Genomic DNA, 57,671 nt, shown 5'->3' with positions numbered 1-57,671 from the left:
TGTCATGGCGCCGCGCTGCACCCAGGCCTGAAGGTCGTCGACGGCGTAGACGACGCGGCCGCCGAGTTTGCGATAGGCAGGCCCGGTGCCGTAGGTGCGATGTTTCTCCAGCGTGCGCGCCGAGAGACTGAGGAAATGCGCAGCTTCCGAAGTGCGCAGGTAGCGCGGCGGCAGTGGCGCGGCGTCGGCGTTCAAACCCGTCACGGCCTGACTCTCACTCTGATCGTCCGCGCACAAAAAATGCCCGGCGCTCTTCCGAGTGCCGGGCAGTCGATCTGCAAGGATGCTGTGCCTACTCGGCGGCGTCGAGCTGCGGTTCCTCCTCGTCAGTCACTCCGTCCTCGCCGTCACCCGCGAGGAATTCGGGCAATGGCTCTTCTTCGCTACCCGAGTTGGCATTGGCCGCCTCCACATCGAGCTCGGCAAGCCGCAGCGGTTCAGGCAGCCAGCCACTGTCGGCCAGGAGTCGCTCCGCCTCCTTGGCCATATCGGCCTTCTTGAGGTGGTCGATCAGCTGGGCAGCGCCCTCGCCTTCCCCCTCGCGCACGGCCTCGAGGATACGCGCCTTGGTGACGCGGCCGAGATAGTTGCCGACCGTCGGCCGCCAGCCGGCGTCAACCATGTCGAGCCCGACTGCGCGGGCCAGGTGGTCGGCCTCGGCAAGTCGCTGCTGCACGCCATGTGCGGAAGTCGCGCCGTTGCCGTACCGATCGACCCTTTCATAGAGAGCGTTCACGCCGAAGGACGCGCAGTGAGCGAACAACTCGGCTTGCTCGGGGACCGAGAGCGCCGCAAGCGCATCCCAAAGATCGGCGACGTTGCCTGGGAGACGGGTCTCCCAGGCCTTGTGGCGACCATCGATCGCGCGTGCGTAAGGTGTATCGCGAAGCTCGGGAGGCTGGGCCGAGAAGACCGTGCCACGGACAGAGACTTCCATCGCCACGCCTTGCGACTTGTAGCGAGAGAGAAGACGTCACGGACGAACTTGTGCAGCACAGCCAGAAAAGCGGCCGCCGGATCGTTTGCGAGTTTGTCGCGCAGCGCCAGCGTACGCTCGGCGGTCAACTCCATGATCAACCGATCCGGCAATGGCTTGATGCCATCGTCGTCGTCATCTTCCGGCTCGGCCAGTCGGCTACCGTCGATGGTGATGACGGACCGCCGGACCGGGCCCGTCGCCGCTGGTTCGTTGCCTGCCTCGACGCTGGGACCGTTGTCACCCTCCGGCGCACCGGGGGCTTCGTCCTCCGGCTTCACATAGCCACGCTCGACGAGAAGCGAGCCGTCCGATTCCACGCTGATGAAGACGCCGGCGCGCGCGATGTCGTCCGGGTCGAAACGGGCGGGGCGCGTCTCCAACGCCTTGATCGCGGTTTCAAGCTCGCCAAAACGCTGGTCGATTTCATCCGGCAACTCGTCGGCCTCCTCATAGTCGGCCTGCAGCTTGTCGAACTCATCGCGCAGTGCGCCGAGCGTTGCCTGTTCCTCGTTGGTCAGGTCGACAGGCATACTCTCGAGCTCACGCAGGCCGTGAGCCGCGCCATAGGGGAAGCTCACCGCGACTTCGATCCACTTCCAGCCTTCATTGGCGATTTCGTCGGCCATCACCTGAAGCCTCTCGGTGACGAGACGATCTAGCAAGGGCACATCTTGCAACCACCCGCCATCATCCGACTGGAACAGGTCGCGCAGCACAGCGCCGCCTGCTGCCTCATAGGCGTCGAGGCCCACGAAGACGGCTCGCTTGTCGGAGGCACGGACGGTGTTTTCGGTCAGCATGCGGCGGATCTGGTATGGCTCCTTCGACCAGCTGTTCTTGACTGCCTCCCAGACCTGCTCTTGCCGTGCATGCTCATTGTTCACCGAGAAGGCCTCCAGTTGGCCGATTGTCATGCCATCGTCGGCATAGACGTCGAGAAGCGCCGGCGACACGGCCGTGAGCTTGAGGCGCTGCTTGACTATGCTGACCGAAATGAAGAAGGCGGCGGCGATCTCCTCCTCCGACATGCCCTTGTCGAGCATTTCCTTGAAGGCGCGATATGCATCCAGGGGATGGAGCGGGGCTCGCTCGATGTTCTCGGCAAGGGAGATTTCTTCCGCGAGGATCGAGCCCGAAGAACCACCGACGACACACGGAATGGAGGCGGTCTTCGCAAGCCGCTTCTGGTTGACCAGCATCTCGAGGGCCCGATAGCGGCGGCCCCCGGCCGGCACATCAAACATGCCGGTCTCCTGACCCTTCCCGTCAAGCACGGGACGGACGTGGATGCTCTGGATCAGACCGCATCTGGCGATCGATGCGGCCAGGTCCTCGATCGAGACACCAGCCTTGATGCGCCGGACATTGGTCTGGGCAAGCACCAGCTTGTTGAAAGGAATGTCGCGTGAGGGCGACAGGATGATCTTCTGAACGGCGTTGGCCATCGGAGTTCTCCGCGACGGGCGCCGAGAGCCTCTCTCTCGGTCCTGAACCCGTCCCGAAAATCCCTTCAACCCTCTTCCTCTCCCGTCTTCTGGCGCAATGCGGTGCGCGGCTGCCGACAGGCACCGGCGTGCAGCACGCGCTCGCCCCCTATGATACTTCCCGCCGCGCGAGCAGCTTCGGCGTAAGCTGAGATCGGGAATTCGCCCATGAACAGCACATCGCGTTCAATCCCCAAGCCGAATGCCAGGCGAGCCGACTGCAGCTCCGATAGACTGAAGCTGCCGAGCTCGGGACAGCCGAAACCGAGATCGGCTAAACCAAAGAGTGTATCGCGATCCTCGTCGAGTTCGGTGGCAAGCCAAGTGCCGGCGGCGACTGGATTGAAGAAACGGACAACTGGCACATGGTCAGCATCCTGATCGCGGCCGTTGGCGAGAAGGCGCTCGCGCAGCTCCGGAGGGAGGAGGATCATGCCGCCCTCCTGTCGTTACCCAGATCCTTGGCAATCGACAGCGCGGTTTCATCAGGCAGATGGCCGAGAAGCCAGTCAGCCGCCTTGCTGGCCCGGCTGGCGGCGCGCACGATCGCGCGATTATCCTCACGCAGCACCTTCAGCCAGGATCCGATGTAGTCGGCGTGCCGAACTGTCGGAACAATGCCGAACGAGGCGCAGGAGAAGGCGGCGCATATTTCGGCTACCAGTTCCTCGAAGGCATATTTCTTGCTGCCAAAAATCCCGGAAAGATCGCGAGCAAGGCGCGATCGATGACCGGTGGCATGGCCTAGCTCATGCAACGCCGTGCGATGCCAGTTGATGGGCTCGAAGAAGGCCTGAGGCGGCGGTACCTGAATCCGGTCGTGCGACGGCATGTACCAGGCTCTGTTGCCACCGATGTGGAATTCAATGCCGGTGGCCTCGATCAATGCTTTGACCCGCGGCTCGATCGATCCCACATCCGGCGGAAGAGGTGCAGCCGCGATTGCATCGGGCAGCCCTTCACATTGCTCGAGGTTGAAGACAGTGAAGCGCTTGAGGAAGGGCACCGCCCTGGCATCGTCACCAGTCTCTTCAGCGCGATTTCTCTCCTCGCCAGGGACAAATCGATCAGCGTAAACAACAGTAATGCCGCGCTCACCTTTCCTCACGTTCCCGCCGAGCGAGACGGCCTGCCGAAAGGTGAGCCAGGATTGGGTCGGGTAGCCGTGCTCGATGACGGCGCCCCAAAGGATAAGCACATTGATCCCGCTGTACGCCCTGCCGGTGCTGGCATTCGTCGGCAGGGACAATGGCGCCTTGGCGGCCGCGGTCCCCCACGGCTGAACCCAAGGGAAATGACCTGCCTCCAACTGGGCGATGATCTTATCAGTGATATCGTCATAGAGGTTCGTCCGATCCGCGCCGGCGCGGACCCGTTTGCTCTGAGTGGACATCGCGATTCTCCGCGACGGGCACCGGAGGCCTCTCCTCCCGCTTGAAACCCGTCGCTGAAAACCCGACCCTTCTCTGACTCTCCGTCGGGAGAGCGCACTGCTCTCCTGACAAATGTAAAAGGGCGTACAAGGCGGAAGCACCGAAATGTCCGTAAGCGGAAACAAGTCAGTTCGGTGCTGGAGCAGGTTCGTGGCCCTGAGACCGGTTGAACAGGGCGGCCGAAGGAGCATCAGCCTAGCGCCGCCGTAAGGCGGGATGCGGGACCGACAGCCCCCGGCGAAGGGCGCCATATGATGGCGACCAGTCCGGTTCAAGCAATACTGATTTCGATGTGACCGATGCCGAATGAAGTCTGCTGCTCGGTGAGAAATGCCGCGGAGTTGTGTGTCGCGAAGCCACTCCTGAATGCTGATGGAGGCATCGACAAGCCAAATCGGCTGTCCCACTAACCCAGCGAAGCCGGAACTGGCAGCTGGATAAGTGGGAGGAAAGGCATTAGCGCTCTCCCGCTACCACCATTCCCCCCCACTCCTTTGACGCCGTGGGGGAAAGCACGCTCGCCTAAGAGTGCCGTCAGCAGCCCAGCGATTTCGACTTCGACCCCGCCGGTTCTCGACGGATCTCGAAACACCGTGACGGTTTCGACCAAGCCACGCATCGCCTTTGCACATTCGGAATCGCCAGAAGCAATGCCCTTGGCAAGCCCGGTCTGAAGTTGGTTCAGTTGTTCCTCGTAGCGGGCGAGCACCGCAGGGTGCAGCGCGATCACTCCGGTCGCAGCGGGCACCCGATCCAACTCTGCCAAAATGCTCTTGCGCTCTTCATTCAGTGTTGTTGATTGCGGCCCCAATATAGCTGGGTCGCCGTGGCCTTTGGCGATGGCGTTGACCAACCGCTCGATCTCCCGAGTTAGCTCTTCAAGCCGTCGCTCCAAACGGGTGCGCCTGGCATCGGTATCGGTCTTCGTGGTAGGTCTGGACGTACTGGGCAATCACTTCGGGATGGCGCAACTCGGCGGTAAGCCCGTTCAGAACTGCAGTTTCGACCGTATCCAAATAGAAGGTCTTCGGATCAGCGCATATTCCGCTCTCTGTCGCGGCCGAACAGCGGATGCGAACGCGCTTGGATTTGTCCATGCCCTTTGACGACGAAATCGAGTAATGCTGCGCGAAATCGGCATCGCCGGTTTGCAATGAAGCACCAGGCAATCTTACGCCGAGGTGTCCAGCATACGTCTGAAAAGCAACCGTACCGACGAGCACGGCTCTTAGGCGGAAGATTCCTGCTGCTCCGATGGCTTCAACGCCATCGCCAGTGAACCGGTCCGGTGCAGTCAGCCCTGCTTCGCGAGTCAGTGTGGAGACCAGGTGTAGACCTTCAGCATGATTTTTTTCCGAAGCCGGCACACACTTCTAAGAAAAATGCGCTTGCTAATGAATAAGTGCTTAAACTGCTTGCGCTCTGTTTAAGAAATGGTTTGTTGTTGCTATAAATAGCTGATCTGACCAGCGACGACGATGCTTCTCATGCAGGCGGGCGTGGCAGACGCTCCAAGGCGGCGTGTCTGAGGGGAGCATAAAAAAGCTGGGGGTGCCACGCCGCGAATTTCTCCTTTTTCGGCCGTCGTTTGTCGTGCCGCTGTTTGTAATCGCTGTCGAAGACACTGCGAAGCCGGCGATACCCCCAGCTTTTTTATGCTCCCCTTGCTGAGGTTCTCTGCAAAGCTTTCCTGGTCCTCCGCCTGCTCACACAGTAAGACCTTTGGGACAGGGTCATTGGGTCATCACCGCTCACCGCTTCGTCGGGATAGGCGTTACCCTGCGCTGCTAGGCGGGCTGTCTTTTGAAGTGGGGTAGCTTGCCGGTAAGTAATCACGCCACGATTCCGGACTCATTTCCGTGGAAAGACGGGCTCCTGCGAGATGCCATAACTCTTAGAAGCTGGTCCGAGAAACGGAGAAGCGCCAAGAGTTTCGCGATTGAAGAAACGGTGTTTATAGCCGCCTTCAAGACCCGGAGGCTTATCGAGAGCGAAAGGTTTCTTCAAACCTGGCCTCGCTGAACTTGTCGGCGAACTTCTATCGCTGCAAACTTAAGGGGATAAACAAGCACACCAGGTACGGCATCGAGAGCTACTATGACTTCTCGGCGCCAGCCAATGTGGACCTTCCGGTTGGGGACGTGGTGAACAAGATCATTCACAGCTTTGTGTTCGGCGAGACGTTCAATACTCCCGCGCTCCACATCGCAAGTTCCATCCGAAACCAAGCCGTGAACGGGTTCAGGGCCTTTGGTCCGTCACTTTGAACTCATACATCGACGTTCTCAATCGGGAACGACGATCCAAAAAAGTACATTGGGATTTCCAACCCCAAGCCCGGCGATTGGGACACCTAGGCCGGCAACGGCGATCCCCCGGCTGAGTTCGCAGCCAAAGCGGTCGCGCGTGTAACCCCATGGAGAAAGAGGCGTCCGCCCTCTTTCTTCCTTCCACCCTGCTTGAGCGAACCGACACCGAGTGGGTTGATGGGCTCCTCGACCGTTGCCGCCATTTGGGAATGAGGGCCGGATGGGCGTGGACGTCAGGGCGCTTAACGCGCGACAGCCAACCGAGACGGACAACCGCGCCTAACGGGTCTCCCTGCCGATAACTGTGCTGCACGGAAGCCTCGGCGACAAGCAGCGCGGGAACCTGCGTTACCATCGAAAGTTCCTGCTCATGGCAAATCACCCGATTACCGGCGTACTCACCTCGATCGGCACGTGGACCTCTCGGCCAGCAGCATTCCTGGTGTTGCTGGCATATGCGATCGTCTGGATAGTTTTCGATCGGCAAAGCTTGAACTGGCATGGAGCGGCCACGCTCCTCACCTGGGCCATGACGCTGTTCATTCAGCGGGCGGAGCATCGCGACACCCAGGCCATTCATGCCAAGTTGGACGAAATGTTGAGATCAAACAGTTCGGCTTCGACCATCACCCGCATTGATGATGAAGAGCCGGAGGAAATCGAGAAACATCGCAGTCGCAAGCAGCAGGGCGACTGACATGCGCGCTGCCGGTTTCGTGGCGTTGCTGACAGGTGCGAAGCAGATCTGGCTGGATCGGAAGTTCAGCCCGCTGCTCAGGGGACTGAGCTATGTGGCCGTTGCGGCCCTCGCCGGCTTGGTCACATTGGCGGCCATAAACCTGACCCCTGAGACACGCGTTTTGCGGACGATCGTCCCGCATCGTTTCGATGCATCGGATCCCCAGTTCGCCAGGTCGATGAGCAGTTACTCGCTGGGACAGATGTCCGACGCGAACGCGGTGCAAACCCTTGTGAACGGTGACGAGATTTTTCCTTCGATGCTTCAAGCGATCGGCGCGGCTCGGTCCACCATCAATTTTGAGACTTATATCTATTGGTCTGGGGCCGTTGGCTATGAGTTCGCATTGGCATTGGCGGCCAAGGCGCAGGAAGGTGTCGAGGTCCGGGTGCTCGTCGACTGGGTCGGCAGCCTGCCTTTCGATGAAGACCTGATCCACATCATGACAAGAGCCGGCGTGACGTTCCAGCGCTACCGGCCGATCCATTGGTACACATTGGACCGTCTGAATAACCGCACCCATCGCAAACTGCTCATTGTCGACGGACAAGTGGCCTTTACGGGTGGTGTCGGCATCGCGGATAATTGGCGCGGAAACGCCCGCAACCCGGATGAATGGCGCGACACGCACTATCGGGTCGAAGGGACTGCCGTACCTGCTTTCCAGGCAGCGTTTGCCGAAAATTGGTTGGAAACGACCGGTGAGACATTGCAAGGTGAGAAGTTCTACCCTCCGCCCGAGCCTGCCGGGTCGCTTGGCGCCCAGCTGATAATCTCTTCGCAGCCAAATGGCTCGGAGAACATGGAACTGATGATGCTGGCGGCGATAGCCGCCGCCAAGGATCACCTGCGAATCGGAATGGCGTATTTCGTGCCCGACGACATCGCCCTCCAGCAGATCCTGGACGCGAGGACGCGAGGCGTGTCGGTCGATGTGATTGTTCCCAATGCGCTGACCGACGTGCCTCTGGTTCGAAAAGGCTCGCGCTATTTCTGGGGCGACTTGCTTAGGGCGGGTGTGCGGATCTACGAGTTTCAGCCCACCATGTATCATCCAAAGCTGCTGATTGTTGACGACGTCTGGGCGAGCTTTGGTTCCACCAATCTGGACGAACGCTCCTTGCGGCTGAACGACGAAGCCAGTCTGAACGTCTACGGCAGGGATTTTGCAAGAACGCAGATCGACTTGTTCGACCAGGATCTTGGGCGGTCCCGGCAGATCACCCTGGCCGAATGGGAAGCGCGTCCCCTGCGGGAAGAAATTTCGGACTGGCTGGCTAGCAGGCTGCGCTCCCAACTTTGAGACTTGGCTGTCATTGCGTGCAATCTGCGCGAAAACTTCCTCGATACCCACTGTAAACGGGTTGCAAAGGAATTTCCTACCACAGAGACCAGCAGTGACTTTGGACAAAGACGACGTGCGTCTAGCGATCGGCACCGACGTACTGGTGCGCAGACGCCTGCTTCAAAGCGTCAATGTGAACCTGACGGTTCATGCGGTTTCGCTCGACGCTTAGAAGCTCTTCCTCACAGGTAAGGCCGTTCATGAAAAGCTTTAGGACGTGGGATGCGAGTGTCCGTGCCTGCGGGCTGCTGAGCGGGATTCCCCGCTCTTCGCAGGAGGTTCGGCAGACGCGGGCAAGCATCTCCACTTCGTCGGGCATGACGACTTGGCCAGGAAACAACATGGCTCCCTTTTCTCCCTCAAATGTGCCTTGGATGCTGGACCATGACTCTGCCCGCATCTGGAGTCATTAAGAAATGATAAAGCGGGCGAAGTTGGTCTGAATTGGTACCGTCTTTTTGTGGGAACGTTCGCGGACCACCTCGAATGTTCGGAAGGCGGCGATCGTTCCTCGCGAGCGGGTTCTTTTCCTAGCCTGAAATCCGGAACATCAAAGGTCACCCGGCACTGGGGCGACTGACACCTGATCCTCTGGCAGAAACGTCACCTTGCCTGCGGGCACGATCGAGGAGAAGGTCAGACTGAAAAGCAGCACGTTTGCAGCGTCGGTTACATGCATCATCCACGTGTGACCACCTCCAACTAGCTCGCCGCCCAAGTCAGCCAGCATGGTGCCCATTGCTCTAACCGCCTCAGTTCGCGCGGTATGCAAGTCGGGCAATTCCGTCCCCTCTACATCCGGAACCAGAGCGCCATCATCGACGTGAAAGTGATAGCGAGGCATTGAAGATCCTCCTGATTGGAGGCCAAAACTTCGCATTCCCCTTGATGTTCCGCCGCTGCAGCGGCCTGCAGCGGCCCAGGGCTGCGAATCCAGGTTAACGGGGAAGTTGACCCAGGATTGAGGCGAGGTAGTCGGGGCTCCATCCGGCCTTTTTGCGCCTCAGTTTGATCGACTGCCTGTCGTTGATTGCCCGGACGAGGTTGAGGGCAAAATGGCGGACGATGGCCATGTTGTGGGCGCCATGGCCCTTTCTGAGCCGCGACTGGTCGTCCTTGAAGACGACATCAAGGGTCCAGTGCAGGGCATTCTCGATCAGCCAGTGGCCGCGCACGGCGTGGGCGGCCCGTTCGGCGGTGAGGTCGGCGGAGGCGATGAAGTAGCGGGTATCGAAGCGGCTCCTGTCCTTATGGCAATCCGGCGACCGGAATTGCGGCGGCGCTGCGGCAAATGCGGCAGCGCCAGCCGAATCTGGAGCGACGTTCGTTGATCGCCACTCATTTGCAGACGCCGAAGATTGCCGGCATCCTGACAACCCTTCGTCGTTAGGTTCCGGCGCGACCTTCAAGCGGTCTTGGGTTGTGCAACTGGCTTGGTTACGGCGCACCTCCCCAATTGTGGGATCGCGGCGCCTGACGCGATCCCACGCTCCAGCTACGGCGCCACCGCGATGTGACCCTTCATGTTCGGGTGGAAGCGGCAGAAATAGTCGACCGCTCCCGCGGCCTTCAACGTCAAGCTTGCGGACTTCTTCGGCGGGATCATCACGTCCCAACCGCCCTTGACGGTGGCCGTGTGGGCGAACATGTCCTTGTTCACCCATTCGATCGTGTCGCCTACCTTCGCCTCGATCGTCGCTGGCGAGAACACCAGCTTGTCGATGGTGACCTGAATGGTTTCGGCCTTCACCGGCGCTGCAATGAACGTCAGCGCCAGTGGAAACCAAAGATGCCGTATTGCCGCCATCAACGCCGGCCTCATTTCAGCGTACTGGCGACGTGTTCGGCATGCTGCTCATGGCCCTGGAATATCTTCAGGCCGGTCTCCAGCAGGCTCTTCAGTTCGGCATTGCTGGCTGACGGAATGAGCAGCGTTTCGAGAGCGCCGTCTACCTGCTTGTGGTAGGCCACTTCATTGTCGACATAGGCTTTGTCGAAGGCCGCGCCCTTTAGGTCGGCGAGCTTGGCCCGCTCCTCCGTGGCGGCTTTGGTGAGCGCCTTGCTGGTGGCGTTGTCTTCCGGCGTCACCTTGAGCTTCTTGACGAGATCGAGCGCCTGCTTGTTCACCGCTTCGTGGTCGCGCACCATGTCCTTGGCGAAGGCGAGCACCTCCTTGTTCTTTGATTTCTTGAGCGCTTGCTTGGCCGCCTCGACATCGATCACGCCGGCAGTATAGGCGATGTGCGCGATCTGCGGGTCGGTTGGTTTGTCGGCGGCTTGCGCGAGCGGGGCTGTGCCGAGCAGCAGCAAGGCGGCCAGGACGGCAGTGTGACGAATAAGCATGAGATCTCCTTCGCCCGCACGCGCAAAATCGCATCGGGCATCGTTTTCAGTTGACGATCATTGGATGCTGGGTAACGGCAAATGTTCCCGACAAAATCAGCTGAATTCGACGAGGATCAGTCTCACAAGCCGAGCCGCACCATCACGGCAACGGTCAGCCGTTCGCAGCGCCGGCCGGCGAAGGGGAAGGCATCGAGGAGCACTGGCCCGATTTGGTCGTCCAGCGCCTTGCGCAGCAGGACGCGGGCGCGATGCAGGCGGGTCTTGATAGTTTCGGGGCGCACGCCGAGTAGTTCTGACGTCTCTTCAATGCTCAGGCCCTCGATCACCCGTGCCACGAACACCATCCGGTAAAGATCTGGAAGGGTGTCGGTCGCCCGTTCGACAAGGGCCAGAATCTGCCGTTGCGCCATCGTCCGCTCCGGATCGTCGGTTGGGTTGAGGGGGAACCGGATGATTTCGGCTTGGGGGTTGTCGGGCATCGTCACCGTTCGCCGTCTTTTACGCAACCGGCCAAGCGCTTCGTTGATGACGATGCGCGACAGCCACGTGCCGAGCGAGGCGTCGCCGCGAAAACTTTCGAGATGGGCAAAGGCCCTGACATAGGCCTCCTGGACGACGTCCTCGGCCTCGCTGTCGTTGCGCACCACGCCGCGCGCGATCCGGTAAAGCCGCTGGTTATGCGTCTTGATGATGGTGCGGAAGGCAGCGCCGTCGCGCGCCATGGCGCGCTGTGCCGATACCAGGTCATCAGAGGCGGCGATGAGTCCGATCGCGTCTCGTCGAACGTACGACATGAGCAGTCTCCTTACCCTTCAATAGATGGGTCTCGACAACAAGGGTTCCCGAAATCGTCACACCGGAATTGACGACAGGAATTCGCGCCTGAGATCAACGTCCGTGTCAAAAACGCCGAGCATGCATTTGGTGATCAGGCAGGTGCCGTGCGCGTGTGCGCCGGAAGCGCGAAGAGCCTAAGGGTTAGCCCCTAGTGCTTGGTCCCATGTCCATGCGCGGCGGCGAGTTCTCGAATGTGCGCCACTGCCTCATACTCGGTGCCGAATGGGCTGGCGATAGCGGTTCCGTTTGGATCAAGGGTCACGGCCAAGAACGGGAATCCCTTCATAGGCGGCGAGTAGACGACGAAGGCGCGCTTTTTGCTCATCATCCTGTCTCGCACGTTGCGCATGAAAAGCCGGCCAGAGTCTATTCACCATTCCTTCACCATATCAGCACATGCTGATAAGCGGACATGCTGATGTAAAGCGTACATGTCAAAAGCCCCGGTGCAGACCCAAGCACCGGGGCTTTTTCGTTCTGATTTTATAGGTGGTTTCGGGGCTGAGGAATGGTGAAGCTAGAACACGCTGGCGAGGCGCCAGCCGTGACGATATTGGTGGTCGAAGACGAGTTTTTATAGGAATGGACATCGCAGACACGCTGAGGGAGAAGCCCTGCGTTATTGTGATCGAAGCTCGAACGGCTGACGACGGCTGGGAATACATCGCAACAAATAGCCCGGTCGACGTTCTTTTCACTGACCACCGACTGCCGGGCTGGCCCCCTGCTCAGGCTAGGGGCCCGACCAGCCGGACAATTGCATTGGCGATTACTCCGCGATATGCACTTGACATAATCGCGAATTACTCTGACGCCGACTAAATGACACGGATAGGCCATCGTACGTTTCCGCATTAAGCGGCATCCATCCTCTACCAGACGCCCTTCAGTGACTCTCGTCTTGGTTCCACCAGCGTCACCGATTGCAGCCGCGCCTGGCGAGCCGTCCGTCACGGCGGTGCGCGGCGGCAGGGCATCTTCCTCGTACGCCAACTTCGCGCGAGCCGGTTGAGCCATCTACATTGATCCTGCAGACGTGTGACCACGCAACCTTTCGGCAGTGTCGCCGTTATATGCTGTTGTGCTAATAAATTCGCCAGGAGGGGCAGGCGATGCAAAGGCCGGGGGGCAAACTCACGGAACGGCTTGACGAACTAAGCGCACTTTACGTGCTGACAGACCGCCTTTACAGGGCAAAATCCAACCACGAAGCGTTCGAGGCAGGCCTCGACGCCATCCGCGACGGTCTGGGGTGCCGGCGGGCGTCCATGTTGTTGTTCGACGACGCCGGCGTGATGAGCTTCGTGGCATGGCGGGGTTTATCCGACGGCTACCGGCAGGCCCTTGCAGGGCATTCCCCCTGGAAAGTAGGGGAGCGTAACGCAGAGCCGATTTTCGTATCTGATATTGCCGAGACGGACGAACCCGCAGCCGTAAAGGACAGAATCGCCAGCGAAGGCATCGTCGGTCTGGCGTTCATCCCCCTCATCGCGCAAGGCGAAGTCGTAGGGAAGTTCATGACTTACTACGAACAAAAGCACTCCTTCGCCAGCCACGAGCTTAACCTTGCCACCACAATCGCACGACAGATCGGCTTCTATCTTGAAAGGACCCGAGCGGAAGAAGCTCGGAAAGCCGCAGAAGAGGAGTTGCGCGCGTCCGAACAACAATTCCGCCTAATGTCGGAACATGCACCAGTCATGATCTGGACCTGTGACGCATCCGGTAAGTGTACGAACTTGAACAGCATGCTTCGCGAATTCTGGGGTGTCCCCGTTGAGGAGGTTCCGACCTTCAGTTGGCACACCACCATGCACCCGGATGATGCCGAGGAGATCGGAGCCCGGATGATGGAAGCGCTGGCGACCCAATCGACCGTTTCGGTCCAGGGTCGCTACAAGAATTGCAAGGGCGAGTTCCGCGTCCTGCTCACGGTGGCTCGACCCCATTTCTCGGCCAAGGGGCAATTTCGGGGGCTGATCGGGGTCAATGTCGACGTGACGGAAAGCGAGCAGGCGGAAACAGCGCTACGCCACAGCGAGGAGCGATTTCGATCGGCGGTGGAGGCGGCTCCAAGTGGCATGGTCATGACGGACGGGAGCGGCCGCATCATCCTGGTCAACCTGCATGCCGAGGCCGTATTCGGCTACGAGCGAGAGGAAATGATCGGCCAAGGGATTGAAATGCTGGTCCCGGACCGGTTCCGCAGCTCACACCCGGTGTTCCGCGGTACCTATGACAGTCGCCCACTTGCCCGTCCCATGGGCGCAGGCCGGGACCTCTATGCACGGCGCAAGGATGGCAGCGAAGTCCCGGTGGAGATTGGGCTCAGCCCAATCCAGACAAGCGAAGGGCTGATGATCCTCGCCTCAGTCGTGGACATCAGCGAGCGCAAGCGATCGGAAGCGCAACGAGAACTGCTGATGGCGGAACTCAACCATCGTGCCAAAAATACCCTGGCAGTGGTCCAGGGCATTGCACACCAGACATTCAGGGGAACGCCCGCCACCGAAGCTCATGCCGCCTTTGAAGGCCGGCTCATGGCCCTCTCGGCCGCGCACAACATCCTGACTCAAACTAGTTGGGAGCACGCGTCCCTGGAACAGCTTGTTGCGGACAGCATTCAGATCAGGGGCACGTTTTCCAATCGGGTATCAGCAAGCGGGCCAGCCGTACTTCTGCAACCCAACCAGGCGCTCGCTGTCGCCCTCGCCCTCCACGAACTGCTGACAAACGCCGTCAAGTATGGAGCTCTTTCCAACGAGGCCGGCAAAGTTTCGGTCGAGTGGTCTCGCACCTCCCTGCCCCGGCCGCGATTGAATCTCATCTGGAGCGAATTGGGCGGCCCTGAGGTCTCGTCTCCGTCGCGGCGAGGGTTTGGCTCCCGTCTGATTACTGGGGGCCTCGCGGCAGATCTGGAGGCGGAGGTCGCCTTGGAGTTCCAGCCTCAGGGGTTGGTCTGCAGGATCGATGCGCCGCTGCCAGATGGGGTGCTTGCACAATGACGACACTGTCTGGAACGCGGGTGCTCCTGGTCGAGGACGAATCCGTAATTGCCATGATGGTGGAGGATTTTCTGACCGACCTCGGCGTCACGGTCATCGGTCCCGCCACTTCGATCAACGCCGCGTTGGAACTGATATCTACAGATCAGATCGACGCGGCCGTCCTGGACCTGAACATAAGGGGCGAATTGAGCGAGCGCGTTGCCGATGCCTTGAGGCTTCGTCGCATCCCGATGGTTTGCGCCACCGGCTACGGCGAGGGAGCGGCTGAGTTCGCGAGAGGAGCCCCGATCATCGACAAGCCCTATTCCAAGGACAAGCTGGCCACGGCCTTGCAATCGGCTCTCCACAGTGCCGGCGGAGTGGACGAGTGAGTCGAAGAGAACCACCATTCCAGTCTGCATGTCTGTGCCTGGTGAACCGTGCGTCGACCGACAGATAAGTTTCGGGAAGATAACCTAAAGCTTAGGCTGGCCCTTCGGGCCGCCCCTATAGGGATTTGGGACTGGAACCTCGAAACGAACGAGATGAATTATTCGCCACGGGCTCGGGCGATCTCCGGTTTCTCTCCCGACGAGCCTATCACCCTCGAGAAAGTTCGCGCCGTCACTCACCCAGAGGATTTACCTCGCACGTGGAAACTGGCCGGGATGGCGTTGGATCCTGCGATCAGGAACACCGACCCTTACGAGTACCGGATCGTGCGCGCTGATACGGGCGAGGTTCGCTGGGCTCTGGCGCATGGGGAGGCGGTCTTTCAACGCGTCGGCGACACAGTGAAGGCGGTGCGCTTCCTCGGCACCATCCAAGATATCACCGGTCGCAAGCTGGCGGAAAATGCTTTGCGAGAGGCAGAACTCAGGCAGCGACTGGCCATCGATGCAGCCAGAATGGCTGTGTGGGAGCTCGACGTCCCCACGGATCGTCTGAACGTCAGCCCCGAGCTCAATCGAATGTTCGGTTTGGCCGCCGATTCATGTCCCTCCGTCGCGGAACTGCGGATGCTCTTGGCTCCGGGCGACCTAGACAGGATCATGGAAATTCGCGCAAAAGCGGCGATGGGGACTGATCCGCATTTTGAAGCGGAATTCCGTTGCAGGTTGCCCGATGGATCATTGCGCTGGCGACTGCTCCGCGCAGAAATAAAGACCTCCCCCACTGGAGAGCCAAAGCGCATCATTGGCGTTCTAATGGATATCGACGAGCGCAAGCGCGCTGACGAACAGAAGCACCTGCTGCTCCGTGAGGTGCACCATCGAGTGAAGAACTCGCTCGCCGTAATCCAGGCGCTGGCCACTCAAACGTTTGGACGTGGCGCCGCCGATCCGGATGCCCTGAAGAGCTTCCTCGGCAGACTTGCTGCCCTGGCGAAGGCTGCTGATTTAACTGTAGCGCAGCAGGGTCAACCCTCCGGATTGATGGAACTGATCCGCAGCGTTATCGAACCCTTTTGGTCCCCAAACAGGTTCGAACTTCAAGGGGACGCAGTAAGGTTGCCAGCGCGGCTAAACGTACCGCTTGCACTCGTGTTCAACGAACTCTGCTCGAATGCGGCCAAATTTGGCGCGCTTTCGAATCCAAACGGAACGGTCGGCATACGGTGGGAAATCACGCCGACCGGGCTTGAACTGCACTGGCAAGAACGCGGCGGACCTCCTGTTCCTCCAAGGCTTGACCACGGCTTCGGGCTCAGACTGATTTTGGATGTGTTGCCTGTAGAGTTCGGCAGTGCACAAATTGATCCGCGACTTTCCGGAATTTCGTGCCACATCTTGGTTGCCAATCCCGATTGAACCAACGAAACCACGATCGCCCAATCCGGTAGTGCGTCAGTTTGAAATTACTGCGCGAAATTCGCTAAGCCGCATCGCTGGGTGTAGGGTGCCTTTGTCGTTCGCACCCAACCGAGGCAAACGGACGCTAGAAAGTCATCTCAGGTGCCTTCGCCCGAACAAGGGAGGAGAGCGTTATGCCTTTCTCAAAATTCAGCAGCCGGTTCACGTCTGAAGATCTGAATCTTCTCCAGAAGGTATTCGACCAGCTCTGCCAAGAGCGTCGGCTGCCTCTTAAGGATAGGGACCAGAGGGAACGGCTCGCCTTGCAAGTCATAGCAGCTTTCGAGGGCGGCTTCACCAATAGATTGCGCTGTCCCCGCTGATATAGATCACGGGCATCATCGCATTGGCTTGCCGCACATGCCGTGCAATGTCCAACCGGAGATGCCGTCACCGACTCGGATATCCGAGATCAAAGCGTTGAACGATCCGGGGGCGGCATCAAAGGCTGGCAGGGCTTGCGCAGCGCTAGTCACACCCACAACTTTGAAGCCAGATTCTTCAAGCCCGCCTTCGAGGTCGAGCAATATCAGTGGTTCGTCTTCAACGACCAGAACCAACCCATTCATCATTAAAAATCGTTCCCCTCTGGCGTCGCCAACGCGCGAAGGGCTTTCCAGTTCCGTCTAAAATAATAAGTTGTCAGACAAATGCCGTAGCGGCGACCAGGATGATCCCGATAGCCGCCGAAGTCATGACGACGACCATCGCTATCTCGAACGTGCCGCCGCCGTTCCCTACGCGTCCTGCCATTTTGGCGCTCCCCAGTCGTTCCCGACCTTTTTTGTTTTTCCCTTCCCCAAGCAAAGACCAAAAGCGGCATGCGGCGGAATCGCCTATGTTAATGGCGAGTAAAAATGCCTCGGTAGGCGCTAGGCGCTACCCAGCCGCAGGGGAATGACCGGCGCGACCCGGGGGTTCATTGGGGGATGCAGGCCGCACCGGTCACTGCGGGTTGATCGGACGTCCCTCCCCGCATTGCCTAAAATATTGTATATTAGCAATTGCGCAACTAAGCTTTTTGGCGCTGTCCAGCTGTAGCCTGTGGAAACCGGGTATCGCGGCGATTTCACTTCGAGTCACATTAGGAATCGCTCAGGCTGTGTTACGTTAGATGAATCGAATCCATAGGTTGTAACCGAGAGCCAAAGACCGGCCACCCTATTTGTCATGAGGATCAACAACTTAATGGCGACTTCACCTCGACTTCCGGCGCAGACGCGCTCGCTTACCCTGCGCTATCTGTTCGCGCGCTACGCCGACTGCCTGATGGCACAGGTCTTCAAGCCGGTCGCCTGCAATCGATCGAGCAATGGACCGCTAAGGACGGTGCCGGCGGCGGCTAGGGCCAGCCGCCGGCATAATCGCCTCAGTGCTTGATCTCGATGCGCTTGGCCTGTGACTGCGCTTTCGCGGTCTTCGGCAGCATCACCGTCAGCACACCGTTCTTGAAGCGGGCGTCGATCTTATCCTCTTCGATCTCGTGACCGAGGGGGATACGGCGCTCGAATCGGCCGTAGTACCGCTCCGAGAACTGCCTGTTCTGGTCCTCCGATTGGGAACGCTTCTCGCCCTTCAGCGTCAGCACGCCGTCGTCGAGCAGGACCTCGATGTCCTTCTCATCCAGACCGGGTACCTCGGCGGTCACCTTCACCTCCTTCTCGCCGTCGGAAATCTCGACGCTCGGCCAGCCGCCGCCGAAGGAAGAAGCCCTGCCAAAGGCCGGCAGGCTGGAATCGAAGCCACGGAACACGTCGTCGAACAGCCGGTTAACCTCACGATGCAAGGACAGGAACGGGTCGCGATCACTGTCGCGCAAGACGCTCGGAAGCTGGTCGCCATTGCCACGGCTCCAGGGAATAAGATCACGGACACTCATAGTTCATCTCCTTCTGTTCGTTCATGACACCGTCCGGCGCCTTGTCCCGGTCGGGTCACCGGGCAGCGTCAGGCGGCCTGCTTGTTGGCCTCGATCTGCTTTGCCTCGGCTTTCGGCTTTGCCTTGGCGCTGCCGATCTCGATCCGGCGCGGCTTCATCTCTTCGGGAATCTCGCGCTTGAGATCGATCGTCAGAAGACCGTTGACCAGACTGGCGTTCAGGACCTTGACATGATCGGCCAGTTCGAAACGCCTACGGAAGGCCCTCTCGGCAATGCCGTGATGCAGGTATTCGGCATTGTCCTCCGCCGCCTTCTGGCCGGACACCATGAGTATGTTCTGCTCCTGCGTGATGTCCAACTCATCCTGCGAGAAGCCGGCCACCGCCATGGTGATGCGGTAGTCGTCCTCGCCATTTTTGGCGATATCGTAAGGGGGCCAGTTGTCGACCGTCTCTACACGGCTCGCGGCCTCAAGCGCGTTCAACATTCGGTCGAAGCCAACGCCCGACCGGAACAGGGGGGTGAAGTCGAAAGTGTTTCTCATAGCCACATCCTCCTTTGAGCAACATGGGTATAAGGTTGCCGTTCGAAATGCCGGTCCCGAGATGGGCCTCCGGCATCTTAGGATTTAGTTAGGCGATTTAGCCGTTCAAGACCTAAAAGGCAGTCTGCTTAGTCCGCCCGGAAAGATCCTGGCTGGAATGCCAGGGGGATAGATATCGATCTCGAAGACTGTGCTGCGCCACGGATTGGAGCGCGCTTCGGCTGGCGATGCGGGGCGGCGGCCAAATGGCCGTCGCCCCGAGATCGATTGCTGATCAGACATGCAACGGTTTCTGTGTGGTTGGAGGCATCATTCCGTCTTCTACCAAGATGTCCTTCCTCCTGGCGAACTGCACGAGAATACCGCGCGCGGTCTCTGCGTCGATGTCGCCGGCCAGCGCAGCTTTGCAGGCGCGGATCGCCGCCTTTTGCTCAGGACTGTTGCCACGCCAATCCGCGACGAACTGGTATGCATCGACAACTGAGTTGAGCTGCCGCGGAAAACCAAGCCCGACCCAAACGCGAACGGGCTTTTCGAAAGGTTGGGAAAGCATCTTTTCCTCCCTCCGAACGGTCAGGCGGCAAAGCCGCCGGTCCGGCCCGTCTTCGCGCCGGCCATCCAAGGTATCGCCGTGGCGACATCCTCGAGGATTTTCACCGAACGGGCAAAGCCAGCGAACGCGTCGCGGGCGACTTTCAACGGCACACTGCCGTCGAAGGCCCGGCAGCACGCCCGCTTCGCAGTCTCGTAGATCACGCCACGCCGGTGCGAAGGCCATTCATCAAGGAAGTCGAAGGCATCCTCAAGGCAGGCTATTTCCCGAATGAGACCTTCCGCGGCTCTCACGAATACGGGGCTCTCGAATGTCTTCTCGCTCATAGAAACCTCCAATTTTTGAACGATTTCTGGTGATTATGATGGTCGTCCCAACAAGCGGCGACGACCTGCGAAGAAATATGTGAAGGTCGGCCTTCAGCGTCAAGACCGGATGGCAGCCCCGAAACCTGCCGGGAACCTGTTTCCGATAACGACGACGGCAAGTGCAGTCGGATCAAAGGAACCGATGCCATCGACATCCGTTTTCCTCCGGCTCGCCCACAGGGTGAAAGGCGCTCAGGCGACAGGCCCTCCCGGCCAGTCGGGCGGGTTCTTCAGCTTCGACCGAACACAACATGGCCTGACAAGGCGCTTATGCCTCCCCATCGGCGGCTGTGAGCGACGAACGTGCTTCCACCCCGACCAAGGGAGGAGCCTTGAAAGGCCCTTTCATTTCCCACAGCGGCATTACCTATGCGGACGATATGAAACTGCTGAAGCAGGTTTTTCGATCGCGTTTGCCGCGAGCATGGGTTCGCGGAGGGCGGGCGCCCTCCTTGTTATCGACGTTGACGACTTCAACCTGACGGATGAATTTCTGGCGACCATGCTTGGTTCCCGTCGGTGGCCCGGCACATTTGCCTGCGCCGCGGGCTTGACCCCGCCAGTGGCCATGTTGTCCAGCGGCGGCTTGGCCTGCTCGGCCTTGGCGGCAACGTCCTGCGTCACCGGGACTTTCTTCTGGGCCTCCGCCGTTTGCGACAGGGCAAGCACGACAAATTTCCCGACGGTTTTGCTCTCCTGGCTCTGTGGCCTCATGGTTTGAAACCAGACTCGTCGAGCACGGCGACCTGGTTGCCGTCGATGTAGAAGCGGATTGCGTGCGCCTCGTTGTCGATTTCTATGCGCGTCGGTTGCGCGGCCAGCGCCGCCGGGGCGGTCCTGGCATATTTCGAGGGAAAATCCCCAGCCGGTGCGTAGTGGAAGAGTAACGCCAATGCGATGCATCCGGCGGTGAATACAAGGAAGGTAAGTCTGGAAGAGGTGGTCGACGTCATCTAGTCATTCCTTCAGGTTGAAGTGGCGTCTACGGTTCGGTTGCTCCAGAAATAGAAACATGACATTTGGCGTAACCAAGCTCTGTTCAAGGACCTTATGCCATATGACCACAGCTAGAAGGCGGCAGCGGTCAGCGGGCGAAAAAGTGACGGTACGTTCGGCGCGCATACGCGCGACCCGCGCACTAACGCCCAACAAGAATTCCGCACAATAGATTTCAAATGTCGAGTTTTTCTTTACTAGCGGATCGTTATTGCCGCGCCAAAGAACCGCGGCTTTCTCGCCGACATCCGCTAGACACCTTCATCGATGCTAACCTTGGAGGTCACACCACATTGACTAGTATGACCTGGTAGACCCGATCACGCGGTCACGTCGCCTCATTGTTCGGAGGCAATCGCCGATACATTTGCAAGGCAACAAGATCGAGAGATGCCAAGCTTACAATTGATATGCAGCGCATGGTTACTCATTTTGATTTAACAAGTTACTGGAAGAACTGGAACAAATCCATTGCCACACCTTTCGTTGATTCTGAATGATCAATGTCGCTTGAACATACTTCTTCACTCATATGTCGACAGGTTTAATTATGTCGATGACGGTGCTGCTGTCTTGTGCTATGTTTTGTTCAGCCTGCTGCAAGAATTGCAGCGGTGGTGCCGGGGGCTGCCGATGCGTTACCTGAACTCCGCTCACCATATCGATGTGGTGGCCAAGACCGGTTCGATCCGCGCCGCCGCGGAATTGCTCGCCATAACCTCGACGGCGCTCAACCGGCGTATATTGGCGATGGAGGCCGAACTCGGCGTTGCGATTTTCGAGCGACTGCCTCACGGCGTGCGATTGTCCAGCGCCGGCGAACTTCTAGTGCAGCACATGCGCAACCAGTTATCCGATATGGAGCACGTGAAATCGCAGATTGCAGACCTTGCTGGCGCCCGGCGCGGCCATGTGGCGATCGCCTGCAGCCAGGCGCTATTGCCCTACCATTTGCCGATGCAGATCTCACTCTACCGCAAGGAACATCCGAATGTGACCTTCGGAGTGCACCTGCGCGACCGGGAGGAGGCCGAGCGTGCCTTGGTCGATCACACGGCCGACATCGCCATCGTCTACGAGCCAACCCGGCTGGCTGCTTTCATGACGCTGATGCGGGTGCACCAGCCGGTGCATGCGGTTATGCGGCCCGATCATCCGCTGGCTTCTCACGAGACGGTGCGCTTGCGCGCTTGCCTCGACTATCCAATCGCGCTTCCCACATCAAGTTACGGCGTGCGCTACCTGCTCGACATCGGGGCGCAATCGTCATCGCTGCAGCTGGAGCCGGTGATTCAATCGGACAGCTTCGAATTCCTGCGCAACCACGCTATCTCGGAGGATATCATCACCTTCCATTTCCCAATTGGCCTGTCCCACCAGACGATGACCGGTGACATGATCTCCCGGCCGCTCGACCCGCGCGACGTGCCCGCTGGCATGCTCTATGTCGGCCAACTCAAGGGCCGCACCCTGCCGGTGGCCGCTGCCCGTTTCGCCGACCAGCTTTCCGACTCGCTGGCGCAGCAGTATGACGTGTCATGATGGCACCTGCCACTCAGCTTGATGCACTGGATAAGGCTGTCGGGGTAAGCGTTGCCGGTGTATGCGCACCCGTCAGGTGCGCAGCGACACTGTCCGGGCCTTTGTCGGCCCACGACCTGCATGCCGACGATAGCAAAAGAACGCCCCGTCAATAGTGGGTCTTACGATGTAGCGGTCTCCCGCTACCACTTCAAACCCACTATCGTGTCCAACAGCGGGGGTCGCCGGGCTTCACGCGCCAAGCGCGGGCGAGATTTCGTTCTTCGAACAGCACCTCGCGTAGCAAAAGCTGATGGCGCCGGTGTCCGCAGCACTGGCGCCGTCCTCGTATCAGAAATGGAGATGGCATGCTGAAGTTATGGATGAGCACTGCCGCCATCACGGTTGGAACGGCCGGATCCGCCATGGCTCAACAGCGCATCGAAATCTCTTCCTGAAGCGTAGCCCGGTCATGCTGCCGATCCCAGGCACCAGCCGCGTCTCTCATCTTGAGGAAAACGTGGCAGCCGCCGCGATCACGCTGACGGACGAAGAATATCAACAACTCGAGCAGGCTTCCCCGCGAGGCTGAAACGTGACCGCACCCGCCGCCGCACTGCATTCGGCTACGCTACGGGGTTTCTTCGTCAACCATGACTTGGCCGGCTACGAGGTCGCGGTGCATGCCGACATCCCGCGCCAAACTTGTTCTGGAAAATGACGAATTTTTCCAGGCTCTGTAGTACGGCGGATTTCTGCGGACCGATCCTCGCATAATCCGTTCTGACACCGACAATCAGGTCCCGCCATTGCTGGGGCGTGAGCGCCTCGCCGACCGTGATATGAATCTCGCGCGACATGCCGGAGATATACACGTCGGGTCTCACCGGCCTTGAGGCTGTAGTCCCAATGTATCCAGTTATCGCTTTCGTCCTTGCGCGGGAAGTTTTGAAAACCGTTCGGTTCGCCAAAGCGAGCTTTCAGATATCAACGGATGTCTACCGGCCTCCTGCTTGGTAGCCCGCCACTCACCAATACTGAGACCGGCTGTTTAACAGCCTGTCCCTTGGTTCGCTGATGGAATTCACGCACGATCGTCGCGAATATTCAGCGTGTAACGTGTGTGTCGGAGTTCACCAGCTCTTGTCAGCGCACCCTTGGCAACCAGATCCTGCAGGTCCCTTGTCGCCGTGGCGCGCGACGCCTGGGTGACGGCGATGTAATTCTCGGCGCTGAGACCACCCTTGAAGCCATCGATACCTTCACGGAACATTCGATCGATCACCTTCTCCTGGCGCTCGTTGAACTGACCCCGATGGCGCTCGTAGAACTTGGCCTTGGCGACGGAGAATTCGACACGAGCAAGCGTTACGCGCTGCGCTTCAAGGATCGTGTTGGCGAAGTAGAGCAGCCAGTCGGTAATCGCGTTGCTCTTGTTGCTGGCTTCCAGGCTGTCGTAGTAGGCCTTGCGATGACGCTCGATTGTATAGGCCAGCGTTATTAGGCTCGGCTCGCCCAGATTTTGCGCCAGCGCCTTTTCGCAAAGGGCACGCCCTATGCGGCCGTTGCCGTCTTCGAACGGATGGATGCTCTCAAAATAGAGATGCGCGATACCGGCGCGCGTCAGCGCGGGAAGCGGAGCCTTGCCTTTGGGCGCAGTATTGTTGAACCAGATGGTAAAAGCATCCATTTCGGCCTTCACGCGCGATGAGGGCGGCGCCTCGAAATGCACTTTGGGCTTGTCCAGCCGATTGGAGACGATCTGCATCGGATCGGCATGCTGGCGGTAATTGCCGATTGTCTCAATGCGCCGTTCGGCCGACATCACCATCTTGTGCCAGGCGTAGAGGGTGCGATGAGAAAGCGGTTCCGCAAAATGCAAGTACACATCGGCCATCATTTCGGAGACGCCTCGCTCCGCTGGCGGAATGCGTCTGTTTTCAGCTCCAAGCCCAAGTTGCTGGCGTAAGGACGATTGCAGGCTCTCGCGGTTGAGATATTCTCCTTCGATGGCGGATGTCTTCAAAGCCTCTTCGCTGATAAGCTCGATGCGGATCTGATCGCGATCCTCGGAACCGACGTGACGAAAGACGCCGAGGAACTCGCCCGATCGCAATAGGAACTCGCTTTCCAGCGGGTCCAATGCCATCTTGTCGTAGGTAAAATGCGGCCAGTCGGCCTGCTCCCAATTCCATGCCATGAGCTATAGAGCGCCTTTCTATAACTCATGATAGCGAACAATGTGAGCTATAGCAATCTTACCTATGCCTCAGCCGGCACCCAATAGATGGCCGTAAATACCCATATCTGGGCGCATCCGCCAAAGCCGGCCGGGCTCTCGTGAACCGAACTCAAGCGAATATCGCGCAATATGCCGTTCATCTTCGCGCCGCCCCCGTAAATTCGGCATCGACCGTGAAGAAACCATACCCCTTTCGGACTCCCCAGCCCGTTCTTACGCCGCAGCATCCTTTTGTGCGATCGGTCAGATCGAAAACTTCCAACAAGCACCTTGCCGAAGCATCCTCCTGTCCGCGAGCAGGCCAGCGCCCGCACGTCAAATTTCGCGGACTGCACGATGCCCAAATTGGAAATAGATCATTCTCGAAACAGCAAGCCTACCGGAGCCGCAACAAACGAACGCCGCGGCCCTCGCCGTTGGAGAAACCGTGTTGAGAATGAGGGTCGCCTTGCCTCAGATGCCGCTCGGCCTGTCGACATCGGCTTTCAATCTCATACCAGTGACCAGGTGGAGGACTGCTGGGGAGATCGGAAACGCAGTGATGCAAAAGTCCTTTTTCTTCCACGGGTCGAAAAGGCCCTCGCCTATGTTGCCCATTTGATCGAGACACGGCCAGAAGGCGAAAGCTATTGGCCGATTTTCGAGCGCCTGGAGCACGAGCGAGAGCAATTGGCGTCCCGGGCAGATCGCCTGCGTGCTGCCAAGGGTCGGATTTAGTCGTCCGCCTATGCAAGGATCGCAGGATCGAAGGGTAGGACGATTTTCTTGAGCTGATCGCGCCGCCATTCCAACGAACCGCCGTCCCCGTATTGCGGCCGGTCATTGGCGTGTCCCATCAGCCGGCACCTCAAATCGTAATCCAGCCCCGCTTCCTGCATTCGCTTTTCGAAAGAATGGCGGATCGAATAGACACTGTGCTCCTCAGAGGGCAACAGCTTTGCCGATCTGAGGCCCTTCATGAGGGTTGCCGAAAGGTTGGTCTCTTTGTCACTGTAACGAGGGAATCCCTTCGGCGCGCGCTTCATGGCTTCGAGCGAGACACCAAGAAGCGGAATTTCGCGAATGCTCGACTCTGTCTTGATCAGGCGGTCCGGCTGAAACCGGATGGCGAGATGGGGGACCGGATGATTGAGCCTTATGTTCTCTGGTCTCAGATTGCAGATCTCGGAGGGCCGGCAGCCGGTCTCGATCAAGGCGAGGAAAATGAGCCGGGCATCATCGTTGAGACGGCCAAACGCGCCAGGCACAAGGAACTTGGTCTTTATCCACTCGGCTTCGAACGGAGGAACCACACGCCGGTCGCTCTTGCGGTTGCGAAACGACAGACCGTCAAAAGGGTTCCGGATATCGAGCGCGAGCCAGTTCGCGTAGGTTTTGAACAGTTTCCGCATATTGCCGAAACTACGATTTGCGGTGTTTGAGGACATGCGCTTCCCGCCTTTGGAGCCTTTCACGCGGCCGAGCCAGAATTCGTAATACCTCTGGGCATCGGCCCGTGTGATCTCAAGAAGTGGCTTGTTGTCGACGACCGATATGAAGCTTTCCGCCGCATATCTCTTCACCTTTTTCCAGGACGCGAATTGGTATTCGCTCATGCCCCGCGCCTCGTCGGCGGCCATAGTGTTGAAATAATACTCCGTGGCTTCCCGGACGGTAAGCGCCGGCCTCTCATGCGCGCCAAGAAGTGCGGGCGCCTCTCGCCCGCCTGAGCCTTTCGCTTTTTCGACGTGTCGCAGGATCTCGTCCAGCGAACGGCTGGCGGCAAGGTTCGCGGATGACAGGTATTCGAAACCAAGGGCCAGGGCACGGGTTCTCGCGGCATTGTAAGCGGACACGACGGATTCGGCCTGATGTCCGTCGGCGAGTCCCGACCAATAGAGATCGTCGGCCTTCTCGAAGGCATCGCGCTTGATGCGGGCGACTTCGTGGGAGGAGGTTTTCAGTGAAATCTGGATTGTTCCGCGCGGATCGAAGCCCGCGACGTGGGCCGGGACACGTCGGACGTAATGCCATCTCGATGCGCGTTTTTTTAGATATCGATCAGGGTCTGGCGAGCTTGAAGAGGACGGTATTTTCTTGGCCATATCGAACACCCGGCATGATTGCCGATGATGTAACGTGCAGTGCAATTTGTAGTGCAAATCTGGCCAAACTGTCAATAAAAAAGGCGGCAAAGCCGCCTATTTTATTTTAAAATCAGCCACTTACCGATTTTGCCAATGGTGCGGTCGAGAAGACTCGAACTTCCACGGGTTGCCCCACAGCGACCTCAACGCTGCGCGTCTACCAATTCCGCCACGACCGCACGTGGTAGGAGCCGGAACCGACCGGCTCGCGGCGTGTAGCAAATCGTTTCCGGCGAAACAAGTGCGTCGCGAGCAATAATGTCAGGCAATTGGCATAACGTTCCACAGGATTGCAACGAGCATCCGGAACTGGACGTTTGCGCCCGATATCGCCATATGGAGGCCAAAGGCATGTCGCCCAAAAGTGCAAGGCGGTTTTGGGACCACGACATGCATAAGCAGAGCGACATGCCATGACAGAACGCAGCCAGATCGCCACGTCGTTCCTGCCCTTGCCCGGTTCGGCGCCGGTCGAATGGCTGGTCGAGCCCGGCCTTACCGCCTATCCTGATGCGCTGGCCTTCATGGAAGCGCGTGCGGACGCAATCCGCAGCGGAGCTGCCGGCGAAATGGTCTGGCTGGTCGAACATCCGCCGCTCTATACCGCAGGCACCAGCGCCCGCATCGAGGACCTGATCGAGCCTGACCGCTTTCCGGTCTTCGCGGCCGGACGCGGCGGCGAATACACCTATCACGGACCCGGCCAGCGGGTCGCCTATGTCATGCTCGACCTGAAGCGCCGGCGCGAGGACGTGCGCGCCTTCGTCGCGGCGCTCGAACAATGGATCATCGGTACGCTCGCCGCCTTCTACGTGCGCGGCGAGCGCCGCGAGGACCGGGTCGGCGTCTGGGTGGTGCGGCCCGATCGCCCTGCTTTGCCGGACGGCTCATTGGGCGAGGACAAGATCGCGGCAATCGGCATCCGGCTGCGTCGCTGGGTGAGCTTCCACGGCATCGCCATCAATGTCGAGCCGGACCTCGCCCATTTCGGCGGCATTGTTCCTTGCGGTGTCTCGGACCACGGCGTCACCAGCCTCGTCGACCTCGGCCTTCCCCTGACGATGGCCGACCTTGATCTCGCGCTGAAATCCGCGTTCGAGGATGTGTTCGGTCCTGCCGAGGCCTTGCCCGCCGAAGCGGCCCGCAAGACCGGCTGACGGTGCTTCAGATCAGTTGCCCTGACGCCCACAACACGCCGCAGCCATGGATGGCGAACACCGCCAGCAAGGCCCCTGCGATGACGAAACGGTCGACGGTGTCGATCGGCTCCAGTTCGTGACGTGGCTTCACGCCGCTGCCGACGGTAAGCAGGCTGAGGATCGAAAAAACCGCACCGGCCGCGAGCAGGAAGCCTGACGAAAAACCAGCCCGCCAGCCGAGCGCCAGAAAGGCCGAAAGCAGCGAGAAGGACGCCAGAGCCAGGACGACCGGCCCCGGGCAGATCTGGCGCAGCACCTGGCCGCCGTCGAATTTCCACACCGGCACCAGATTGGCGATGTTGAACAGGGCCACGCAACCTGCAAGCGCGGCCAGCAGCGCGGCCGCGGCCTTGTGACCCTCGTTGCCGGCAAGCACGCTGGCGGCAATGACGATCGGCACCAGGAAGGCGGAGAACCCCGCCCCCATCAACGCCACGAAGGCCACTTCGAAACGGCTGTTGTAGGGCCGGTCGCCAATGGCGATGCCGCCAAGCAGCGGGATGAAGATCATCCGCGCCCTGCGATGGCCTGTCAGCCGGAACGCCGCCATGTGGCCGAGTTCGTGCAGCGCCACCACCGACGTCAGGATCGCGGCCAACGCCAGCCCGCCGAGGTGAAGGCCGAAGAACGGCCACAGCATCAATGCCGACAGCACGGCAAAGCCGACCTGACTCAGCGGATGCTCGAACCAGCCGCCCTTGCGATACTGCCCGGTCCTTGCCCAACGCTGCAGCTTGGAGAGCTCGCGGCGCATGGCGAAGTAACGGAACACCAGGAAGGCGACGCCGCGGTACCGGTCGGTCCGGCTGAGCGTCACGCGTGTGCCGCTGCCCTGCGAAACCAGTTCGGCGGTCTCGCCATAATCCTTCCAGAACGAGCCATCGAGCGCGGTGTCCTCGATCACCCGCATCGAGAAGCGGCTGCCCTCGACGACATCTTCAAACCGCGCCCTGCGCTCGATCGGCTTGCCGTCGCGGCCTTCCCACGACAGCATGATTCGGGCCACACCCCCTTCGTCCAGCGGCTGCGCCGACAGGATCTCGCCGGACCATCCGGCATCGCTGCCAAGCGGCCACAGCGCCTGCCACAGGCGCTGCCGGTCCATCGCCACGATGCGACTGGACCGGACCGTGCGCAAACCGAGCGGCACGGTCATCAAGAGAAAGATCAGCCCGAGATTGCTGGCCACGAGAATGGCCGTGACGATGGGCGACACCTGGACGTTGCTCCCTGCCTGGAGGCGCACCCTAACGTCGCGGCGGCAAGAAAAGCTTAACAGCGGAGCGGCTTATGGCCATCGGGAACAGCGATGGCGGATGCCGCCAGCTCACATGGCTCCGATCCAGATCGCCATGGAAACAAGAAACGCGCTCATGCAAACCAGCGAGATGACATCCTGAACCAGATCGGTCATAACTCTCTCCTGTTGTGGATATGTTTCCAATTTGTTCTAATTTTGTTCCAATGTCAATCGCTAGGAGATATGGCGACGGGTGGGAATTTTGCACGGTTAGCGAAAGGTTAATCGCTCGCCTGAGGCCCGGTTGAAAGCACGGCGGCGTAGGCTTCCACTCCCGGAGGATCAGGATTAGCGCGCGCCTGTATTAAAGTTTGGCCGAGACGATAGTTCTTGGGCTGAGGCACTGCTGAGCGATGGATATGGGGAAATACGGAGGCGCAAATCAAGGTGACCGCTGGCGAAAGCGGATGCGACAAGGCCGCAGGCGACGCCTCTCTCGTAATTTTGTAGTTTGGCTGCTCATTCTGGCGACGAGCGCGATATCGTCCACGCTGATCGCAATGAACGCTCACTGGCGATTCTAAGCCATCTCCGCACGGTACACCCCGGGCGAAACCATTCCTTAAAGCGGCACCACCTTGCCGTCGGCGAGCGTGACACGCCGGTCCATGCGCGATGCCAGCTCGTGATTGTGCGTGGCGATCAGCGCGGCGAGTCCCGATTGCCGCACCAGCGCTTCCAGCGCCTCGAAGACATAAGAGGCGGTGACCGGGTCGAGGTTGCCGGTCGGCTCGTCGGCGAGCAGCACCAGCGGCGCATTGGCAACGGCGCGCGCAATGGCGACTCGCTGCTGCTCGCCGCCGGACAGCTCGGATGGCCGGTGCGATGCCCGCTTGCCGATCTGCATGTAATCGAGCAGCTGCGCCGCGCGCTCGCCCGCTTCCTTGCGCGGCAGCCCCTTGATGAGCTGCGGCATCATGATGTTTTCCAGCGCCGAAAACTCCGGCAGCAGATGATGGAACTGGTAGACGAAGCCGACATCGTTGCGGCGGATCGAGGTGCGCTCATCGTCGGACAACCGGCCGCAGGCCCGGCCGGACAGGATCACGTCGCCGGCGTCAGGACGCTCCAGCAGGCCCGCCGTGTGCAGCAGCGTCGACTTGCCGGTGCCCGACGGCGCCACCAGCGCCACCATCTCGCCGCGCCGAAGCGAAAAGTCGGCGCCGTTCAGGATGGTGAGCTTGCGCGGCCCCTGGACATAGTGCCGCTCGACGCTCTTCAGCTCGATAATGACCTCGGCCACTACTCGTACCTCAAGGCTTCGACCGGATCGAGGCGGGCCGCCCGCCACGCTGGAAACACCGTTGCCAGGAAGGACAGCGCCAGCGCCATGATGATGACGTAGGTCGTCTCGCGCGGATCCATCTTCGCCGGCAACTGGCTGAGGAAATACAGCTCCGGATTGAACAGCACCTTGCCGGTCATCCAGGAGAAGAATTGGCGGATCGATTCGATGTTGGTGCAGATCACCACGCCGAGCAGCACGCCGGCGAGCGTGCCCGTCACGCCGATCGCTGCCCCCGTCATCAGGAAGATGCGCAGGATGGCGCCGCGCGAGGCGCCCATGGTGCGCAGGATGGCGATGTCATGCCCCTTGTCCTTCACCAGCATGATCAGTCCGGAAATGATGTTGAGCGCCGCCACCAGCACGATCAGCGTCAGGATCATGAACATCACGTTGCGCTCGACCTGCAGGGCGGAAAAGAAGGTCTCGTTGCGCTGGCGCCAGTCGACGAGGTCGATGGGGCGTTGTGCCGCCTCTTCCACCTTGGGTTTCAGCGCGTCGACATCATCGGGATTGTCGACATAGATTTCGATCGTCTGCGCCCGGCCGTCCATGTTGAAATAGAGCTGCGCCTCGGAGAACGGCATGTAGACGATGGAGCTGTCATATTCCGACATGCCGACTTCGAAGATCGCGGCGATCTTGTAGCCCTTCATGCGCGGCGTGGTGCCGAGCGGCGTCACATCCCCGTCCGGCGAGATCAAGGTGATGGTGTCGCCGAGCGCCAAGCCGAGATTCTCGGCCATGCGCTTGCCGATGGCGACGCCGTCGCCCGTATCGAAGCCGTCGAGCGAACCCTGTTTGATGTTTTTGGCCACGATGGCGATCTTGCCGAGGTCTTCACCCCTGATACCGCGCACCAGCGCGCCGGTGCCGCCGCCGACATTGCCTTGCGCCAGCACCTGGCCATCGATCAGCGGAATGGCGTATTTGACCCCGGGCACGCCGTTGATGCGGCTGGCGACCTGGGCATAGTCCTCGAGCGGCGAATCGAGCGGCTGCACGATCAGATGGCCGTTGACGCCGAGGATGCGTGTCAGAAGCTCGGCGCGGAACCCGTTCATGACGGCCATGACGACGATCAGCGTGGCGACGCCCAGCATGATGCCGAGAAAGGAGATCGAGGCGATCACCGAGATCACCGTCTCCTTGCGCCGCGAGCGCAAATAGCGCCACGCAACCGTGCGTTCGAAGATTGAGAACGGGCCGGCGCCCGCCGATCTCGCTGCCGCCGCCTCGCTCATGCGGGGGCACCGAAGCGCTTTTTCGCGTCGGCGATCGGCAGCGTCACGCGCTCGCCGCTCTTGCGATTCTTGATCTCGATCTCGCCGGCGGCCACGCCGCGCGGTCCGACGATCACTTGCCAGGGCAGGCCGATCAGGTCGGCGGTGGCGAACTTGCCGCCCGGCCGCTGGTCCGTATCGTCGTAGAGCACATCCTTGCCGGCGGCGGTGAAGGCAGCGTTGAGCTCGTCGCAGACGCGATCGCACTCGGCGTCGCCCGCCTTCATGTTGATCAGGCAAATATCGAACGGCGCCACCGCTTCCGGCCAGATGATGCCGTTCTCGTCGTGGCTGGCCTCGATGATCGCCGCGACCAGCCGCGACGGGCCGATGCCGTAGGAGCCGCCCGAGGCGAAATGATCCTTGCCGTCGGGGCCCGTCACCTTGGCGCCCATCGGCTTGGAGTATTTCTCGCCGAAGTGGAAGATATGGCCGACCTCGATGCCGCGCGCCGAGACCTGGTCGCCTGTCGGGACCTTCTCCCAGGCCGCCTCGTCATGCATCTCGTCGGTGGCGGCGTAGGGCGTCGTCCACGTCTTGACGATGTCTGCTATCTCGCCGTCATTGGCGAAGTCGGTTTCCGCTCCGGGCACGGCAAGCGACAGATAATCGCGATGGCAGAAGACCTGGCTTTCGCCGGTATCGGCCAGGATGATGAATTCGTGGCTGAGATCGCCGCCGATCGGCCCGGTGTCGGCCCGCATCGGGATTGCCTGCAGGCCCATACGGGTGAAGGTCCGGAGATAGGAGACGAACATCCTGTTATAGGCGGCTCTCGCGCCCTCGAAGTCGAGATCGAAGGAATAGGCATCCTTCATCAGGAATTCGCGCGAACGCATCACGCCGAAGCGCGGCCGCACCTCGTCACGGAACTTCCACTGAATATGGTAGAGGTTGAGCGGCAGGTCCTTGTAGGACTTGACGTAGGCGCGAAAAATCTCGGTGACCATTTCCTCGTTGGTCGGTCCGTAAAGCATGTCGCGGTCCTGACGGTCCTTGATGCGCAGCATCTCCTTGCCGTAGTCGTTGTAACGGCCGCTCTCGCGCCAAAGATCGGCCGACTGGATGGTCGGCATCAGGATCTCCAGCGCGCCGGCGCGGTTCTGTTCCTCGCGGATGATCTTGCAGACCTTGTCCAGCACCCGCTTGCCCAACGGCAGCCAGGAAAAACTGCCCTGCCCCTGCTGGCGGATCATGCCGGCGCGCAGCATCAACCTATGCGAGACGATTTCGGCCTCGCGCGGATTTTCTTTGAGGATAGGCAGGAAATAGCGCGACAAACGCATGAACTGGTCCGTGAATGAGAATGGCCACGCCAGAATCGGCAGGGCGCAGGCTTGCTTGCCCCGGCTTCATAGCGATTTCATGACGGAATGGAAACCCGGCCATCCCACCACATCAGCCCCTTCCGCCCCGGAATCCCGCGCTTCCGGATCAGTCCGCGCCGACAATGGAACGTACCGAACCTCTTCGGATTGAGCCGCCAATTCTTTGCGCGCGTCAATCGCGAACATGCCGCAAAGGCTGTCTCGACATTGCCTGGTCGTTTCAAAAGCAAAGCCTGCCGCACTATTGTGCAGTGCAGCACGAGAATGCCCGTTTCAAGGCAAAATTCTTCGTGACATTTTCGTTTCCGTTAGGCTAATGTGCCCCGATAACCGAGAGGGCAGAAACAAATCTGCCTTCCTACGCGGTCAAAGTCTTGGGAGGATGCGATCTAGGCGCGGTTACTCGCTGCCGCCGGATACCGGAAACAGATCGGACGCGTTTAATTGCAAGGCCTTGTGCCTTGCATTTTTTTTGTGCAATCATCTGGTTAGCGCCGCGAATTGCCAGGCTACATGACCTAGCGTCAGCAGCCCATGGCCGCCGGGCGGGGCGGCATCTCAATCCCAGGACTTCTATTTCGCCGGGGTCTGGCCGAAATCCGGCACGATGTGCGGGATGTCGTTGAGGCTGTATCCCAGCCCGTGCGTCAAACCATAGAAAATGCTCATCAGGATCGCCGTCGCGATGGTGGTGCGGATCACGGCACGCAACATATGCGGCCCGCGCGGCGCGCTCGGAACCGTGCCCAGCGTCACGTCGTGATCGTCGTCCTGCGTCTTGACGCTGAACGGCAGAACGGCAAACAGCACCACCCACCAGGTCGCGAAAAACAGGGCGGTGAACGAGACCCAGTTCATGATTGCTCCAGTTCGATAAGCGTACCGAAGAAATCCTTCGGATGCAGGAACAGCACCGGCTTGCCGTGCGCACCTACCTTGGGATTGCCGTCGCCAAGCACGCGGGCGCCGGCGGCCTTGAGCTGGTCGCACGCGGCCAGGATGTCGTCGACCTCGTAGCACAGATGATGCATACCGCCCGACGGGTTCTTCTCGAGGAACGCCGCGATCGGCGAGCGCTCGCCAAGCGGCTCCAGCAATTCGATCTTGGTGTTGCCGACATTGACGAACACCACGGTGACGCCATGCTCCGGCAAGGCCTGCGGCTCGGTCACTTCGGCGCCGAGTGTGTTGCGGTAAGCTGCAATGGCGGCAGCCAAATCCGGCACCGCAAGCGCGACATGGTTCAGCCGTCCGAGCATGTCCGAGCTTTTTCTCCCAGGTCCAATATTGGCGTCATACGTCAAATCAACCGAGACCGACAGCCATTCAGGAGGCGCGCACTGTCGCACCTCTTCCAACCGGTATCTGCAAAGCACAAAGGGAAATGTCGGGAATCAGCCCTGCCCGCGCCCGCGTTTTCATCTTCGATCTCGGGTCGTTCAAAGTGCCGCCCTGCTCGACGCCGTCGATATCAGAGACAGGCTTGCATCGGCCTTCGCGGCCGGACAGCCGCCGGCGGCCCCTGCTGGTCACCGGCCATCACATGCCATTTCCAGGCCTGGCTACATCGAATCGGCGAAGCGTTCTTTTCGCTGGCTTCCGGTCGCCTGCCAGCTGAATGTCTAGCCATTGCCCATCACCTGGTGACGAACACCGTCACCAGCGGTTTCTTGCCCCAAGCTTCGTTGGCCGCGCCGCGCACCGCGCGCCGCACCGCCTCCTGCACGAGGTCGAGGTCCTTGCGGCGCTGGCGGGGGATCGATTCGACCGCGCCGACGGCCGCATCGATCATCAGATCTTCGAGCGTCTCGCCACGGCCATCGGCCTCGGCGACGCCGATTGCGACCAGATCGGGATCGCCGGCCAGTTCATACTTCTCGTCGAGCACGACATTGACCGCGACATGGCCGGCAAAGGACAATTTGCGCCGGTCGCGAATACCCATCGCCTGATCGGTGCCGATCAGGTTGCCGTCCTTGTAGACACGGCCGAACGGCACCTGGTCTATGATGGTGGCCGGACCTGGCGCGAGCCGCAGCATGTCGCCGTCGCGCACTTGCGCCACCTGGCCGATGCCGGACGTCGACATCAGCGAACCCTGCGCCACCAGATGCGCGGCCTCGCCATGCACGGGAACGCCGATCTGCGGACGCACCCATTCATACATCTTGCGCAGTTCGCTGCGCCGGGGATGGCCGGAAACGTGTACCAGAGCATCGCCGTCCTCGATGATCTTGATGCCGAGATCGATGAGACGGTTCTTGATTTCCAGGATCGCCTTCTCGTTGCCGGGAATGGTGCGCGAGGAAAACACCACCGTGTCGCCCGCCGTCAGCGACACCGATTTCATCTCGTCGCGCGACAGCTTCGCCAGCGCCGCCAGCGGCTCACCCTGGCTGCCGGTGCAGATGATGACCAGGTTCTCGCGCGGGATGAAACCGAAATCCTCCTCGGCGATGAACTCCGGCAGCCCGTCCATATAGCCGAGCTCGTCAGCCACATCGATGACGCGCTTCAGAGAGCGGCCGAGCACCAGGCACTGGCGGCCGGCATCGCGCGCCGCCCGGGCGATCGAGACGATGCGTCCGACATTGGAGGAGAAGGTGGTGACGGCGACGCGGCCCTTGGCGGCCTGGATGACGCCTTTCAGGCCCTCGCCGACGGCCACTTCCGAAGGCGACTCGCCTTCGCGCAGCGCATTGGTCGAATCGCAGATCAGCGCCAGCACGCCCTTGTCGCCATAGGCGCGGAAGCGCGCCTCGTCGGTCTTGGGTCCGATCGTCGGTTCCGGATCGATCTTCCAGTCGCCGGTATGGATGACGGTGCCGGCCGGCGAGGTGATCGCCAGCGACATCGGTTCGGGAATGGAGTGCGCCACCGGAATGGCTTCGATCTCGAAGGGGCCGACCGTGAACTTTTCGCCCGCCCGGTAGATCGTCAGCGGGATCTTCGGCGCGCCCTGCTCGCCCTGCCGCTTGGCTTCCAGCAGGCCGGCGCTGAACGGCGTCATCCAGACCGGTGCATTCAGCTTCGGCCAGGTGTCGAGCAACGCGCCGTAGTGGTCCTCATGCGCGTGGGTGATGATGATGCCGCGCAAATTGGCGAGGTTCTCCTCGATGAAGCGCGTGTCTGGCAGGATCAGGTCGACGCCCGGATGCGCCGCGTCGGGAAAGGTGACGCCGACATCGATGACGATCCACTCGCGCGCGCTCGGCGGGCCGTAGCCGTAGAGGGCGAAGTTCATGCCGATCTCGCCGACGCCACCGAGCGGCACGAAGACGAGTTCGGCGTTGTCCGCTTTCGCCATGATTTTTCCCTTCCTGGCCCTCAGGCCAAGCCGTTAATGCAATTCCAGAAAAAGTGTCTAACGGTTTTCAGTCCGGAATTGCTCAAAAACAAAACTATACCCGCGCGGACGCAACCGCGCCGAAATGCACATCGCCGGCGGCGACCGTCAGAACAGACCCCTCATCGTCGCGGATCACGAAACGGCAGTCCTCGTCAATGGTCTCGAAGACGCCACGCACCACATTACCGTCAATTCTGACAGCAACCTCGCCGCCAAGGCCCGCTGCGCGGGCAAGCCAACGCTTCCTGATGGCGGCAAGGCCACGGCCTTCGTCCCAAAGGCGGGCATTCTCGCTCCAGGCATCCGACAGCGCCAAAAACAGCGTTTCGGCATCGCAAGCCGCGCCCAATGCATGAAGCGATGTCGCGGGATACGGCAAATCCCGCGGGTACGCCACCACGTTGACGCCGATGCCGACCGCCACCGCGAAGCGGCCACCGTCAAGCATCGCCGATTCCAGGAGGATGCCGGCGAGCTTGGCCCCGGAGGCGAGCACGTCGTTCGGCCATTTCAGCTCGAAGCGGTTCTGTCCCTGGCTCGCGCCGTCGAGGCCTATCGCGATGCGGCCCTTCGGCACCACCGCGTCGAGTGCGTCGGCCAACGCCAGCCCGGCGACGAAACCGAGCGTCGCGGCAAGTCGAAGTTCGCCGCCGGTGATGAGGAGCAGCGTCGCCGCCAGATTGCCTTCCGGCGTTGCCCAGGCACGGCCACGCCGGCCGCGCCCGCTCTCCTGCCTCTTGGAAACGACCCAGAGCTTGCCCGGGTCGCCCGCCCGGGCATGGTCCAGCGCCAGCGCGTTGGTGGAGCCGACACTGTCATGCGCCTCGAGCCGGAACCCTTCCGACGCCGAGGTTGGAGCCAGCCGAAATGCCATCCCGTCAGAAAAATGTCTTGGCGGCGGCTTCGGCATAGGTGCCGATCGGCCCGCCGATCAGCACATAGAACAGCACGAAGGCGCCACTGACGCCGAGCACGACACGCAATTCGCTGGCCATCGGCACGAAGCCGCCGACCGGCTCATCGAACCACATGATCTTGATGATGCGCAGATAGTAGTAGGCGCCCACCACCGAGGCCAGCACGCCGATGATCGCCAGCGCATAGAGATTGGCGTTGATGGCGGCGAGGAAGACGTACCATTTTCCCCAGAAGCCGGCGAGCGGCGGAATGCCGGCCAGCGAGAACATCAGGACGGTCAGGATCGTCGCCATCACCGGGTTGGTCGACGACAGGCCGGCGAGATCGCTGATCTGCTCGACATTGCCTTCCTTGCGCCGCATGGCGAGGATGAAGGCGAAGGTGCCAAGCGTCATCACCAGGTAGATCAGCATGTAGATGGCGACGCCGCGCACACCGGCCTGGCTGTTGGCGGCAAGGCCCACCAGCGCATAGCCCATATGACCGATCGAGGAATAGGCCATCAGCCGCTTGATGTTGGTCTGACCGATCGCGGCGAAGGCGCCAAGCGCCATCGAGGCGATCGAGATGAAGACGATGATCTGCTGCCAGTCGGAAGCGATCGGCTTGAACGCGCCCATGGTGACGCGCACGATCAGCGCCATCGCCGCCATTTTCGGTGCCGCCGCCAGGAAGGCCGTCACCGGCGTCGGCGCGCCTTCATAGACGTCGGGCGTCCACATGTGGAACGGCACGGCCGAGATCTTGAAGGCAAGCCCGGCTAGCACGAAAACCAGGCCGACGACGAGGCCGAGCTGGCGCTCGCCGCCGCCAAGCGCCGTGGCGATCTCGTGGAAGCCCAAGTTGCCAGTGTAACCATAGACCAGGCTGATGCCGTAGAGCAGCATGCCCGAAGACAACGCACCGAGGACGAAATATTTCAGGCCGGCCTCGGTCGAACGCAGATTGTCGCGATTGATCGCCGCCAGCACATAGATCGCCAGCGACTGCAGTTCGAGGCCGAGATAGAGCCCAATCATACCGTTGGCCGAGATCATCAGCATCATGCCGAGCGTGCAAAGCAGGATCAGCACCGGATATTCGAACTTGTCGAAACGCTCCACCTTGGCAAAGCGCATCGACATGACGAGCGTCACCGCCGAGCCGACCAGCGCCAGCACCTTCATGAAGCGGGCAAAGGAATCCTGGATGAAAGCGTTGCCATAGGCGCTGCCCTGCCCTGCGTGGAAGATCAGCCAGGCGCCTGCGATCACCAGCACCGCGACGGCAAGGCCGGTCACCGTATTGGCGGTGTTGGAACGCGAATAGGCCCCGACCATCAGCAGCGCGAGCGCGCCGATGGCAAGGATCAGCTCGGGCGTCGAGAGCGACAGGCTGGAGAGAAGGTCCGGCGTCATGGTTCGCAAAACCCCTGGGTCAGTTCGCCGCCGCGGTCTGCGCGGCGCCGATGGATGCGGTGACATTGGTGACGAGCGACTTGACCGACTGGGCCGTCGCGTCGAAGACGGGTGCGGGATAGACGCCGAAGAAGATGACCAGCACGACCAGCGGATAGATGATCACCTTCTCGCGGGTCGACAGATCGAGCAGCCGCTTCAGGCTGTCCTTGGTCAGCGCGCCGAAGATAACCCGGCGATAGAGCCAAAGCGCGTAGGCGGCCGACAGGATGACGCCGGTCGCGGCGAAGAACGCCACCCAGGTGTTGACGCGGAACACGCCGAGCATGGTCAGGAACTCGCCGACGAAGCCTGACGTGCCCGGCAGGCCGACATTGGCCATGGTGAAGATCATGAACACGGTGGCGTATTTCGGCATGTTGTTGACGAGGCCGCCATAGGCCGCGATCTCACGGGTATGCATGCGGTCATAGATGACGCCGACGCACAGGAACAGCGCGCCCGAGACCAGGCCGTGGCTGAGCATCTGGAAGATCGCGCCCTGCACGCCTTCCTGGTTCATGGCGAAGATGCCCATGGTGACGAAGCCCATATGGGCGACCGACGAATAGGCGATCAGTTTCTTCATGTCCTCCTGCATCAGCGCCACCAGCGAGGTGTAGATGATGGCGACGACCGACAGCGTGAACACCAGCGGCGCGAACATCTCGGACGCCAGCGGAAACATCGGCAGTGAGAAGCGCAGGAAGCCGTACCCGCCCATCTTCAAGAGGATGGCGGCCAGGATGACCGAACCGGCCGTCGGTGCCTCGACATGCGCGTCCGGCAGCCAAGTGTGCACCGGCCACATCGGCATCTTCACCGCGAAGGAGGCGAAGAAGGCTAGCCACAGCCAGGTCTGCATGTTGGCCGGGAAGCTGTGCGTCAAAAGCGTCGGGATGTCGGTGGTGCCCGACTGGAAGAACATCGCCATGACGGCGAGCAGCATCAGCACCGAGCCGGCCAGCGTATAGAGGAAGAACTTGAACGAGGCGTAGACGCGCCGCTTGCCGCCCCACACACCGATGATGATGAACATCGGGATCAGGCCGGCTTCGAAGAAGACATAGAACAGCACGATGTCCAGTGCGCAGAACACGCCGATCATCAGCGTTTCCAGAAGCAGGAAGGCGATCATGTAGGCCTTGACGCGCTTCTCGATCGCTTCCCACGACGCCAGGATGCAAAGCGGCATCAGGAAGGTCGTCAGGATGACGAACAGCATGGAAATGCCGTCGACGCCCATATGGTAGGAAATGCCGGAATCGAGCCAGGCGGCCTTTTCGACGAACTGGAAGCCGGCCTGCGAATTGTCGAAGCCGGTCCAGATCAACAGCGACACCAGGAAGGTGAACGCCGTGGTTATGAACGCGATGGCGCGAATGTTGCGGCGCGCGTTTTCGCTGTCATCGTTGATGAACAGGATCAGCAGCACACCAACCAACGGCAGGAAGGTGACCAGCGAGAGGATTGGCCAGGCGGTCATCAGAGCATCATCCAGGTGACGAGTGCGGCAACGCCGATCAGCATGGCGAAGGCATAGTGGTAGAGATAGCCGGTCTGCAGCTTGACGACGCGGTTGGTGACATCGACGACGCGCGCCGAAATGCCGTCCGGCCCCAGGCCATCGATGATGGTCCCGTCGCCGGTCTTCCACAGGAAGGAGCCGAGACGCTTGGCCGGACGCACGAACAGGAAGTCGTAGAGCTCGTCGAAATACCACTTGTTGAGCAGGAAGGCGTAGAGCCCGCGATGCTGGGCAGCGAGATTCCTCGGCATTTCCGGCGAACGGATGTAGAACTGCCAGGCCAGCGCCAGGCCGATCAGCATGGCGATGAAGGGCGAGAGCTCGACCCACAGCGGCAATTCGTGGATCTCGTGCAGGATGTGATTGTCCGCCAGCGTGAATAGCGACGCCTTCCAGAACTCGGCATAGCCTTCGCCGATGAAGGCGCCGTGGAAGATGATGCCGGCAAACAGCGCACCCGCCGCCAGGATGAACAGCGGCACCAGCATCACCGGCGGCGATTCATGGACGTGATGCATCACCTCGTGGCTCGCCCGCGGCTCGCCGTGGAAGGTCATGAAGATCAGCCGCCAGGAATAGAAAGAGGTGAAGCCGGCGGCGATGACCAGAGCCACGAAGGCCAGGACCGCGACGGAATTGTGCCCGGCAAAGGCGGTTTCGATGATGGCGTCCTTGGAGAAGAAGCCGGCGGTGCCGATGACGGTCACCGGAATGCCGACGCCTGTCAGCGCCAGCGTGCCGATCACCATCATCCAGTAGGTGGTCGGGATCAGCTTTCTCAAGCCGCCCATCTTGCGCATGTCCTGCTCGTCGGAGACGGCATGGATGACCGAGCCAGAGCCGAGGAACAGCAGCGCCTTGAAGAAAGCGTGTGTGAACAGGTGGAAGATCGCCGCGCCATAGGCGCCGACGCCGAGCGCCACGAACATGTAGCCGAGCTGCGAGCAGGTCGAATAGGCGATGACGCGTTTGATGTCGTTCTGGACGAGGCCGACGGTCGCCGCGAAGAAGGCGGTGAAGGCGCCGATGAAGGTCACCACCGTCAGCGCCGAATGCGACAGCTCGAACAGCGGCGACAGCCGTGCCAGCATGAACACGCCTGCCGTCACCATCGTGGCGGCATGGATGAGCGCCGACACCGGGGTCGGGCCTTCCATGGCGTCCGGCAGCCAGGTGTGCAGCGGCACCTGCGCCGACTTGCCCATGGCGCCCATGAACAGCAGCAGGCAGACCACGGTCATCGCCGCCTGCTTGTAGAGCGCATGGCCGAGGAATGTGAGCACGGCCGCACCCTGTGGCGCGCCTTCGGCAGGAATGAACGTCGCGGCATTGGCGAAGATCGTGCCGAGATTGACCGAGCCGAACAGCACGAAGACGCCGAAAATGCCGAGCGCGAAGCCGAAATCGCCGACGCGGTTGACGACGAAGGCCTTGATGGCGGCGGCATTGGCCGACGGCTTCTTGTACCAGAAGCCGATCAGCAGGTAGGACGCGAGGCCCACCCCTTCCCAGCCGAAGAACATCTGCACGAGATTGTCTGCCGTCACCAGCATCAGCATGGCGAAGGTGAACAGCGACAGATAGGCGAAGAAGCGCGGCCGGTTCGGATCGTGGTGCATGTAGCCGATCGAATAGATGTGAACCAGCGCCGACACGGTGTTGACCACCACCAGCATCACCACCGTCAGCGTGTCGATCCTGAGCGCCCAGGAGGCGTCCAGGCCGCCGGACTGGATCCAGTGCAGCACCGGCACGGTGAACACCTCGCCATGGCCGAAGCCGACGGAGAAGAAGGCGATCCATGACAGCACGGCCGCGATCACCAGGAAGCCTGAGGTGATGTATTCGGATGCCTTGGCACCGAGCGACGTGCCGAACAGGCCGACGATCAGGAAGCCGAGCAGTGGAAGGAAGACGATGGCCTGATACATGGTGGTTCCGTCAACCCTTCATGGCGTTCACGTCTTCGACCGCGATCGAGCCACGGTTGCGGAAGAAGACAACGAGAATGGCAAGTCCGATGGCGGCCTCAGCCGCCGCGACCGTCAGCACGAAGAGCGCGAACACCTGGCCGACCAGGTCGCCGAGCGCCGCCGAAAAGGCGACGAAGTTGATATTGACCGCGAGCAGGATCAATTCGATCGACATCAGGATGACGATGATGTTGCGGCGGTTGAGGAAGATGCCGAACACGCCGAGCGTGAACAGGATCGCCGATACGGTCAGATAATGTGCGATACCGACGACCATCTCAGACTCCTTCGCCCGACTTGACCTTGCGGATTTCCATGCCGGTCGCCGCTGTGCGGCCGACCTGAGCTGCGATCGACTGCCGCTTGACCCCTTCCTTGTGGCGTAGCGTCAGGACGATGGCGCCGATCATGGCAACCAGCAGGATGAGGCCCGAAATCTGGAAGTAGTAGAGGTAGTCGGTATAGAGGATGTCGCCGAGCGCTGCCGTGTTCGAGCGCGTGGCAAGATCCGGAATGGGCTTTGCGACGGTCGAGGCGAGCTTCGGCGCGAAGGTGTAGCCGCCCAGCACGATGATCAGCTCCGCCGCCAGGATCAGCCCGACCAGCGCGCCGATCGGCGCGTATTGCAGGGCTCCCTCCTTCATCTCGGCGAAGTCGACGTCGAGCATCATGACGACGAACAGGAACAGCACCATGACGGCGCCGACATAGACGACGAGCAGGATCATCGCCAGGAACTCGGCGCCGGTCAGCATGAAAAGGCCGGCGGCGTTGAAGAAGGTCAGGATCAGGAACAGCACCGAATGCACGGGGTTGCGCGACGAAATGACCATGAACGCCGACGCCACCGCGACAAAGGCGAAGAGGTAGAAAAAGGCCGCCTCTAGTCCACTCAGCATTGGGGATCCCCCGGGTTCCTGTCCAAACAGGACAATCGTCCTGTTCGTTATCTCTGGCTTCGTCCCACTTCCGGTACCGAAGCCGCGCTGTCCTATCGCATGTTCCGATCGGGTTGAAATACCCGATCGAAAGAAACGTGCGACACTTTTGTCTTCCGGAGGATGATCTTGTCCGAAAAGTCCGCAACTTTTCGGGATCACCCTCTAGACGAGGCCTCTCGCCCCGTCCATGCGTCAAATATCAGCGGTACGGCGCGTCCAGCGAGATGTTGCGCGCCAGTTCGCGCTCCCACCGGTCGCCATTCGCCAGCAGCCTGTCCTTGTCGTAGTAGAGTTCCTCGCGTGTCTCCGTCGCGAACTCGAAATTCGGCCCCTCGACGATGGCGTCGACCGGGCAGGCTTCCTGGCAGAAGCCGCAATAGATGCACTTCACCATGTCGATGTCGTAACGCACCGTGCGGCGCGTGCCGTCATTGCGGCGCGGACCGGCCTCGATGGTGATCGCCTGCGCCGGGCAGATCGCCTCGCACAGCTTGCAGGCGATGCAGCGTTCCTCGCCATTGGGATAGCGGCGCAGCGCATGCTCGCCGCGGAAGCGCGGGCTGATCGGCCCCTTCTCGTGCGGATAGTTGATCGTCTCCTTCGGCGCGAAGAACTGGCGCATCGACAGGAAGAAGGCGCTGACGAAATCCTGCAGCAGCAGCGATTTTGCGGCCTGGGAAAGAGCGGACATCACGCAAACCCCGTGATCTTGAGGAAGGCCGCGGTGGCGACGACCATGAACAGCGAGATCGGCAGGAACACTTTCCAGCCCAGCCGCATCAGCTGGTCGTAGCGGTAGCGCGGCACGAAGGCCTTCACCATCGAGATGCCGAAGAACACGAAGCAGACCTTCAGCACGAACCAGATCACCCCGGGCACCCAGGTGAAGGGCGCGAAGTCGAAGGGCGGCAGCCAGCCGCCGAGGAACAGGATGGTCGCCAGCGCGCACATCAGCACGATGGCGACATACTCGCCGAGGAAGAACAGCAGGAACGGCGTCGACGAATATTCGACCATGTGGCCGGCGACCAGCTCCGATTCGGCTTCGACCAGATCGAAGGGCGGCCGGTTCGTCTCGGCCAGCGCCGAGATGAAGAAGATGACGAACATCGGGAACAGCGCCAGCCAGTTCCAGTCGAGGAAGGTATTGGGCAGGCCAAGCCGCGTACCGAGCCCACCCTGCTGCGACAACACGATATCGCTGAGGTTGAGCGAGCCGGCGGTAAGCAGCACGGTGACGATGACGAAGCCGATCGAGACTTCATACGACACCATCTGCGCGGCCGAGCGCAGCGCGCCGAGGAACGGATATTTCGAGTTGGATGCCCAGCCGCCCATGATCACGCCATAGACCTCGAGCGAGGAAATGGCGAAGACATAGAGGATGCCGACATTGACGTTGGCGATCGCCCAACCCTGGCTGACCGGAATCACCGCCCAGGCCGAGATCGCCAGCACGGCCGAGACCAGCGGCGCCAGCAGGAAGACACCCTTGTTGGCGCCGGACGGGATGACCGGCTCCTTGAACACGAACTTCAACAGATCGGCGAAGGCCTGCAGCGTGCCCCAGGGGCCGACGACGTTGGGGCCGCGGCGAAGCTGCACGGCCGCCCAGATCTTGCGGTCGGCGTAGAGGATGTAGGCGACGAAGATCAGCAGCACCACGATCAGCACGACCGACTTCAGCAGGATCAGCAGCGCCGGCAGCACGTAGAAGGAGAAGAAGGTGTCCATGCTTATTCCGCCGCCTGCTTGAAGCCGCTCTTGGCCAGTGCCGAGCATTCCGCCATCACGGCCGATGCCCGCGCGATCGGGTTGGTCAGATAGAAATCCTTGACCGGCGAGGTGAACGTCCCCTTGTTCAGCCGCCCGCCGAGCTTCGCCATGCCGGCGATATCCTCGGCATTGCCGGCCGCGACCTGATCGATGCGGGCGAGATGCGGATACTCGCCATAAAGCTTGGCGCGCAGCTGCGGCAGCGAATCGAACGGCAGTTTCTTGCCCAGCACATCGGACAGTGCCCGCAGGATCGCCCAGTCCTCGCGCGCATCGCCCGGTGCGAAGCCGGCGCGGTTGGTCTGCTGCACGCGACCCTCGGTGTTGACGTAGGTTCCGGACTTTTCGGTATAGGCCGCCGCAGGCAGGATGACATTGGCGCGGTGCGCGCCGGCGTCGCCATGCGTGCCGACATAGACGACGAAGGCGCCGCCGGTCTTGCTCATGTCGATCTCGTCGGCACCGAGCAGGAACAGCACGTCCGTCTCGCCCAGCATGCCGGCGACGTTCTTGCCGCCCTCGCCCGGCACGAAGCCGAGATCGAGGCCACCGACGCGCGCCGCTGCGGTGTGGAGCACGGCAAAACCGTTCCAGTCGGCGCGGGCGGCATTCACGGCCGCGGCGAGCCTGGCCGCCTGGCCGAGCACGGCCGCGCCATCTGCGCGCGCCAGAGCGCCCTGGCCGACGATAACAAGCGGGTGCGTCGCCTTCTTCAGCGTCTGGAAGAACTTGCCGTTGCCATCAGCCAAATCCTTCAGCGAGTCCGGCCCGGCGCCCAGTTGCTCGTAGTCGTAGCGCGTATCGCCAATATCGCCGATGACGCCGACCGGCAGATTGCCGAGGCGCCAGCGCTTGCGGATGCGGGTATTGAGCACCGAGGCCTCGAAGCGCGGATTGGCGCCGATGATCAGCACCGCGTCGGCCCGCTCGATGCCTTCGATGGTCGGATTGAAGATATAGCTGGCGCGTCCGAGCGCCGGATCGAGCGCGGCGCCATCCTGGCGGCAATCGATGTTCTTCGATCCGAGCGAAGCCATCAGAAGCTTCAACGCAAAGATCTCCTCGACCGCCGCGAGATCGCCCGCGATCGCGCCGATCCTCTCAGGCGTCGTCTTCGACACCGCGTCCTTGATCGAAGCGAACGCTTCGGCCCAGCTCGCCGGAACCAGCTTGCCGTCCTTGCGCACATAGGGCCGGTCGAGGCGCTGCGTGCGCAGGCCGTCCCAGATGAAGCGGGTCTTGTCGGAAATCCATTCCTCGTTCACGGCCTCGTTGACGCGCGGCAGGATGCGCATCACTTCGCGGCCACGGCTATCGACGCGGATCGCCGAACCGACGGCATCCATGACGTCGATGGATTCGGTCTTGGTCAGTTCCCACGGCCGCGCCTGGAAGGCGAAGGGCTTGGAGGTCAGCGCGCCGACCGGGCAGAGATCGATGACATTGCCCTGCAACTCCGAGGTCATTGCCTGTTCGAGATAGGTGGTGATCTCGGCATCCTCGCCACGGCCGATCAGGCCGAGTTCGGAAATGCCGGCAACCTCGGTGGTGAAGCGGACGCAGCGCGTGCAGTGGATGCAGCGGTTCATCACCGTCTTGACCAGCGGGCCGATGTACTTGTCTTCCACCGCGCGCTTGTTCTCGTGATAGCGCGAGGAATCGACGCCGAAGGCCATCGCCTGGTCCTGCAGGTCGCACTCGCCGCCCTGGTCGCAGATCGGGCAATCCAGCGGGTGATTGATCAGCAGGAATTCCATCACGCCTTCCCGGGCCTTCTTGACCATCGGCGTGTTGGTGAAGATTTCCGGCGGCTCGCCATTCGGACCGGGGCGCAGGTCGCGCACGCCCATGGCGCAGGAGGCCTGCGGCTTGGGCGGCCCACCCTTCACCTCGATCAGGCACATGCGGCAATTGCCAGCGATCGACAGCCGCTCATGGAAGCAGAAGCGCGGCACTTCCGCGCCCGCGTCTTCCGCCGCCTGCAGCAGCGTGTAGTGGTCGGGTACAGTAATTTCTTTCCCGTCGACCTTGAGCTTTGCCATTCGTCTCAAACCCCTGCGGATTTCCCGCAATCTCATTTCCCGGGCGCGACAGAAGCAGCGCCCGACATTTCTTTCACTTCTTCGCCGCCAACGCCGCTGCCTGGGCAGTCCAGTCGTCACGGCCGATACGGCCCTTGAACGACAGATAGTCGTCGACCCAGGCGATCTCCTGCGGCGACCATGCGGCGACCTGGGCGAACGTCCAGATACCGAGGCCGTTCAGCACCTTCTCCAGCTTCGGACCGATGCCCGATATCGCCTTCAGATCCGAAGGCTCCGCCGGCCTCTCCATAGCCTTGGGCTGACGGAAATCCTCGGGCATCAGCACACCGGGAGCATCGTCCGTTGCCGGACCTGCATCGGCCACGGGCGCCGTGATGGCGGCTTCCTTGGCGGCAATGTCCGTAACTTCCTGCGCAAAGGACTGCGCCTCGGCAATCATGGTCTTCGCCGTCGCCCGCGCCCTGGTGGACGACGCGTCTTCGAATTGCTCGACGCGGGCCTCGAAATCCTCGATCAGCGGCTGCATGAGGCGCTGTGACGCCTCGGCGGCACCCGAAAGCGCGCCCATCCAGACGCCGAAGGCTTGATTGGCGAGCCCCATGCCAAGCGCCGACATCGCCACCGCACCCGCGACAGGGTGCGCGAAAAGGTTGACGGCGCTGGCCATCTCCTTCGGCATCATCCTGGTCAGGTCCTGGTTCATCTTCTCGATCTGGTCCAAATTGGGCATCAATGGGTAAGGTGTCGAATACGGCGCCATAGAGTTCTCCTGGTCGTTTCTTCGTTCGCCCCGCCCCGATTTCTTCCCGCGTTCAAAAGTTTCTTTTTATTCCGCCGCCACCATCACCGGTTCGGCCCGGTGCGCGTTGCGCGAAAACTCGTCGATGCGCCGCTCCACCTCACCACGGAAATGCCGCATCAAGCCCTGGATCGGCCATGCCGCCGCATCACCCAGCGCACAGATCGTGTGACCCTCGACCTGCTTGGTGACGTCGAGCAGCATGTCGATCTCGCGCTTCTGCGCCTCGCCGCGCACCAGCCGCTCCATCACCCGCCACATCCAGCCGGTGCCCTCGCGGCACGGCGTGCACTGGCCGCAGCTTTCATGCTTGTAGAAGTAGGACAACCGCGCGATCGCCTTCACGACATCGGTCGACTTGTCCATGACGATGACGGCGGCCGTGCCGAGGCCGGATTTGAGGTCGCGCAGCGCGTCAAAATCCATCGGCGTGTCGATGATCTGCTCGGCCGGCACCAGCGGCACCGAGGCGCCGCCCGGAATGACGGCGAGTAGATTGTCCCAGCCGCCGCGGATGCCGCCGCAATGCGTCTCGATCAGTTCGCGGAACGGGATCGACATCGCCTCTTCGACGGTGCACGGATTGTTGACGTGGCCGGAAACGCAGAACAGCTTGGTGCCGACATTGTTGGGCCGGCCGAAGGACGAGAACCAAGCCGCGCCCCGACGCAGGATGGTCGGCGCCACCGCGATCGATTCGACGTTGTTGACCGTCGTCGGGCAGCCATAGAGGCCGACATTGGCCGGGAATGGCGGCTTCAGCCGGGGCTGGCCCTTCTTGCCTTCGAGGCTTTCCAGCAGCGCCGTTTCCTCGCCGCAGATATAGGCGCCGGCGCCGTGATGCATGTAGATTTCGAAATCGTAGCCCGACGTGTTGTTCTTGCCGATCAGCTTGGCCTCGTAGGCCTCCTCGATCGCTCGCTGCAGCGCCTCGCGCTCGCGGATGAACTCGCCGCGCACATAGATGTAGGCGGCAATCGCGCCCATGGCGAAACCGGCCAGGAACGCGCCTTCGACCAGCGTGTGCGGGTCGTTGCGCAGGATATCGCGGTCCTTGCAGGTGCCGGGCTCGGATTCGTCGGCGTTGATGACGAGATAGCTCGGCCGGCCGTCGCTCTGCTTGGGCATGAACGACCATTTCAGCCCGGTCGGGAAGCCGGCGCCGCCGCGTCCGCGCAGGCCCGACGCCTTCATCTCGTTGACGATCCACTCACGCCCCTTGGCGACGATGCCGGGCGTGTTGTCCCAGGCGCCGCGTGCCATGGCGCCGGCCAGCGACTTGTCGAAGAGGCCGTAGATATTGGTGAAGATGCGGTCTTTGTCCTGAAGCATTTTTCGTCCCTCAGACCGGCTTCTTGCCGAAGACGCGGATGTATTCGGCGACGCCGCCCTTGGCGAGCGCCTTGGCTTGGCGGACCCAGTCGTCGCGGTCGATGCGGCCCTGGAATGAGAGATAGCCGTCGACCCACTCGCGTTCGGCCTTCTTCCACGACGCGACCTGTGCGAAGGTGAAGATGCCTAGCGTGTGCAGGATACCCTCGATCTTCGGGCCGACCCCGGAGATCAGCTTGAGATCGTCGACCGCGGCCGGCCTGTCGATACCGGCTGGGCGATTCTTGTCCTCCAGCGACGGCTTTGCCGGCTTTGCGGCTCGCACCTTGGCTTCCGGCGCCTTGAATGCCGATGCCGGTTCGGCCCTGACCGTCGGTCCACTGCGCTGCTTGGAGACCTTCTCGACTTCCGGCGCTGCCTTGTTGGCATTGGCGGCCGAATGCAGCGGCGCAGCAACGCTCGCCGCCTTCTCCGTCGCCGGCGCCACCTTGGCCTTTGAAGGCGTCTTCAACACCGGGCTGGTCTCGGGCGTATCGGTTTTCGGCTTGCTGGCGTTGGACGGCGCGACAGGGCCGGCAGCCGGTGCCGGCACCGGCGCGGCGATGATCGCGTCGGGCGCCGCCTTGGCGGCCTTGGCTGCTTCCCGGGCTTCCCGGTCGCGGGTCGACTTGAGGATCGCCTTTTCGCTCTTCAGCGTCGTCAAACCGGAGGCCGGCTCCGAGCCGGTGCGGCCGTTCTGCGGTCCCGGCGTCACCGAAGCGCCCTTGCCGGAGTCATAGAGATCGATGATTTCGGCCAGACGCTCGGGTGTCAGATCCTCGAACGTATCCTTGAACACCATGACCATCGGTGCGTTGACGCAGGCGCCGAGGCACTCGACCTCCTCCCACGACAAGGTGCCCTTGTCGTTGGTATGGAACTGGTCGTGATGGATTTTCGAGCGGCACACATCCATCAGCGCTTCCGAGCCGCGCAGCATGCAAGGCGTGGTGCCGCAAACCTGGATGTGCGCACGGGTACCAACAGGATTCAACTGGTACTGCGTGTAGAATGTCGCGACCTCGAGCCCCCGAATACGCGGCATGCCGAGCATGTCGGAGATGGTCTCGATCGCCGCCTTGGTGACCCAGCCTTCCTGCTCCTGCGCAATCATCAGCAAGGGAATGATCGCCGACTGCTCGCGGCCCTTCGGGTACTTCTTGATCCATTGCTTGGCAGCCGCCGCGTTCGCCTTGTTGAAGGCGAAGGAGGCTGGCTGGACGCTGGCTTCTGCGAGACGGCGGACTGACATTTAGCGATCGACCTCACCAAACACGATGTCGAGGGAGCCGAGAACGGCGGTGACGTCGGCCAGCATGTGGCCGCGGCACAGGAAATCCATGGCTTGCAGATGCGCAAAACCGGGGGCGCGCAGCTTGCAGCGGTAGGGCTTGTTGGTGCCGTCCGAGACCAGATAGACGCCGAACTCCCCCTTCGGCGCCTCGACCGCCGCATAGACCTCGCCGGCCGGCACGCGGTAGCCTTCGGTATAAAGCTTGAAGTGATGTATCAGCGCTTCCATCGAGCGCTTCATCGCCGCGCGCTTGGGTGGCACCACCTTGCCGTCGAGGTTCGACACCGGGCCGGTGCTTTCCTTGCCGAGCAGCAGGTCGACGCACTGGCGCATGATCCGTGCCGACTGGCGCATTTCTTCCATGCGCAAGAGATAACGGTCGAAGCAGTCGCCGTTCTTGCCGATCGGGATGTCGAAATCCATTTCCGAATAGCACTCATAAGGCTGCGACTTGCGCAGATCCCACGGCGAACCCGAGCCGCGCACCATGACGCCCGAAAAGCCCCAGGCCCAGGCGTCGGCCAGCGAAACGATACCGATATCGACATTGCGCTGCTTGAAGATACGGTTGCCGGTGAGCAGCTTGTCGAGATCGTCGAGCGATTTCAGGAACGGGTCGATCCATTTGCCGATGTCCTCGACCAGCTGCCGCGGCAGATCCTGGTGGACACCGCCGGGCCGGAAATAGGCCGCATGCATGCGCGAGCCCGAGGCGCGCTCATAGAACACCATCAGCTTTTCGCGCTCGACGAAGCCCCACAGCGGCGGCGTCAGCGCGCCGACGTCCATCGCCTGCGTCGTCACATTGAGGATGTGCGACATGATGCGGCCGATCTCGCAATAGAGCACGCGGATCAGCTGGCCGCGCCTCGGCACCTCGATGCCTAGCAGGCGCTCGGCGGCGAGCGCGAAGGCGTGCTCCTGGTTCATCGGCGCGCAATAGTCGAGCCGATCGAGATAAGGCACCGCCTGCAGATAGGTCTTTGCCTCGATCAGCTTTTCCGTACCGCGATGCAGCAGGCCGATATGCGGATCGACGCGGTCGACGACTTCGCCGTCGAGCTCCAGAACAAGGCGCAAAACGCCATGCGCGGCAGGATGCTGCGGGCCGAAATTGATGTTGAAGTTGCGGACGGAGGTTTCAGCCATTCTGGCGCCTCAATTCGTCTTGGCTTTTTCGTCCCCGGGGAGAACGTAGTCGGTTCCCTCCCACGGGCTCAAAAAGTCAAAGTTCCTGAATTCCTGCTTCAGTTCCACAGGCTCGTAAATGACGCGCTTGGCTTCGTCGTCGTAGCGCACTTCGACGAAACCGGTCAGCGGGAAATCCTTGCGCAGCGGATGGCCTTCGAAACCGTAGTCGGTCAGCAGGCGGCGCAGGTCCGGATGACCCGAAAACAGCACGCCATAGAGATCGTAGGTCTCGCGCTCGAACCAGTCGGCGCCGGGATAGATGCCGGTGATCGACGGCACCATCGTCTCCTCGTCGGCCTGCACCTTGACGCGGATGCGCACATTCTGTTTCGGCGACAACAGGTGATAGACGACGTCGAAGCGCTTGGCCCGCGACGGATAGTCGGCGCCGCAGACATCGATGATCGATATGAACTGGCAGCGCGCATCGTCGCGCAGGAAAGTCATCACTTCGACCAGATCGCCCGGCTCGACCTGGACGGTGAGCTCGCCATAGGCGAGCACCGCATCGCCGAAGCGGCCAGGCAGCTTCTCGCCGAGATAGGTCGACAGTTCGCTAAGGGATGCGGCCATTGATTTACCGTTCGATCGTGCCGGTGCGGCGGATCTTCTTCTGCAGGAGAAGAATGCCGTAGAGCAGGGCTTCGGCGCTCGGCGGGCAGCCGGGCACATAGATGTCGACGGGCACGACGCGGTCGCAGCCACGCACCACCGAATAGGAATAATGATAATAGCCGCCGCCATTGGCGCAGGAGCCCATCGAGATGACGTAGCGGGGCTCCGGCATCTGGTCGTAGACCTTGCGCAGTGCCGGCGCCATCTTGTTGGTCAGCGTGCCGGCCACGATCATGATGTCTGACTGGCGCGGGGACGCGCGCGGCGCGACGCCGAACCGCTCCGAATCGTAGCGCGGCATCGAGGTGTGGATCATCTCGACGGCGCAGCACGCAAGGCCGAAGGTCATGAACATCAGCGAGCCGCTGCGCGCCCAGGTGATCAGCGCCTCGGTCGAGGTGACCAGAAAACCCTTGTCGGCAAGCTCATTGTTGATTTCGAGGAAGAAGGGATCGTCCTGCCCCACCGGCTTGCCGGTGTTGGGATCGATGATACCCTTGGGCTTCGGCGCGACGAGGGTGCCTGAACTGTCGTTCAATCCCATTCCAGCGCTCCTTTTTTCCATTCATAGGCAAAGCCGATTGTCAGCACCGCCAAAAACACCATCATCGACCAGAAACCGAGCATGCCGATCTTCGAGAAAGACACCGCCCAGGGAAACAGGAAGGCCACTTCGAGATCGAAGATGATGAACAGGATCGACACCAGGTAGAAACGGATGTCGAACTTCATGCGGGCGTCGTCGAACGAGTTGAATCCGCATTCATAGGCGGACAGCTTCTCGGGATCCGGGTTGCGGTAGGCTACCAGGAACGGCGCCGCGAGCAGCGCCAGACCGACCACCAGCGCCACGCCGATAAACAGGACGATGGGCAGGTACGAACTGAGGAGTGCGTTCATGCAGCGGCTTTCCGTTGGCGCCAATCCACGTTGATTACAGCACCGGACCTTATTGCGGAAGCGTGACAGATTAACCGCTGAACCGTTTTAAGGAGCCTATGCTGCAACGCGGCGAGGGTTAGCGCAGCACTTCCAGCGAAGCAAGTCAAACCTTGTTCAAAACACCGAGCTGGACGGCAATCCGGGAGAAACTGGTCCCATATGCTCCTGTTTGATTTCCTTCGTCTTTTACTCCACTTTTCTCTCCTGACAAGGTTGCCGCCAAAACCCTGCTAGCATGGACAGGAATCACCCCCCGCAACGCCAGACAGGTCCACCAGAGACGCATCCGCATGAAGGAAAAGATCTCGCTTGCCGCCGCCCGGCGCATCGCGCTCGCCGCTCAGGGATTTCTCGATCCCCGCCCCGCCGGCACGCCCGACCGCCGCCACTTCGCCCGCGTTCTGTCTCGCACCGGCCTGCTGCAGATCGATTCCGTCAGTGCGGTGGTTCGCGCCCATTACATGCCCCTCTATTCGCGTCTTGGCCCCTATCCCGTCGCTTTGCTCGACAACGCCGCCGTGACCCGCAAGCGCACTGTGTTCGAATACTGGGCGCATGAGGCCTCATTCCTGCCGGTCGAGACCTACCCGCTGATGCGCTGGCGCATGCGGCGCGCCGAGCAAGGCGATGAAATGTATCTGGGGCTGGCCAAATGGGGCCGTGAGCACGCCGCCTATATAGAAGAGATCTACCGCGAAGTCGTGGAACGCGGGCCGATCGCCGCTTCCGCGCTGGAAGGCCAGAAAGGCTCCGGCGGCTGGTGGGGCTGGAGCCACGCCAAGCACGCCTTCGAATGGCTGTTCTGGGCCGGGCGCATCACCACGGCGCACCGGCGCGGCTTCGAGCGCTTCTACGACTTGCCGGAGCGCGTGCTGCCGCAGGCGATCCTCGACCTGCCAGTACCAGCCGCCGAGGATGCGCATCGCGAATTGCTGCGCATCTCCGCCCGCGCCCATGGCGTGGCGACATCAGGCGACCTGCGCGATTATTTTCGACTCTCCCCCGCCGACATGAAAGGCCGCCTGGAGGAACTGGTCGAGACCGGCGAGTTGCTACCGGTGCGGGTCGAGGGCTGGGACAAGCCGGCATACCTTCATAGGGACGCGCGCTTGCCACGCAAGATCGACGCCCGCGCCCTGCTGGCGCCGTTCGATCCGGTCGTCTTCGAGCGCTCGCGCAGCGAGCGGCTGTTCGATTTCCGCTACCGCATCGAGATCTACACTCCCGCCGACAAGCGCCAATATGGCTACTACGTCCTGCCCTTCCTGCTCGGCGACAGGATCGTGGCGCGCGTCGACCTCAAAGCTGACCGGCCGGCAAGTGTCCTGCGTGTCCATGCCGCTTACGCCGAGCCCGGCGCACCGCCCGAAACCACCGCTCAGCTCTCCGAGGAATTGAAGCAGATGCAGGGCTGGCTTGGCCTCGAACGCATCGAAGTGACGCCCGCCGGCGATCTAGGCCCGGCGCTGTCCGACATCGCGGTGTCGTAAGCTCGCGTTGACACCGCTGCCCGCAAGAGCCTAAATCCAATCCAGACGGTCTCCTCTCGGCAAAGGGAGGGGCCAAGAGGGAATGCGGTGCGGGATTGAAAATCCCAAATCCGCGGCTGTCCCCGCAACTGTGAGCGAAGAGCCAAGGCCGAAAGCCACTGGGATTGTCCCGGGAAGGCGGCTACCCAAGGCGATGACCCGCGAGCCAGGAGACCTGCCGTCTGGAATGCAAGAATCCGATCGCCCGGCGGGTTTTCCGGGCAAGGAGCCTGATTTGGATCGCGACAGCAGTTTTTCGGCTGAAACAACGGACATTTCGTCCGGCGGGGATGATTCCCTGGCCGGCATCACTGTCATCGTCTGCGCCTCCTGTCGCGACGAGACCGGCTCCGATGCTCATCCCCGGGCCGGCGAACTTTTGGCTGAAGATACGCGCCAAGCCGCCTCGGGCGACAACATCCGCATCCGCACCGTCGAATGCCTCGGCAATTGCAAGCGCCGGCTGAGCGCCGCAATCCTGCGCGACGGATGCTGGAGCTATGTGTTTGGCGATCTGACCCCGACCAGCGGTGCCGATCTCGTCACCGGCGCGAAACTCTTCGCCACCTCCAGCGACGGCCTCATTCCCTGGCGGGGCAGGCCCGATAGCCTCAAACGCGGCCTCGTTGCCCGCATCCCTCCCCTCGACATGCTGAAAGACTGATATGACCGCATCCGTTTCCCGCGTTCCCTGCACCGTCGTCACCGGCTTCCTCGGCGCCGGCAAGACGACCCTTGTCCGCCATCTCCTGGAAAACGCCGGCGGCAAACGGATTGCCATCATCGTCAACGAGTTCGGCGACATCGGCATCGACGGCGAAATCCTCAAGGGCTGCGGCATCGACACCTGCCCCGAGGAAAACATCGTCGAACTGGCCAATGGCTGCATCTGCTGCACCGTCGCCGACGATTTCGTGCCGGCGCTCGACCAGATCCTGTCCCTGACGCCGAAGGTCGACCATATCCTGATCGAAACCTCGGGCCTCGCTCTGCCCAAGCCGCTGGTCCAGGCTTTCCAGTGGCCGTCGGTGAAGAGCCGCGTGACCGTCGATGGCGTCATCGCCGTGGTCGACGGTCCCGCACTTGCCGAAGGCCGGGTTGCCAACGACATGGAAGCCCTGCGGGCGCAGCGCGCCGGGGATGAAAGCCTCGACCATGATGATCCGGTCGAGGAAGTGTTCGAGGACCAGATCGCCTGCGCCGATCTGATCATCCTGTCGAAGAGCGACCTGATGGACGCCGACGGCTCGGCCCGCGCTAACAGCATCATCGGCAAACACGCCGCCCGCGCCGTGAAGATCGTGCCGACGTCTCATGGCAAGGTCGATCCCTCGGTGCTGCTCGGCCTCGGGCTCGCCGTCGAGGACGATATCGAGAACCGCAAATCCCATCACGACGGCGCATTCGACCACGAGCATGACGACTTCGACACGTTCATCGTCGACATTCCCTCGATCGCCAATCCCGACGAGCTGGCAAAGCGCGTCGCCGCGGCCGCCGAACAGGAGAACGTGTTGCGGGTGAAAGGCTTCGTCGAGGTCGGCGGCAAGCCGATGCGGCTCCTGCTGCAGGCCGTCGGCCCGCGCGTCAATCACTACTATGACCGCGCCTGGACCGCCGGGGACGACCGTCGTTCGCGCCTGGTCGTCATCGGCCTCAAGGGGCTGAACCGGCCGGCGATCGAACGCATACTCGCCGGCTGATTTTCGGGCACGGGCGCGATGCACATCCTCACCACGACCTCCGCCTCGCTCGACGATCTCGCCGAGCCTGTCGATCTCAGGCAGACGCCGGCGGATATCGTGGCTCTATCCTTCACCGACAGCGACCTCGCCGGGCTGGCGGCGGCATGGAAGGCCGACGCCGATCGCCTGCCCTCGATGCGGCTGGCGGCACTGCGCGACCTGCGCCATCCCATGTCGGTCGACCTCTGGGTCGACAGCGTCGCCCGCCACGCCAAGGTCGTCCTGGTGCGTATCCTCGGCGGTTACGACTGGTGGCGCTATGGCTGCGACCAACTGGCGGCAATTGCCCGCGAACGCGGCATAAGACTGGCGCTGCTTCCCGGTGAAAGCCATGACGAGGATCTCAGGCTGATCGAAGCCTCGACGCTGCCCCGCGCCGAACTCGACGGCCTGCTCGGCTATTTCCGCGAGGGCGGCCCGGCCAATATGAACGCGCTGGTGCACAGGCTGGCGGGCTTGGCCGGACAGGATACATCAGTCGCCAGTCCGGTCAGCGTGCCGAAGGCCGGCTACTATCAGTCTGGATTGGGGGTCGTGGAGAAGCCGGACCTTTCAAATGTCGGCGCTCCCATTGTCCCTATTCTCTTCTATCGATCGATGCTGCTCGCGGCCGATGTCGCCCCGATCGATGCGCTGGCCGAGGCGTTGCGCTCCCAGGGACTGGCACCGGTCCCGATCTTCGTTTCCAGTCTCAAGGATCCGGTTTCCCTGGCGTTCGCCGAAAGTGCCATCGCATCGCTGAGACCGGCCGCCATCATCGCCGCGACCGCTTTCGCGTCCGGCGCCGAGCCCGGCGTGGAAACCCTGTTCGACCGCGCCGGCGTGCCTGTCTTCCAGGTCATCGTCGCCACCACACGCCGCGACGTCTGGGAAAACAACCAGCGCGGGCTGGCACCCGCCGACCTTGCCATGCATGTCGTGCTGCCCGAACTCGATGGCCGCATCCTTGCCGGCGCCATTTCCTTCAAGGGCGAGAGTGATGTCGACCCGGCGCTGGGCCACCGTGCGTTGGCCAACCAGCCGCAAGCGGATCGTGTGGAGCAAGTGGCTAAGCGCGTAGCGGCCTTCATCCGTTTGCAAGAGACCCCGCGCGCCGAACGCAAGCTGGCGATCCTCATTCCCGATTATCCCAGCGCCCCCGGCCGCACCGGCTATGCGGTCGGGCTGGATGTGCCGTCCAGCGTGATCGCCATGCTGCACGACTTGAGGGAACAGGGCTACGCCGTTGAGGGGATTCCACAAACACCGCGTGAATTGCTGGATTTGCTGAAACGCGGTGACA

The 57,671-nt window shown here is 61.4% G+C and carries 51 protein-coding genes, 1 tRNA gene, 4 pseudogenes and 1 riboswitch (2 of these 57 running past the window's edge); of the genes and pseudogenes, 12 read left to right on the top strand and 44 right to left on the bottom strand.

Annotated elements, in window-relative coordinates; genetic code table 11:
- The 6 genes and pseudogenes from FJ970_RS16205 to FJ970_RS33630 form a co-directional block, all read right to left on the bottom strand.
- Positions 1-195, bottom strand: partial view of a helix-turn-helix transcriptional regulator gene (locus FJ970_RS16205; RefSeq protein WP_140523012.1) — the 5' portion only. It extends 87 nt beyond the left edge of the window; the window shows 195 of its 282 coding nt (coding positions 1-195); its start codon is at positions 193-195; its stop codon lies beyond the left edge, outside the window.
- Positions 196-292: 97 nt separating this feature from the next.
- Positions 293-2,424 (bottom strand): annotated as a pseudogene (locus FJ970_RS16200) (ParB/RepB/Spo0J family partition protein).
- A 65-nt stretch (positions 2,425-2,489) separates the two neighbouring features.
- On the bottom strand, positions 2,490-2,897 hold the full coding sequence (locus tag FJ970_RS16195) for a DUF2958 domain-containing protein (protein ID WP_140758000.1): 408 nt from the start codon (positions 2,895-2,897) through the stop codon (positions 2,490-2,492).
- Entirely contained in the window at positions 2,894-3,856 is a 963-nt protein-coding gene (locus FJ970_RS16190) for an ArdC family protein (RefSeq protein ID WP_140758001.1), read from the bottom strand. The genes FJ970_RS16195 and FJ970_RS16190 overlap by 4 nt, the downstream gene beginning before the upstream one ends.
- 446 nt (positions 3,857-4,302) lie before the next feature.
- Positions 4,303-4,749, bottom strand: coding sequence for a hypothetical protein (locus tag FJ970_RS33635; RefSeq protein WP_181178458.1), 447 nt, complete (start codon positions 4,747-4,749; stop codon positions 4,303-4,305).
- Positions 4,750-5,002: 253 nt separating this feature from the next.
- A pseudogene (locus tag FJ970_RS33630) lies at positions 5,003-5,224 on the bottom strand (GSU2403 family nucleotidyltransferase fold protein); the annotation flags it as partial.
- 1,351 nt (positions 5,225-6,575) lie between these two features.
- On the opposite strand from FJ970_RS33630, the gene FJ970_RS16180 reads away from it, so the two are divergent.
- Both FJ970_RS16180 and FJ970_RS16175 read left to right on the top strand, forming a co-directional pair.
- Complete coding sequence (locus FJ970_RS16180) at positions 6,576-6,902, top strand: low affinity iron permease family protein (RefSeq protein ID WP_140758171.1); 327 nt, start codon at positions 6,576-6,578, stop codon at positions 6,900-6,902.
- A gap of 1 nt (position 6,903) precedes the next feature.
- On the top strand, positions 6,904-8,247 hold the full coding sequence (locus FJ970_RS16175) for a phospholipase D-like domain-containing protein (protein ID WP_210243036.1): 1,344 nt from the start codon (positions 6,904-6,906) through the stop codon (positions 8,245-8,247).
- Positions 8,248-8,839: 592 nt separating this feature from the next.
- Here FJ970_RS16175 and FJ970_RS16170 read toward each other — a convergent pair.
- The 6 genes and pseudogenes from FJ970_RS16170 to FJ970_RS16145 all read right to left on the bottom strand — a co-directional run bounded on the left by FJ970_RS16170 (position 8,840) and on the right by FJ970_RS16145 (position 11,797).
- Entirely contained in the window at positions 8,840-9,133 is a 294-nt protein-coding gene (locus tag FJ970_RS16170; protein WP_140758002.1) for a DUF6894 family protein, read from the bottom strand.
- Positions 9,134-9,227: 94 nt separating this feature from the next.
- Positions 9,228-9,536, bottom strand: a pseudogene (locus FJ970_RS16165) (ISAs1 family transposase); the annotation flags it as partial.
- Positions 9,537-9,784: 248 nt separating this feature from the next.
- Positions 9,785-10,096, bottom strand: coding sequence for a cupredoxin family copper-binding protein (locus tag FJ970_RS16160; RefSeq protein ID WP_140758003.1), 312 nt, complete (start codon positions 10,094-10,096; stop codon positions 9,785-9,787).
- A gap of 11 nt (positions 10,097-10,107) precedes the next feature.
- Positions 10,108-10,632: a DUF4142 domain-containing protein gene (locus FJ970_RS16155; protein ID WP_140758004.1), complete on the bottom strand. Its 525-nt coding sequence runs from the start codon at positions 10,630-10,632 to the stop codon at positions 10,108-10,110.
- A gap of 122 nt (positions 10,633-10,754) precedes the next feature.
- Positions 10,755-11,429, bottom strand: a complete 675-nt coding sequence (locus tag FJ970_RS16150; protein WP_140758005.1) for an RNA polymerase sigma factor — start codon at positions 11,427-11,429, stop codon at positions 10,755-10,757.
- 191 nt (positions 11,430-11,620) lie between these two features.
- Entirely contained in the window at positions 11,621-11,797 is a 177-nt protein-coding gene (locus FJ970_RS16145) for a hypothetical protein (RefSeq protein WP_227791802.1), read from the bottom strand.
- A gap of 787 nt (positions 11,798-12,584) precedes the next feature.
- Between FJ970_RS16145 and FJ970_RS16140 the strand changes: the two genes are divergently transcribed.
- The 3 genes from FJ970_RS16140 to FJ970_RS16130 are packed head-to-tail and all read left to right on the top strand — an operon-like array spanning position 12,585 to position 16,270.
- Positions 12,585-14,477, top strand: a complete 1,893-nt coding sequence (locus FJ970_RS16140) for a PAS domain S-box protein (RefSeq protein ID WP_140758007.1) — start codon at positions 12,585-12,587, stop codon at positions 14,475-14,477.
- Positions 14,474-14,851, top strand: a complete 378-nt coding sequence (locus FJ970_RS16135) for a response regulator (protein WP_181178460.1) — start codon at positions 14,474-14,476, stop codon at positions 14,849-14,851. The genes FJ970_RS16140 and FJ970_RS16135 overlap by 4 nt, the downstream gene beginning before the upstream one ends.
- Before the next feature lie 48 nt (positions 14,852-14,899).
- Positions 14,900-16,270 carry a sensor histidine kinase gene (locus FJ970_RS16130; RefSeq protein ID WP_140758008.1) on the top strand — a complete coding sequence of 457 codons (1,371 nt, stop codon included), beginning with the start codon at positions 14,900-14,902 and terminating at the stop codon, positions 16,268-16,270.
- A 380-nt stretch (positions 16,271-16,650) separates the two neighbouring features.
- Here FJ970_RS16130 and FJ970_RS16125 read toward each other — a convergent pair whose 3' ends face one another.
- The 6 genes from FJ970_RS16125 to FJ970_RS16095 form a co-directional block, all read right to left on the bottom strand.
- Positions 16,651-16,884, bottom strand: coding sequence for a hypothetical protein (locus FJ970_RS16125; RefSeq protein WP_181178462.1), 234 nt, complete (start codon positions 16,882-16,884; stop codon positions 16,651-16,653).
- Between the two features lie 797 nt (positions 16,885-17,681).
- The gene (locus FJ970_RS16115) at positions 17,682-18,191 is read right to left on the bottom strand and encodes an Hsp20/alpha crystallin family protein (RefSeq protein WP_140758010.1); all 510 of its coding nucleotides are present in this window, start codon (positions 18,189-18,191) and stop codon (positions 17,682-17,684) included.
- A gap of 68 nt (positions 18,192-18,259) precedes the next feature.
- Positions 18,260-18,736 carry an Hsp20 family protein gene (locus tag FJ970_RS16110; protein WP_140758011.1) on the bottom strand — a complete coding sequence of 159 codons (477 nt, stop codon included), beginning with the start codon at positions 18,734-18,736 and terminating at the stop codon, positions 18,260-18,262.
- A gap of 274 nt (positions 18,737-19,010) precedes the next feature.
- Entirely contained in the window at positions 19,011-19,289 is a 279-nt protein-coding gene (locus tag FJ970_RS16105; RefSeq protein WP_140758012.1) for a DUF982 domain-containing protein, read from the bottom strand.
- 20 nt (positions 19,290-19,309) lie between these two features.
- Entirely contained in the window at positions 19,310-19,615 is a 306-nt protein-coding gene (locus tag FJ970_RS16100; RefSeq protein WP_140758013.1) for a DUF982 domain-containing protein, read from the bottom strand.
- A gap of 752 nt (positions 19,616-20,367) precedes the next feature.
- Complete coding sequence (locus FJ970_RS16095; protein WP_140758014.1) at positions 20,368-20,610, bottom strand: hypothetical protein; 243 nt, start codon at positions 20,608-20,610, stop codon at positions 20,368-20,370.
- 514 nt (positions 20,611-21,124) lie between these two features.
- Between FJ970_RS16095 and FJ970_RS16090 the strand changes: the two genes are divergently transcribed.
- Entirely contained in the window at positions 21,125-22,195 is a 1,071-nt protein-coding gene (locus FJ970_RS16090) for a LysR family transcriptional regulator (protein ID WP_227791801.1), read from the top strand.
- Positions 22,196-22,628: 433 nt separating this feature from the next.
- Positions 22,629-22,766 (top strand): annotated as a pseudogene (locus FJ970_RS16085) (aldo/keto reductase); the annotation flags it as partial.
- 492 nt (positions 22,767-23,258) lie between these two features.
- On the opposite strand, the gene FJ970_RS16080 reads toward FJ970_RS16085, so the two are convergent.
- From FJ970_RS16080 to FJ970_RS16070, 3 genes are all read right to left on the bottom strand, one after another.
- Positions 23,259-24,374, bottom strand: coding sequence for a Fic family protein (locus FJ970_RS16080; protein WP_140758015.1), 1,116 nt, complete (start codon positions 24,372-24,374; stop codon positions 23,259-23,261).
- A gap of 767 nt (positions 24,375-25,141) precedes the next feature.
- Complete coding sequence (locus FJ970_RS16075; RefSeq protein ID WP_140758016.1) at positions 25,142-26,500, bottom strand: DUF6538 domain-containing protein; 1,359 nt, start codon at positions 26,498-26,500, stop codon at positions 25,142-25,144.
- A gap of 136 nt (positions 26,501-26,636) precedes the next feature.
- A tRNA-Leu gene (locus FJ970_RS16070) sits at positions 26,637-26,721 on the bottom strand.
- Positions 26,722-26,955: 234 nt separating this feature from the next.
- Between FJ970_RS16070 and lipB the strand changes: the two genes are divergently transcribed.
- Positions 26,956-27,699: a lipoyl(octanoyl) transferase LipB gene (gene lipB / locus FJ970_RS16065; RefSeq protein ID WP_140758017.1), complete on the top strand. Its 744-nt coding sequence runs from the start codon at positions 26,956-26,958 to the stop codon at positions 27,697-27,699.
- Between the two features lie 7 nt (positions 27,700-27,706).
- Here the strand turns inward: lipB and FJ970_RS16060 are convergent, their stop codons facing one another.
- From FJ970_RS16060 to FJ970_RS15950, 23 genes are all read right to left on the bottom strand, one after another.
- A complete protein-coding gene (locus FJ970_RS16060) occupies positions 27,707-28,957 on the bottom strand; it encodes a site-2 protease family protein (protein ID WP_140758018.1) in 1,251 nt (416 codons plus the stop codon).
- Positions 28,958-29,603: 646 nt separating this feature from the next.
- A complete protein-coding gene (locus tag FJ970_RS16055) occupies positions 29,604-30,284 on the bottom strand; it encodes an ABC transporter ATP-binding protein (RefSeq protein ID WP_135915676.1) in 681 nt (226 codons plus the stop codon).
- Complete coding sequence (locus FJ970_RS16050) at positions 30,284-31,570, bottom strand: lipoprotein-releasing ABC transporter permease subunit (RefSeq protein WP_140758019.1); 1,287 nt, start codon at positions 31,568-31,570, stop codon at positions 30,284-30,286. Before FJ970_RS16050 ends, FJ970_RS16055 begins: the two co-directional genes overlap by 1 nt.
- Positions 31,567-32,895: a proline--tRNA ligase gene (proS, locus tag FJ970_RS16045; RefSeq protein WP_140758020.1), complete on the bottom strand. Its 1,329-nt coding sequence runs from the start codon at positions 32,893-32,895 to the stop codon at positions 31,567-31,569. The genes FJ970_RS16050 and proS overlap by 4 nt, the downstream gene beginning before the upstream one ends.
- A 615-nt stretch (positions 32,896-33,510) precedes the next feature.
- A complete protein-coding gene (locus tag FJ970_RS16040; protein WP_140758021.1) occupies positions 33,511-33,795 on the bottom strand; it encodes a DUF1467 family protein in 285 nt (94 codons plus the stop codon).
- Positions 33,792-34,196, bottom strand: a complete 405-nt coding sequence (gene mce / locus FJ970_RS16035) for a methylmalonyl-CoA epimerase (protein ID WP_140758022.1) — start codon at positions 34,194-34,196, stop codon at positions 33,792-33,794. Before mce ends, FJ970_RS16040 begins: the two co-directional genes overlap by 4 nt.
- Positions 34,197-34,573: 377 nt before the next feature.
- The gene (locus tag FJ970_RS16030; RefSeq protein ID WP_140758023.1) at positions 34,574-36,244 is read right to left on the bottom strand and encodes a ribonuclease J; all 1,671 of its coding nucleotides are present in this window, start codon (positions 36,242-36,244) and stop codon (positions 34,574-34,576) included.
- A gap of 94 nt (positions 36,245-36,338) precedes the next feature.
- Positions 36,339-37,160, bottom strand: a complete 822-nt coding sequence (locus FJ970_RS16025; RefSeq protein ID WP_140758024.1) for a biotin--[acetyl-CoA-carboxylase] ligase — start codon at positions 37,158-37,160, stop codon at positions 36,339-36,341.
- Positions 37,161-37,164: 4 nt separating this feature from the next.
- The gene (gene nuoN / locus FJ970_RS16020; RefSeq protein ID WP_140758025.1) at positions 37,165-38,601 is read right to left on the bottom strand and encodes an NADH-quinone oxidoreductase subunit NuoN; all 1,437 of its coding nucleotides are present in this window, start codon (positions 38,599-38,601) and stop codon (positions 37,165-37,167) included.
- 19 nt (positions 38,602-38,620) lie between these two features.
- Positions 38,621-40,126, bottom strand: coding sequence for an NADH-quinone oxidoreductase subunit M (locus FJ970_RS16015; protein ID WP_140758026.1), 1,506 nt, complete (start codon positions 40,124-40,126; stop codon positions 38,621-38,623).
- Complete coding sequence (gene nuoL, locus FJ970_RS16010) at positions 40,126-42,099, bottom strand: NADH-quinone oxidoreductase subunit L (protein WP_140758027.1); 1,974 nt, start codon at positions 42,097-42,099, stop codon at positions 40,126-40,128. The genes FJ970_RS16015 and nuoL overlap by 1 nt, the downstream gene beginning before the upstream one ends.
- Before the next feature lie 10 nt (positions 42,100-42,109).
- The gene (gene nuoK / locus FJ970_RS16005) at positions 42,110-42,418 is read right to left on the bottom strand and encodes an NADH-quinone oxidoreductase subunit NuoK (protein ID WP_140758028.1); all 309 of its coding nucleotides are present in this window, start codon (positions 42,416-42,418) and stop codon (positions 42,110-42,112) included.
- A 1-nt stretch (position 42,419) separates the two neighbouring features.
- Positions 42,420-43,040, bottom strand: a complete 621-nt coding sequence (locus FJ970_RS16000) for an NADH-quinone oxidoreductase subunit J (RefSeq protein ID WP_140758029.1) — start codon at positions 43,038-43,040, stop codon at positions 42,420-42,422.
- Between the two features lie 241 nt (positions 43,041-43,281).
- A complete protein-coding gene (gene nuoI, locus FJ970_RS15995) occupies positions 43,282-43,773 on the bottom strand; it encodes an NADH-quinone oxidoreductase subunit NuoI (protein ID WP_027025978.1) in 492 nt (163 codons plus the stop codon).
- The gene (gene nuoH / locus FJ970_RS15990; RefSeq protein ID WP_015317345.1) at positions 43,773-44,816 is read right to left on the bottom strand and encodes an NADH-quinone oxidoreductase subunit NuoH; all 1,044 of its coding nucleotides are present in this window, start codon (positions 44,814-44,816) and stop codon (positions 43,773-43,775) included. Before nuoH ends, nuoI begins: the two co-directional genes overlap by 1 nt.
- Positions 44,817-44,818: 2 nt before the next feature.
- Positions 44,819-46,900, bottom strand: coding sequence for an NADH-quinone oxidoreductase subunit NuoG (gene nuoG / locus FJ970_RS15985; protein WP_140758030.1), 2,082 nt, complete (start codon positions 46,898-46,900; stop codon positions 44,819-44,821).
- Positions 46,901-46,973: 73 nt separating this feature from the next.
- Complete coding sequence (locus tag FJ970_RS15980) at positions 46,974-47,663, bottom strand: NADH-ubiquinone dehydrogenase (protein WP_140758031.1); 690 nt, start codon at positions 47,661-47,663, stop codon at positions 46,974-46,976.
- Between the two features lie 66 nt (positions 47,664-47,729).
- Positions 47,730-49,034, bottom strand: a complete 1,305-nt coding sequence (gene nuoF, locus FJ970_RS15975; protein WP_015317342.1) for an NADH-quinone oxidoreductase subunit NuoF — start codon at positions 49,032-49,034, stop codon at positions 47,730-47,732.
- A 10-nt stretch (positions 49,035-49,044) separates the two neighbouring features.
- The gene (locus FJ970_RS15970; protein ID WP_140758032.1) at positions 49,045-50,325 is read right to left on the bottom strand and encodes an NADH-quinone oxidoreductase subunit E; all 1,281 of its coding nucleotides are present in this window, start codon (positions 50,323-50,325) and stop codon (positions 49,045-49,047) included.
- A complete protein-coding gene (locus FJ970_RS15965) occupies positions 50,326-51,516 on the bottom strand; it encodes an NADH-quinone oxidoreductase subunit D (protein ID WP_140758033.1) in 1,191 nt (396 codons plus the stop codon). It abuts the gene before it with no gap.
- 9 nt (positions 51,517-51,525) lie between these two features.
- Positions 51,526-52,131: an NADH-quinone oxidoreductase subunit C gene (locus FJ970_RS15960; RefSeq protein ID WP_140758034.1), complete on the bottom strand. Its 606-nt coding sequence runs from the start codon at positions 52,129-52,131 to the stop codon at positions 51,526-51,528.
- Between the two features lie 4 nt (positions 52,132-52,135).
- On the bottom strand, positions 52,136-52,717 hold the full coding sequence (locus tag FJ970_RS15955; protein ID WP_013894808.1) for a NuoB/complex I 20 kDa subunit family protein: 582 nt from the start codon (positions 52,715-52,717) through the stop codon (positions 52,136-52,138).
- Positions 52,708-53,073, bottom strand: a complete 366-nt coding sequence (locus tag FJ970_RS15950) for an NADH-quinone oxidoreductase subunit A (RefSeq protein WP_010910112.1) — start codon at positions 53,071-53,073, stop codon at positions 52,708-52,710. Before FJ970_RS15950 ends, FJ970_RS15955 begins: the two co-directional genes overlap by 10 nt.
- A gap of 332 nt (positions 53,074-53,405) precedes the next feature.
- Between FJ970_RS15950 and FJ970_RS15945 the strand changes: the two genes are divergently transcribed.
- From FJ970_RS15945 to FJ970_RS15930, 4 genes are all read left to right on the top strand, one after another.
- Complete coding sequence (locus FJ970_RS15945) at positions 53,406-54,605, top strand: winged helix-turn-helix domain-containing protein (protein WP_140758035.1); 1,200 nt, start codon at positions 53,406-53,408, stop codon at positions 54,603-54,605.
- A 29-nt stretch (positions 54,606-54,634) separates the two neighbouring features.
- A riboswitch (cobalamin riboswitch) is annotated at positions 54,635-54,842 on the top strand.
- Between the two features lie 37 nt (positions 54,843-54,879).
- Positions 54,880-55,308 (top strand): DUF1636 family protein, encoded by a 429-nt coding sequence (locus FJ970_RS15940; protein ID WP_140758036.1) that lies wholly within the window; start codon positions 54,880-54,882, stop codon positions 55,306-55,308.
- Between the two features lies 1 nt (position 55,309).
- Entirely contained in the window at positions 55,310-56,347 is a 1,038-nt protein-coding gene (cobW, locus tag FJ970_RS15935) for a cobalamin biosynthesis protein CobW (RefSeq protein ID WP_140758037.1), read from the top strand.
- Between the two features lie 18 nt (positions 56,348-56,365).
- A protein-coding gene (locus FJ970_RS15930; RefSeq protein ID WP_227791800.1) for a cobaltochelatase subunit CobN crosses the window boundary here: on the top strand, positions 56,366-57,671 show its 5' portion. Its footprint extends 2,222 nt past the window's final position; only the first 1,306 of its 3,528 coding nucleotides appear in the window; it begins with the start codon at positions 56,366-56,368; the stop codon falls past the right edge of the window.

It is taken from the genome of Mesorhizobium sp. B2-1-8 (genome assembly GCF_006442545.2).
Lineage (GTDB): Bacteria > Pseudomonadota > Alphaproteobacteria > Rhizobiales > Rhizobiaceae > Mesorhizobium.
This window is presented reverse-complemented; position numbering and strand designations above follow the sequence as displayed.

Bases quoted from the DNA above. Each gene is read 5' to 3' on its own strand.
- FJ970_RS15965 (WP_140758033.1), bottom strand. From the start codon at position 51,516: ATGGCTGAAACCTCCGTCCGCAACTTCAACATCAATTTCGGCCCGCAG.
- FJ970_RS16075 (WP_140758016.1), bottom strand. From the start codon at position 26,500: ATGGCCAAGAAAATACCGTCCTCTTCAAGCTCGCCAGACCCTGATCGA.
- FJ970_RS16170 (WP_140758002.1), bottom strand. From the start codon at position 9,133: ATGCCTCGCTATCACTTTCACGTCGATGATGGCGCTCTGGTTCCGGAT.
- FJ970_RS15950 (WP_010910112.1), bottom strand. From the start codon at position 53,073: ATGAACGCACTCCTCAGTTCGTACCTGCCCATCGTCCTGTTTATCGGC.
- nuoH (WP_015317345.1), bottom strand. From the start codon at position 44,816: ATGGACACCTTCTTCTCCTTCTACGTGCTGCCGGCGCTGCTGATCCTG.
- nuoG (WP_140758030.1), bottom strand. From the start codon at position 46,900: ATGGCAAAGCTCAAGGTCGACGGGAAAGAAATTACTGTACCCGACCAC.
- FJ970_RS16115 (WP_140758010.1), bottom strand. From the start codon at position 18,191: ATGAGTGTCCGTGATCTTATTCCCTGGAGCCGTGGCAATGGCGACCAG.
- FJ970_RS16175 (WP_210243036.1), top strand. From the start codon at position 6,904: ATGCGCGCTGCCGGTTTCGTGGCGTTGCTGACAGGTGCGAAGCAGATC.
- nuoN (WP_140758025.1), bottom strand. From the start codon at position 38,601: ATGACGCCGGACCTTCTCTCCAGCCTGTCGCTCTCGACGCCCGAGCTG.
- proS (WP_140758020.1), bottom strand. From the start codon at position 32,895: ATGCGTTTGTCGCGCTATTTCCTGCCTATCCTCAAAGAAAATCCGCGC.
- nuoL (WP_140758027.1), bottom strand. From the start codon at position 42,099: ATGTATCAGGCCATCGTCTTCCTTCCACTGCTCGGCTTCCTGATCGTC.
- FJ970_RS16050 (WP_140758019.1), bottom strand. From the start codon at position 31,570: ATGAGCGAGGCGGCGGCAGCGAGATCGGCGGGCGCCGGCCCGTTCTCA.
- FJ970_RS16125 (WP_181178462.1), bottom strand. From the start codon at position 16,884: ATGATGAATGGGTTGGTTCTGGTCGTTGAAGACGAACCACTGATATTG.
- FJ970_RS16135 (WP_181178460.1), top strand. From the start codon at position 14,474: ATGACGACACTGTCTGGAACGCGGGTGCTCCTGGTCGAGGACGAATCC.
- FJ970_RS16155 (WP_140758004.1), bottom strand. From the start codon at position 10,632: ATGCTTATTCGTCACACTGCCGTCCTGGCCGCCTTGCTGCTGCTCGGC.
- lipB (WP_140758017.1), top strand. From the start codon at position 26,956: ATGACAGAACGCAGCCAGATCGCCACGTCGTTCCTGCCCTTGCCCGGT.
- FJ970_RS16140 (WP_140758007.1), top strand. From the start codon at position 12,585: ATGCAAAGGCCGGGGGGCAAACTCACGGAACGGCTTGACGAACTAAGC.
- FJ970_RS16190 (WP_140758001.1), bottom strand. From the start codon at position 3,856: ATGTCCACTCAGAGCAAACGGGTCCGCGCCGGCGCGGATCGGACGAAC.
- FJ970_RS16150 (WP_140758005.1), bottom strand. From the start codon at position 11,429: ATGTCGTACGTTCGACGAGACGCGATCGGACTCATCGCCGCCTCTGAT.
- FJ970_RS16095 (WP_140758014.1), bottom strand. From the start codon at position 20,610: ATGACGTCGACCACCTCTTCCAGACTTACCTTCCTTGTATTCACCGCC.
- FJ970_RS15970 (WP_140758032.1), bottom strand. From the start codon at position 50,325: ATGTCAGTCCGCCGTCTCGCAGAAGCCAGCGTCCAGCCAGCCTCCTTC.
- FJ970_RS16015 (WP_140758026.1), bottom strand. From the start codon at position 40,126: ATGACCGCCTGGCCAATCCTCTCGCTGGTCACCTTCCTGCCGTTGGTT.
- FJ970_RS16180 (WP_140758171.1), top strand. From the start codon at position 6,576: ATGGCAAATCACCCGATTACCGGCGTACTCACCTCGATCGGCACGTGG.
- FJ970_RS16025 (WP_140758024.1), bottom strand. From the start codon at position 37,160: ATGGCATTTCGGCTGGCTCCAACCTCGGCGTCGGAAGGGTTCCGGCTC.
- FJ970_RS16160 (WP_140758003.1), bottom strand. From the start codon at position 10,096: ATGGCGGCAATACGGCATCTTTGGTTTCCACTGGCGCTGACGTTCATT.
- mce (WP_140758022.1), bottom strand. From the start codon at position 34,196: ATGCTCGGACGGCTGAACCATGTCGCGCTTGCGGTGCCGGATTTGGCT.
- nuoK (WP_140758028.1), bottom strand. From the start codon at position 42,418: ATGGTCGTCGGTATCGCACATTATCTGACCGTATCGGCGATCCTGTTC.
- FJ970_RS15960 (WP_140758034.1), bottom strand. From the start codon at position 52,131: ATGGCCGCATCCCTTAGCGAACTGTCGACCTATCTCGGCGAGAAGCTG.
- FJ970_RS15945 (WP_140758035.1), top strand. From the start codon at position 53,406: ATGAAGGAAAAGATCTCGCTTGCCGCCGCCCGGCGCATCGCGCTCGCC.
- FJ970_RS16145 (WP_227791802.1), bottom strand. From the start codon at position 11,797: ATGAGCAAAAAGCGCGCCTTCGTCGTCTACTCGCCGCCTATGAAGGGA.
- nuoF (WP_015317342.1), bottom strand. From the start codon at position 49,034: ATGCTTCAGGACAAAGACCGCATCTTCACCAATATCTACGGCCTCTTC.
- FJ970_RS16080 (WP_140758015.1), bottom strand. From the start codon at position 24,374: ATGGCATGGAATTGGGAGCAGGCCGACTGGCCGCATTTTACCTACGAC.
- FJ970_RS15955 (WP_013894808.1), bottom strand. From the start codon at position 52,717: ATGGGATTGAACGACAGTTCAGGCACCCTCGTCGCGCCGAAGCCCAAG.
- FJ970_RS16110 (WP_140758011.1), bottom strand. From the start codon at position 18,736: ATGAGAAACACTTTCGACTTCACCCCCCTGTTCCGGTCGGGCGTTGGC.
- cobW (WP_140758037.1), top strand. From the start codon at position 55,310: ATGACCGCATCCGTTTCCCGCGTTCCCTGCACCGTCGTCACCGGCTTC.
- FJ970_RS16030 (WP_140758023.1), bottom strand. From the start codon at position 36,244: ATGGCGAAAGCGGACAACGCCGAACTCGTCTTCGTGCCGCTCGGTGGC.
- FJ970_RS16040 (WP_140758021.1), bottom strand. From the start codon at position 33,795: ATGAACTGGGTCTCGTTCACCGCCCTGTTTTTCGCGACCTGGTGGGTG.
- FJ970_RS16100 (WP_140758013.1), bottom strand. From the start codon at position 19,615: ATGAGCGAGAAGACATTCGAGAGCCCCGTATTCGTGAGAGCCGCGGAA.
- FJ970_RS16195 (WP_140758000.1), bottom strand. From the start codon at position 2,897: ATGATCCTCCTCCCTCCGGAGCTGCGCGAGCGCCTTCTCGCCAACGGC.
- FJ970_RS16000 (WP_140758029.1), bottom strand. From the start codon at position 43,040: ATGCTGAGTGGACTAGAGGCGGCCTTTTTCTACCTCTTCGCCTTTGTC.
- FJ970_RS15980 (WP_140758031.1), bottom strand. From the start codon at position 47,663: ATGGCGCCGTATTCGACACCTTACCCATTGATGCCCAATTTGGACCAG.
- nuoI (WP_027025978.1), bottom strand. From the start codon at position 43,773: ATGTCCGCTCTTTCCCAGGCCGCAAAATCGCTGCTGCTGCAGGATTTC.
- FJ970_RS16105 (WP_140758012.1), bottom strand. From the start codon at position 19,289: ATGCTTTCCCAACCTTTCGAAAAGCCCGTTCGCGTTTGGGTCGGGCTT.